The organism is Pseudomonas sp. KBN10P06128 (assembly GCF_037574945.1).
Taxonomy (GTDB): domain Bacteria; phylum Pseudomonadota; class Gammaproteobacteria; order Pseudomonadales; family Pseudomonadaceae; genus Pseudomonas; species Pseudomonas aeruginosa.
Genome location: NZ_JBBELR010000001.1, coordinates 1360862 through 1418243, shown reverse-complemented (window position 1 = coordinate 1418243; position 57382 = coordinate 1360862). Strand labels below are relative to the sequence as shown.

The window sequence follows — 57382 nt, the reverse complement described above, 5'->3', positions numbered from 1 at the left end:
CGCGTTGACGATGGCATCCACCGCAAGACGGGTGATGTCCCCCTGCCAGACGCGGACCTCGGTCATTTCACTTCCTGCGGGACTTCCTGTCCGGCGCAGCGCACGGCGTGCTTCCTGTTGTCCACCAGCACGCCGGAAAGGCCCTTCTGCTCGGTGTCGAACAGCACCAGGACGCCATCGATGCACTGCGCGACCTGCTTGGCCGGCTCCAGGGACAGCTTCACATCTTCGCCGGGCAGGCTCTTCAGCATGGTGAAGTCGGCCAGCAACAGGGCGTCCTGCGGCTTGGCGAAATGCAGGTAGCCGTAGTACCAGAGCACGCCGACGGTGACGAAGATGGTACCGATGCCGGTCAGGATGCAGGGGAGTACGTTACGGTCGCTCATGGATTGCCTTCGGGTTTCGCGGATTCGCGGTTCGGGATTTCGGCCAGCCGGCGCAGGCCGGTGAAGCCATGGGGATCGTCGAGGAAGCGCAGCATCACTTCCTGCCAGGTCGCTTCGGCGAAGGTCTGCACGTGGCCGCCTCGGGTCAGTTGCAGGACCTTCGGCGGCCGCGCCTGGCGGTACAGGGCGATGCCGTTCTCGAGGGGCACAATGGTATCGTCGATGCTGTGAAAGAACAGCATGGGTGCGCCAGAAAGCCGCGCCATCGAATGGATGGCGCTGTCGTCGTCGGGCACCAGCCAGGACAGCGGCACCTGCAGCGGCCAGGTCAGCCAGGAACCGTCCAGCATGTGCCGGGCGATGCCGCGGTAGCTCGCCGGTACCCCGTCGAACACCAGCGCCTTGAACTGGCCCTGGCGCTGCGGATGCTCGACCAGGTAGTGGATCGCCAGCGCGCCGCCGAGACTCTGCCCCAGCAGCACGCGCTCGGTGCCCTTCACCTCCGGCGCCTGGTCGAGCCAGGCGAACGCCGCGTCGATGTCGCGGTAGACCTCCGGCAGTCCCGGCTCGCCCTCCGACTGGCCGTAGCCGCGATAGTCGAGCATCAGCACCTGGTAGCCCTCGGCGGGCAGCCACCAGGTGCCGCCGAGGTGCCAGGACAGGTTGCCGCCGTTGCCGTGCAGGTAGAGCACGGTGCCTTTCACCGGCACGCCTTTCTTCGCCGGCAGCCACCAGGCGCGCAGGCGCACGCCGTCGGCGGTGGTCAGGGTGACGTCGCGGTACTCCAGCCCGGCGCGCGCCGGGGTGATCTGCACCACCGGCTCGGGATAGAACAGCAGCGAACTGCAACCACCGAGGAACAGCGCGCCGAGTACCAGCAGCGGGATCAGCAGGCGCTTCATCCGTTGTTGGTCCTTACCTCTTCGCGGGCGCGAAAGGTGGCGTCGTAGATGCGCCCGGCCAGGCGCGAGAACGGCAGGCTCTGCAGCCAGACGGTGCCGCTGCCCTTGAGGGTGGTCAGCAGCAATCCTTCGCCGCCGAACAGCATGCTCTTCAGGCCGCCGGCCAGTTGCACGTCGTAGTCGATGCCATCGGTGAAGGCCACCAGGCAACCGGTGTCGACCCGCAGCGTCTCGCCATTCAACTGGCGGCGGATCAGCGTACCGCCGGCGTGGACGAAGACCAGGCCATCGCCCTCGAGCTTCTGCAGGATGAAGCCCTCGCCGCCGAAGAAACCGGCGCCCAGGCGCTTGGCGAAGGCGATGCCGACCCGGGTGCCATAGGCCGCGCAGAGGAACGAGTCCTTCTGGCAGAACAGGCGCCCGCCGACATCGTCCAGGTCCACCGCCACCACGCTGCCCGGATAGGGCGCGGCAAAGGCCACGTGCTGCTTGCCCTGGCCTTCGTTGGTGAAGTGGGTCATGAACACCGACTCGCCACCGAGCTTGCGCTTGCCGGCGCTCCACAGCTTGCCCAGCAGGCTGCCGTCGGAGCCGTCGCCCATCCGCGCGGTGAAGCGGATGTCGCCGGTCATGTAGTTCATCGCCCCGGCCTCGGCGATCACGGTTTCCCCGGGATCGAGTTCGATCTCCACGGTCTGCATGGATTCGCCGAGGATGCGGTAGTCGAGTTCGTGGCTGGCCATCGCCGTTCTCCTTGCTTGCCGGCCGACCGCCCGCGCGCACCGGGAAAGACCGGCACGGCGGGGAACGGTCAGAGAATGTTCGCGTAGTCCGCTTCGATGCGGTCCAGGCTGAGGTGGTTGAGGAAGTTCGAGAAGCACATCCAGGCCGACAGCGCGTTGAGGTCGCGGAACTGCGGCGGCAGGTACTTCGGCGGCGCCACCAGGCCCTCGTCCACCAGTTGGCGCAGGGTGCGCATGTCTTCCAGGGTGGTCTTGCCGCAGAACAGCAGGGGGATCTGTTCGAGCTTGCCCTTGCGCACGGCGAGCTGGATGTAGTTGTAGATGAGGATGAAGCCCTTCAGGTAGGACAGGTCCTTGGTGAACGGCAGGCCATCCGGGGTCGAGCCGCGGAAGACCCGGCTGGCGTTCTGGTAGCTGTCCTCCAGGCTGTAGCCCTGCTCGCGATAGAAGTGGAACACGTCGAGGAAATCGGCGCCCTCCTCGGCCATGTGGATCGCCCGGGTGCGATTGGTCAGCTTGCGCAGGCGGGTCGGGTAGGAGGCGAAGGCGATCACCTCCATCAGGATCGCCAGGCCTTCCTGGGTCACGGTGGAGGATGGCGGCCCCTTGGCAAGGAAGGTGCAGATCGGCTGGCTCAGGCCGTTCAGGGTGGTGCCGACGTGCACCAGGCCCTCATGGACCTCCAGCGCGCGCACGTCGCGCTCGTTGAACAGGGCGTCGGCGCGCACCTTGATGTAGTCGGCGCCGGCCGCCGCGTCGGCGACGATGCCGTCGGACTCGAACACGCGGATGGTGCCCTCCTCCTCGCCGAACACGGTGTTCAGCCGCGCCTGGAGGATCGGCACGACCTCCTTGGCGGTCAGGGTCTTGGGTTCGTCCTTGAGATCGCCGCGGTCGGCGATGTTGTTCAGGTAGTCGGAGAGCATCAGGCCGAGGTCGGCCAGGGTCGGATCACCGGCATGGAAGGCGTCCGAGGCCGAGCCGTAGAGTTCCTGGGAGATCAGCCCGAGGTCCGGGGTGCCGCGCGCCTCGAGCATGCGGATGACCATCCGGTATTCCTTGCACATCCGCCGCATGATCTGCCCGACCGGGTTGAACTGGCCCAACTGGCGGGTGATGTCGCGCTCGATGTTCTGGAATTCCTGCTTCTTGGCGCTGGCGTCGAAGGCCAGCGGGCGGCTGTCGTAGTAGCCGCGGTCGACCTTCGGCGCATGCTTGCCGCGGCCCTTGAGGAAGTCCTGGCGGATCCCGTCGTCCCATTTGATCGCATCCAGCACGCGGATCGGCGTCTGCGCCTCGACGATGCGATCGGACAGGGAGCGGATGATCTTCTGGTAGTCGTTCTGCGCCTTGCGCTGGCTCATCGGCAATCTCATTGGGTGACCCGCTGGAAGCGGGCGGCCTCGACGAACACGTCGGAATTGGCGGGATCGTTCAGGTAGGCGAAGACCTTCGCCAACGGGCTGCGCACCAGCGCGCCCTTGCCCTGCTCGCTGTCAACGGTCTCGCCGTCGAGCTGGCCGGCGCCGAGGTCCTCGACGATGCGCTCGACGTCGAGGTTGTAGATTACCAGCTCGTCACCGTCGGTGATCTCGAAGCCGGCGATGACGAAGTTGCCGCCCAGGCTCTTCGGCAGGCCGGCCGACAGGTACCAGCGCTTGCCCTGGTGGGAGACGGTGAAGCCGTAGTCCTCCAGGCTCTCGGTATTGTCCTTGCTGTCCACGTAGCTGACCGCGCGGTAGACATTGCTGCCGGAACGGGTGATCTCCAGGAATTGTTCTTCCTTCCACTCGTTCTCGCGGCTCCAGGTCCCGAGCAGGTGGCTCGGCGCCGCCTCGCGCGGCGGTATCGGCTCCTTGAAGGTGACCAGGCAACCGCCCAACAGCAGGAAACTCAGGACCACCAGGCAACGCCAGGCTTTCATCACACGCTCCTTAGGAACCCTCCGCAACCTGCGACCGGCTGGCCGAGGGAAGGTTCGGGTATGAAAAACCCCGCCATGGCGGGGTTGACGCTCAGGTCACAGGCCCATGACCAGATTCAGGTACCGTCTGAGTATGGCGCGCATTTCGTCCACGGCCAGTTGCTCGACCCCGTCCACGAGGCCCTGATATTCCATCTGCAGAATAATCGACGTCAACACCTTGGCGTCCTGCTCGGGCTGCCCGGAACCGAGCACCTGGAAGAAATGCACGGCGCCGAGGGAGAGGATCCGCTGGTGGGCATCGGCCAGTTCGCGCAGGCGCGGGTTGAGCAGCGCCTCCTGGCGGAAGGCCTGTTCGGCCAGCAGGTGCTCGCGGCGCTCGGTGAGCTGGACCTGGACATACTGCACGGCCAGCTCGACGATCCGTTCCACCAGCGAGCCACGGGCGCCGGGGTCGTCGGCCAGCACCGCGGCCATCTCCTGGAGGTCGCCCTCCACGCTGCTCCAGAACGCCGACAGCGCCTCTGCGTTGCGCTCGACGAAGAGGGCGAAGGTGTCGGTGATGAGATCGTCGATGTCCTTGAAGTAGTAGGTGGTGGCCGACAACGGCACCTGGGCCTCGGCGGCCACCGCGCGGTGGCGCACGGCCCGTACGCCGTCGCGGACGATCAGGCGCATGGCGGCATCGAGAATCGCCTGGCGCCGCTGCTCGCTGCCCTGGCGGCTGGCCTTGCGGCCCTGGTAACGAACGCTTTCGGCTACCGCGCTGGCGGCCTGCGCGGCGCTGTCTCTGGGAGCTACTCGGGACACGGTGTTTCCTCCGCTCGCGGACGATGGGGCATTGTTCGGACTTTTTCGCGTGGAATCAATCGGCCGCTACCGGGGAAGCTCCGATCCCACCCGCACCTCCCGTGGTCAGCCGGCAGATCGGCGGCTATCGACCCCTGGCCCGGCGGCCGGGACACCGCGCGGCCATGAAAAAACCGCCCGAAGGCGGCTTTTCCATGGACTGTTGCGGCGCTCAGGCCTGCGGGCGCATGTGCGGGAACAGGATCACGTCGCGGATCGACGGCGAGTTGGTCAGCAGCATCACCAGGCGGTCGATGCCGATGCCTTCGCCGGCGGTCGGCGGCATGCCGTATTCCAGGGCATTGATGAAGTCGGCGTCGTAGTGCATCGCCTCGTCGTCGCCGGCGTCCTTCTCCTTGACCTGCAACATGAAGCGCTCGGCCTGGTCCTCGGCGTCGTTCAGCTCGGAATAGGCATTGGCGATCTCGCGGCCGCCGATGAACAGCTCGAAGCGGTCAGTGACGCTCGGGTCTTCGTCGTTGCGGCGGGCCAGCGGCGAAACCTCGAAGGGGTAGCGGGTGATGAAGTGCGGCTGCTCCAGCTTGTGCTCCACCAGTTCCTCGAAAATCATCACCTGCAGCTTGCCCAGGCCTTCGTGGCCGAGGACCTTGGCGCCGGCCTTCTTGGCGATGGCCCGCGCCTTCTCGACGTCGTTGAGGTCGGCGGCGCTGATCTCCGGGTTGTACTTGAGGATCGAATCGAACACCGACAGGCGCACGAACGGCTCGCCGAAATGGAAGACCTTGTCGCCGTAGGGCACGTCGGTGGTACCGAGCACCGCCTGGGCCAGCTCGCGGAACAGTTCCTCGGTCAGGTCCATGTTGTCTTCGTAGTCGGCGTAGGCCTGGTAGAACTCGAGCATGGTGAATTCGGGGTTGTGCCGGGTCGAGACGCCTTCGTTACGGAAGTTGCGGTTGATCTCGAAGACCTTCTCGAAACCGCCGACCACCAGGCGCTTGAGGTACAGCTCCGGGGCGATGCGCAGGAACATGGCCATGTCCAGCGCGTTGTGATGGGTCTCGAACGGCTTGGCCGCGGCGCCGCCGGGGATGGTCTGCAGCATCGGGGTCTCCACTTCGAGGAAACCGCGCTCGCTGAGGAAACGGCGGATGTGGGCGATGACCTGGGAGCGCACGCGGAAGGTGTGGCGGGTTTCCTCGTTGACCATCAGGTCGACGTAGCGCTGGCGGTAGCGCTGCTCGGTGTCGGTCAGGCCATGGTGCTTGTCCGGCAGCGGACGCAGCGACTTGGTCAGCAGGCGCACGCTGGTCATGTCGACGTACAGGTCGCCCTTGCCCGAGCGGGCCAGCACGCCTTCGGCGCCGATGATGTCGCCCAGGTCCCAGGTCTTGATCTCGGCCAGGGTTTCTTCCGGCAGGGTCTTGCGGTTGACGTAGACCTGCAGGCGCTCGCTGCTGTCCTGGAGGACGATGAAGGAACCGCGGTTGAGCATGATCCGACCGGCCACCTTGACCGGGATCGCTGCGGCTTCCAGCTCTTCCTTGGTCTTGTCGGCGTACTGTTTCTGCAGGTCCGCGAAGTAGGCGTCGCGGCGGAAGTCGTTGGGGAAGGCGATGGCCCGGGCTTCGCGCACGGCGGCAAGTTTTTCCTTGCGCTGGGCGATCAGCTTGTTTTCTTCCTGTTGCAGTTCGTGCTGGTCGAGTTGTTGGTCGCTCATGGTCTTGGTGGTTCCTGGTTAGGCTCTCTTGCCTGTGGAAACGGATTGCAACAGGGGCGAAAAGCGTAGCGAACGCCGGCCAGGCAAGGCGGGAAATGGCGAGGACACGGAGTTCACGATCGTAAAAAACGAGCAGTCCGAACCATTTTCCAACGCGGCCTGGCCAGGCGCAGCAGCTTTACAGCCCCTGTTTGAGGCTGGCTTCGAGGTATTCGTCTAGATCGCCGTCGAGCACCTTGTCGCAGTCGCTGCGCTCGATACCGGTACGCAGGTCCTTGATCCGCGACTGGTCGAGCACGTAGGAGCGGATCTGGTGGCCCCAGCCAATGTCGGACTTGGAGTCCTCCAGGGCCTGGGACGCAGCGGTACGCTTCTGCATTTCCAGCTCGTACAACTTGGCCCGCAGCATCTTCATCGCGGTGTCCTTGTTGGCGTGCTGGGAGCGTTCGTTCTGGCACGCCACCACGGTATTGGTCGGCACGTGGGTGATCCGCACCGCCGAATCGGTGGTGTTCACGTGCTGACCGCCCGCGCCGGAGGAGCGGTAGGTATCGATGCGCAGGTCGGCCGGGTTGATCTCGATCTCGATGTTGTCGTCGATTTCCGGCGATACGAACACCGCGGTGAACGAGGTGTGGCGACGATTGCCGGAGTCGAACGGACTCTTGCGCACCAGGCGGTGCACGCCGATCTCGGTGCGCAGCCAGCCGAACGCGTACTCGCCCTTGATGTGCACGGTGGCGCCCTTGATGCCGGCGACCTCGCCCTCGGACAGCTCGATGATAGTGGCGTCGAAGCCGTGCTTGTCGGCCCAGCGCAGGTACATGCGCAGCAGCATGTTGGCCCAGTCCTGGGCCTCGGTGCCGCCGGAGCCGGCCTGGATGTCCAGGTAGGCGTTGTTCGGGTCCATCTCGCCGCTGAACATGCGGCGGAACTCCAGCTTCTCGAGGATCTCGCGCAGACGCTCGACTTCGTTGGCAACGTCGTCGACGGCGCCCTCGTCGTCTTCCTCGACCGCCATGTCCAGCAGGTCGCGGGAGTCGGCCAGGCCGCTGGTCAGGTCGTCCAGGGTTTCCACCACCTGCGCCAGCTGGGCGCGCTCGCGGCCGAGGTTCTGGGCGTATTCGGGGTTGTTCCAGACGTTGGGGTCTTCGAGCTCGCGGTTTACTTCGACCAGGCGATCATGCTTCTGATCGTAGTCAAAGATACCCCCGAATGGTCTGGGTGCGCTCGGAGAGGTCCTTGATGCTGTTGAGGATCGGGTTGATTTCCATGGCTGGCGCTCACTCGCGGGAAAACGTCGAAAAGCTGCGAAGTATACTGCACTTGCGCCCTGCGGGCAGTACGCCGGCCTCTATTTAATGCCGGCCGGCGACGCATGGCCGCCGCGCGCCGCTCAGCCCGCCGGGGCCGGCGGCACCGGTTGTTCCATCAGGCCAACCTGGTTGCGGCCATTGTTCTTGGCCTGGTAGAGCGCCTGGTCGGCCATCTCGATGAGAACCCGGAAGGTCTGTCCGCCGCCGCCCGGCACCAGGGTGCTGACGCCGATGCTGACGGTCAGGTACGAGCCCGGGCGTGGCTGGTCGTGGCTGATCTGCAGGCTCTCCACCGTACGCCGGACCTTTTCCGCCAGCAGCCGCGCGCCGCCCGGCGAGGTGCCCGGCAGGACCATGGCGAACTCCTCGCCGCCATAGCGCGCCGCCAGGTCCGAGGAGCGACTGCAGCCCTCGCGGATGGCCCCGGCGACCTGGCGCAGGGCCTCGTCGCCGGCGACGTGGCCGAAGGTGTCGTTGTAGCTCTTGAAATAGTCCACGTCGATCATCAGCAGCGACAGTTGCGACTGCTCGCGCAGCGAGCGGCGCCACTCCATCTCCAGGTATTCGTCGAAGTGACGACGGTTGGAGAGCCCGGTCAGGCCGTCGGAGTTCATCAGCCGCTGCAGCACCAGGTTGGTCTCCAGCAACTGCTGCTGGCTCTCGCGCAGCGCCCGATAGGCCTCGTCGCGTTGCTGCAGGGCGATGTACGAACGCGAGTGGTAGCGGATCCGTGCCACCAGCTCGATGGCGTCCGGCAGCTTGACCAGGTAGTCGTTGGCGCCGGCGGCGAACGCCGCGCTCTTCACCGTCGGCTCTTCCTTGGTCGACAGGACGATGATCGGGATGTCGCGGGTCGCCGGGTTGCCGCGGTAGGCGGCGAGCAGCGTGAGGCCGTCGACGCCGGGCATCACCAGGTCCTGGAGGATCACCGTCGGCTTGATCTGGTTGGCCACCGCCACCGCCTGCTGCGGATCGGAACAGAAATGGAAGTCGATGCCCGCCTCGCTCGCCAGCGAGCGACGCACAGCCTCTCCGATCATGGCCTGATCATCGACAAGCAGTACCATGACCGCGCCGTCCAGAGGGGCGCCCAGGTCGGTCTTGCTCTCATGAGGGTTGTGCATGTTTCTCTCCGGGACCGGGGCCCCTCGTATCAAATTGAATGCTGTTCCACGCACCGCCACGGCGGGCGCCGGCGCCTACCCTGGCGCCTGGCCGGACTCGCGCCCGACTAATCGAATACCTCCGCCAGGCGCGGGGCGATCTTTTCCAGGGAAAGGATCTGCACCGCGGCATCGATCGCCGCCGCGGCCTTCGGCATCCCGTAGACCGCGCAACTGGCCTGGTCCTGGGCGATGGTGAGGAAGCCGCGCTCGCGCATCTGCTTGAGGCCCTGGGCGCCGTCGCGGCCCATGCCGGTCAGCAGCACGCCCACGGCGTCGCCACGCCAGTAGTTCGCCACGCTCTCGAAAAACACGTCGATGGACGGCCGGTAGACGAAAGAACGCGGTTCGGCGGTGTACACCAGCGAACCGTTGCGCAACAGGCGGATGTGATTGTTGGTCCCCGCCAGCAGGATCTGCCCCGGTATCGGCGGCTCGCCATCGCGCGCCAGGCGCACCGGCAGCTTCGATTCGCTGGCCAGCCATTCGGCCATGCCGGCGGCGAAGACCTCGTCGACATGCTGCACCAGCACCACCGCGGCATTGAAACTGGCCGGCAGTTGCTTGAGCAACACCGCGAGCGACGCCGGACCGCCAGCCGAGGCGCCGATCGCCACCAGACGCTGGCGCGCCCCGCCGGCCTTCGGCGGCACCACCTGGACCTTGCCACGGTTATCGCGCTGGCCGATCAGCCAGCCGACGTTCTGAATCTTGCGCAACAACGGCGCCGCCGCCGTTTGCGGGTTGCCGATGCCCAGCGCCGGCGTGTTCACCGCATCGAGCGCGCCATATCCCATCGCTTCGAAAACCCGGTGCACATTCTGCTCGATATCGACGGTAACAATCACGATCGCGCAAGGACTTTCCGCCATGATCCGACGAGTTGCCTCGACGCCGTCCATCACCGGCATGAGCAGGTCCATCAGCACCACGTCGGGCGTATCGGCGGCGCACTGGGTCACCGCCTCGGCACCGTTGCTGGCGACCCAGACGATCTGGTGCTGCGGCTCGAAGGCCAGCGCGCGGCGCAGCGCCTCGACGGCCAACGGCATGTCATTGACGATTCCGATCCTCAACCCTGTGCTTCTCCGATCAGGACGACGACGGCATCCAGCAAGGCCTCATCGTGGAAACTGGCCTTCGCCAGATAATAGTCGGCGCCGGCGTCGAGACCGCGCCGACGGTCCTCCTCACGATCCTTGTAGGACACCACCATCACCGGCAGCGACTGCAGGCGGCTGTCGCGACGCACCAGGGTGACCAGTTCGATACCGTCCATGCGCGGCATGTCGATATCGGTGATGAGCAGGTCGAAATGCTCCGAGCGCAGGGCGTTCCAGCCGTCCATGCCATCCACCGCCACTGCCACGTCGTAGCCGCGGCCGAGCAGGAGCTTGCGTTCCAGCTCACGCACCGTGAGCGAGTCGTCGACCACCAGGATGCGCTTGCGTTGCGCCCCGCCGGCCTGCCGCCGGCTGCGATCGATGCGCTCCAGGCGGCCGCTGCTGAGCAGCTTGCCGACCGAATGCAGGAGGTCCTCGACGTCCAGGATCAGCACCGGCGAACCGTCGTCCAGCAAGGCGCCGGCGGAAACGTCGCGCACCTTGCCCAGGCGCGGATCTAGGCGCATCACCACCAGGGTGCGCTCGCCGACGAAACGCTCCACGGCGACGCCGTAGACTGCATCGCGGTCGCGCACCACCACCACCGGGATGGCCCCTTCGGTGCGGCTGCTCTCGGGCCGCTGCAGCAGTTGCGCAGCCGAGACCAGGCCAACATGGCGCCCCTCGTACCAGAAGTGCTGGCGACCTTCGAGCTGGACGATCTCCTCCGCCTCCAGCTCGCACATGCGCTCGATGTGCGCCAGCGGAAAGGCGTAGGCCTCCTCGCCGATCTCCACCACCAGGCTGCGCACCACGGACAGGGTCAGCGGCACCTCGACGTGGAACAGCGTGCCCTGCCCCTGGCGTTGCTCCATGCGCACGCCGCCGCGCAACTGGCGGACCATGTGCTGCACGGCGTCCAGTCCGACGCCGCGACCGGACACCTCGGTGACCTGCTCGCGCATGCTGAAGCCGGGCAGGAAGAGAAACGCCAGGAGTTCCTCCTCGCTCAATTGCGCCGCGGTCTCGGCGGTGGCGAACTGGCGATTGAGCACGGTCTCGCGCAGGCGCTGCAGATCGATGCCGCCGCCGTCGTCGCTCAGTTCCAGGACCAGCATGCCGGCGTGGTGGCGGGCGCGGATGGTGATCCTGCCCTCGGCCGGCTTGCCGGCGGCGAGGCGGGTTTCCGGCGCCTCGATACCGTGATCGACGGCATTGCGCAGCAGGTGGGTGAGCGGCGCTTCGAGTTTTTCCAGGACATCCCGGTCGACCTGGGTGCTTTCGCCCTCGACCAGCAGGCGCACCTGCTTGCCCAGCGAGCGGCCCAGGTCGCGAACCATCCGCGCCTGGCCGCTAAGGACGTCGGCGAACGGTCGCATCCGCGAGGCCAGCGCCGCGTCGTAGAGCACCTGGGCGCGCTGGCCGCCCTGCCAGGCGAACTCGTCGAGATCGGCGATGTGCTGCACGAGCATCTGCTGGCATTCGCCGATCAGTTGCCGCGCCTCGCCGAGCATGGCCTGGGCCTGCGGGTCGAGGGCGGTTTCCTGGACCGTCTCGCGTACCACGTCGAGCGCGCGGCTAGCGCTGGACTGCAGGCGACGCAGGCGTTGCAGGGAATCGGCCAGCGGCTTGATGCGCTGGAACTCCACCAGCGACTTGCTGGAGATATCCAGCAGCCGGTCCAGGCGCTCGGCGGTGACCCGCAGGACCCGGCTGCGGCGCTCCTCGGCCTGTTCGCCGCCCGCCTGCCCGGCGGGCTCCTCGTCGTTGTCGTCGCTGGCGGCCGCTGACGCCGCTGGCGGCGCCTCGGGGGCCGCTTCCGGCAAGCCGGGAGTCGTCGCCGGCAGCTCCGCGCGGGCCAGCGGCAGGCCGCTGCGCACCAGGCCTTCGAGGCGCTGCACCAGGCCGTCGATCTCTTCCCGCCCGGCGCCTTCGGCCCAGCCTGCGTCGCCGGCGGGCGGGGTGCCGATACGCAGCAACAGGTCGCAGCCCTGGAGCAACGCATCGATATGTTCCGATTGCAGGAGCAGGCGTCCGTCCTGCGCCTCCACCAGGCAATCCTCCATGACGTGCGCCACGCGCACGCCGGCGTCCAGCCCGACGATCCGCGCCGCGCCTTTCAGCGAGTGCGCGGCGCGCATGCAGGCTTCCAGTTGGTCGGCCTGGGTCGGGCTGCGCTCCAGCGCCATCAGGCCGGCGTTGAGCACCTGGGTCTGGGCCTCCGCCTCGAGCCGGAACAGCTCGAGCAGCGACGCGTCTCTCATCTGGTCCGGGGTCATGCCAGGCTCCGCGCTACGGCTTGCAGGAGAGGGCCTTCGTCGAGCAGGGTGATGCTCCGCTCACGCCATTGCAGCACGCCGGCCACGTGCCGGCGCGAGGCCTGGCCGTCGGCGTGGTTGGGCGGCAGTATCCGCGCCAGCGGAATCGCATGGATGCCGTCGACTTCCTCCACCGGCGCCACCACCGGACCGCCGGCGGCGGAAATGATCAGCATGCGCGGAACCACCCGGCGCTCGCTGACCGGCGCGGCGCCGGGTTCGAGATCCAGCAGTTCGCCCAGGGAAAGACAGGCGACCAGCGCGCCGCGCACGTTGGTCACCCCTTGCAGGGCGCGCGAGCGCTGGTGCGGCAGGGAATGGATAGGGTTCATCGGCGCCACTTCCACCAGGCTGCCGGTGGCCAGACCGAACCACTCCTCGCCCAGGCGGAACACCAGGATCGAACGCGTCTCGCCGAGGTCGCTCTGTTCGCGCTGGCTGTCCATCGTTTCGGCGCTGTCGAGCTGGTCCTGGCGCAGGGCGATGCGGTCCAGCAAGTAGGTCGCCGCGGCAGCGTAAACCTCGCAGTTGCGGCAATGGACATGCTCGGCCAGGCGTTCGCAGGACTTGTCGCCATGCACGCCGATGCGGTTCCAGCAGTCATCCACCTGTTGGGTATCGAGCAAGGTCAGGCTCGCCTCAACCATCTTTGTTCACTCCACGGGCCGCACGTTGCTGCAGGCGCCGGGCGCCGGCATGGTCGCCGCGAGCGGCGAGCAGCGCCGCCAGGTGCGCCAGCGCCTCGGCGTGCTGCGGCTCCAGGTACAGGGCCTTGCGGTAGAAATCCTGGGCTTCCTGCTCCTGCCCGGCGACATCGCTGAGCAGCCCGAGCCAGTAGAAGACCGTGGCCGACGGCCCACGCGCGGCCAGTTGGCGCTCGCAGGCGGCGCGCGCCTCGCGGTGCTGGCCGGCATCCGCCAGGCGGGCGATTTCGTCGAACTCGCCGACGGGACTGGCGAGGGGCTGGCCGCTGGCTGGCGGAACCAGGCTGGACAGGCGTTGGCGCGGTTTCGCCGGTGGCGGCGGCGAAGGCCGAACACTCGCACGTTCCGCGGCGGCGGCAACGACCGGGCGCGCTCCGTCGCTCACCGCTTTGGGCCGCGCGCCGCGGGGCGCCTCGCTGGTCCGGCGGAACACGAAAGACAGCGGCACGCCGATCGGCTGCATGCCATGCTGGCTGAGCAGGCTCGCCTCGGCTGGTCCGATGAACATCGCGCCGTCCGGCCGCAACAGGCGCTTGAGCACCTCGACCACCTCGCTCTGGGTCGGGCGGTCGAAATAGATCAGCAGGTTGCGGCAGAACACGAAATCGTAGGGTGCCTCGCCCGCCAGTAGCCCGGGATCGAGCAAATTGCCGCAGCGGAAGCGCACCTTGCGGCGAACCTGCTCGGCCAACTGGTAGCCATCGGCAACCTCGCTGAAATGGCGGTCGCGAAACCCCAGTTCATCGCCGCGGAAGGAATTCCTGCCGTACACCCCGAGGCTGGCGCGCTCGATCACCCGAGCGCTGACGTCCAGGGCGTCGACCTCGAACAGGTACTCGGAGAGCCCGGCATCGAGCAAGGCCATGACGATGGAATACGGCTCCTCGCCGGTGGAACAGGGCAGGCTGAGGATCCTTAGCGCGCGTCCGCCGCCCAGGCTCGGCAGGCGCTCGAAGGCCAGCCTGGCGAGGGTGGTGAACGACTCCGGGTAGCGGAAGAACCAGGTCTCCGGCACCACCACCGCTTCGATCAGCGCCTGCACCTCGCCCGGCGAGCCGTTCAGGCGCATCCAGTATTCGTCCTCGTCGTGCAGCGCGAGGCCGCTCATGCGCTGCCGTACCGCGCGCTCGATCACCGCGCTGCCCACCGAGCTGGCATCCAGGCCGATCCTGCTCTTGAGCAGGCGTTCGAAGCGATCGTTCATGCCGCCCCCTCGCCGCACTCCGGCGGAAACAGCAGGGCACGCACTTCGTCAGGCAGCAATGCCTCGACCCGCACCCATTGCACCAGTCCCCGCGGACCTTCATAAACCGGACCGAGATAGCGGGCCTCGCCGTTGTCCAGGCCATAGTCGCGGAACGCCGACGGTTCGCAGCGCAGGGTATCGGTGGCCTGTTCGAGGATCAGTCCGAGCCAGACCGGCTCCCGGTCCTGGCGGGCGCGGTATTCGACCAGCACGATGCGCGTGCTGGTGCGGGCCAGCGCCGCGCGGCCGAAGGCCATTGCGCAGAGGTCGAGCACCGGGACCAGGACGCCGCGATGGGAGAACACCCCGGCGACCCATTCCGGCGCCTCCGGAATGCGCTTCAGGCGCAGCAGCGGCAGCACTTCGACCACTTCGCGGGCATCCAGGGCATAGCGGTCGCCTTCCATGCGGAACAGCAGGAACAGCTTGCTGGTGCGTCGATGATCGCCGGTGGAGCGGGACACGGTCACAGCCTCAGACTTTGAAGCGGGATACGCCGTTGCGCAGCCCGTTCGCCACCAGGTTCAGCTCATCGATGGCGAAGCTGGCCTGGCGCAGCGACTCCACGGTCTGCCCGGTGGCCTCGCCCAGTTGCACCAGCGCCTGGTTGATCTGCTCGGCACCGGTAGCCTGGGCCTGCATACCCTCGTTGACCATCTGCACCCGCGGCGCCAGCGCCTGCACCTGCTGGATGATCTGCGACAGTTGCTCGCCGACCTGGCCGACCTCGGCGATACCGCGGCGGACCTCCTCGGAGAACTTGTCCATGCCCATCACCCCGGCCGATACCGCCGACTGGATCTCGCGCACCATCTGCTCGATGTCGTAGGTGGCGACCGCGGTCTGGTCCGCCAGCCGGCGCACCTCGGTGGCCACCACGGCGAACCCGCGGCCGTACTCGCCGGCTTTCTCCGCCTCGATGGCGGCGTTCAGCGAGAGCAGGTTGGTCTGGTCGGCGACCTTGACGATGGTGGTGACCACCTGGTTGATGTTGCCGGCCTTCTCGTTGAGGATCGCCAGCTTGGCGTTGACCAGGTCGGCCGCACCCATCACGTGGTGCATGGTTTCCTCCATGCGCGCCAGGCCCAACTGGCCGGAACCGGCCAGGGTCGAAGTCTGCTCGGCGGCACCGGAGACTTCGCTCATGGTCCGCACCAGGTCGCGCGAGGTGGCGGCGATCTCGCGAGAAGTGGCGCCGATCTCCGTGGTGGTCGCAGCGGTTTCGGTGGCGGTGGCCTGCTGCTGCTTGGAGGTCGCGGCGATCTCGGTGACCGAGGTGGTGACCTGCACCGAAGAACGCTGGGCCTGCGACACCAGGCCCTTGAGCTCTTCGGCCATGCCGTTGAAACCGGTCTCGATGGCGCCGAATTCGTCACGCCGGCCGAGGTTCAGGCGTGCGGTGAGGTCGCCACCGGCCATCAGGTCGAGGCTGCGGACGATCTTCTGGATCGGCTGGGTGATCGCCCGCAACAGCAGGAACCCGCAGATGCCGGCTACCACCACCGCCAGCAACAGGGTCACCAGCATGCTCAGTTCGGCGTCGTCCACCGCGTTGACGATGTTCTCCGAGGCGCGATCGGCGATGTCCTTGTTCAGCTCGATCAGCTCGTTGAGGTACTTGCGACCGTCGCGCCAGTGCTCGGTCAACGGGCCGGCGACGAGCTTGCCGGCTTCTTCGAAGCGTTTCTCGCGATACAGCTCGAGCACCTTGTCGTGCTGCTCCAGGTAGGCCTTGCGCACACCCAGGAAGCCGGCGAGCAGTTCGTGGTCGCGGGCCTCGTCCGGGTTCATGGTCTTCTGGTAGGAGGCGATCTGCTGGTCCAGGCGCTCCTCGCTGGCAAGGATGCTGTCAGCCTCGGCCTTGCTCAGCTCGTGGTCGTCGGTGACGCCGAACAGTTCCTGGGTCTGCAGGTAGTTGTCGGTCCACGAACTGCGTACCAGGGTGATGAAGTACATCCCCGGCATGGCGTCGTCCTGGACACGGTAGGCGCCCTTTTCCACCGTCAACATCTTCACGTACGCAGTAGCGGCCATCAGCAGCATGATCGCGATGATCACGGCGAAACTTGCCAGGATTCGCTGGCGAACAGTCCAGTTCTTCACATTTTTCCCCAAGACTCGAGTCCGGATTCGTTCCTGCCGCCACAACGGCCCGTCAATCGCGCGGACTGTATAGGCCGTCCCCGGCACCGGCAAGCAGCGCCATAGGGTTTTCCCGCTATTGTAGGCGCTGGAAAGGCGTTTTTTGACGCCAGAAGTGTGGCAGAAAGACAAAGAAAGAAAACTGGCAAGCCAGACTTTTCTGAGAAGACAGGCACATCACGGAGGGAATGAGCGCCCCGTCCCCATGCCGGGAACGGGGCGCGATTTCACCGGTGGATGTCGGTATGGCGGGTTTCGCGGAGGAACAGCAAGGCGCAGACCAGGCTGCCGCCGGTGATCAGCACCGGATACCAGAGGCCGTAGAAGATGTCGCCGGTGTACACCACCAGGGCGAACGAGACCGTGGGCAGGAAGCCGCCGAACCAGCCGTTGCCGATGTGGTACGGCAGCGACAGCGAGGAATAGCGGATGCGGGTCGGGAACAGTTCGACCATCAGCGCCGCCAGCGGGCCGTAGCAGAGGGTGGAGATCAGTACCAGGGCGAAGATGATGGCGATCACCATCGGCTTGTTCACCTGGCTACCGTCGGCCTGCTGCGGGTAGCCTGCCGCCTTCACCGCGGCCGCCATCGCTTCGGCGTCGAAGCCGGCGATCTCGGTCTCGCCGACCCGTATCCTGACGTCGCTGCCGGCGGGCGCCGCCACCGTCGAGTAGGGCAGGCCGGACTTGACCAGGAAGGTCTTGACCTTGTCGCAGGGGCTGTCGAAGGTCGCCTTGCCCACCGGGTCGAACTGGAAGGTGCAGGTCGCCGGGTCGGCCACCACGCTGATCGGCGACTGCCGGCTGGCCTGGTCGATGGCCGGGTTGGCGTAGTGGGTCAGGCCCTTGAACAGCGGGAAGTAGAACAGCGTGGCGAGCAGCAGGCCGGCCAGCAGCACCGGCTTGCGGCCGATGCGGTCGGACAGCCAGCCGGCGACGATGAAGAACGGCGCGCCAAGCACCAGGGCGACGATCAGCAGACCGTTGGCGGTGCCGCCATCGACCTTGAGCACCTGGGTGAGGAAGAACAGCACGTAGAACTGCGCCGTGTAGAAGGTCACCGCCTGGCCGGCATTGATGCTGAACAGCGCGGTCAGCACCACCTTCAGGTTGCCCCACTGGGTGAAGGACTCGCGCAGCGGCGCCTTGCTGACCTTGCCCTCGGCCTTCATCTTGAGGAACGCCGGCGACTCGCGCATGGACAGGCGGATCCAGGTGGAGATGCCCAGCAGGACGATGGACAGCAGGAATGGCAGGCGCCAGCCCCAGGTCTCGAACTCGTCGCCGGTCAACTGGCGGCAAGCCAGGATCACCAGCAGCGAGAGCAACAGGCCGAGGGTCGCGGTGGATTGGATCCAACTGGTGTAGCTACCGCGCTTGTTCGCCGGGGCGTGCTCGGCGACGTAGATCGCCGCGCCGCCGTACTCGCCGCCCAGGGCCAGGCCCTGGAGCATGCGCAAGGTGACCAGGATGATCGGCGCGGCGACACCGATCGAGGCATAGGTGGGCAGCAGGCCGACGGCGAAGGTCGACAACCCCATCAACAGGATGGTCACCAGGAAGGTGTACTTGCGCCCGATCATGTCGCCCAGGCGGCCGAACACCAGCGCGCCGAAGGGCCGCACCAGGAAGCCGGCGGCGAAGGCCATCAGGGCGAAGATGAAGGCCGTGGTGTCGTTGACGCCGGCGAAGAACTGCTTGCTGATCACCGCCGCCAGGGCGCCGTAGAGGAAGAAGTCGTACCACTCGAAGACCGTGCCCAGCGAGGAGGCGAAGATCACCTTGCGCTCCTCCTGGGGCGTGGTCGCAGGCACTGTGTAGGAAGGGGTCGTTGCGTACTCGGTCATTGCGGCTCTCCCGCCCCTTGTGGGGGCTCTTATTGTTGTCTGCCATTTCCGTTTTCAGCGTCGACCGCTGCGGCGCCGGGCGCCACGCGATACGGGGTGTAGCGATCCTCAGGCCTCCACCGCCTCCTTGCCGCCGGTAGCCATGGCGCTTTCGACGACCTGCGGCGCGGCCTCGCGGCGGCGCTCGGCGAGAATCATCTGCGCCGCCTTCTCGGCGATCACCAGCACCGGCGAACAGGTGTTGCCGGAGGTCAGGCTGGGCATGATCGAGGCATCGGCGATACGCAGGCCGGGGATTCCGTGCACCCTCAATTGCGCATCCACCACCGCTTGCGGCCCCTGGCCCATGCGGCAGGTGCCGGCAGGGTGGAAGATGGTGGTGCCGATCTCCGCCGCGGCGCGCTGCAGATCCTCTTCGCTGCGGTATTCCGGGCCGGGCTTGTACTCCTGCGGACGGAAGGCGGCCAGCGCCGGCGCGGCGGCGATGCGGCGGGTCAGGCGTATGGCGTCGGCGGCGACCTTGAGGTCGCGCGGATCGCTCAGGTAGTTGGGCTGGATCGACGGCGCCTCGCCCGGGTCGAGCGAGCGGATGCGCACCGTTCCCCGGCTGTGCGGACGCAGGTCGCAGACCGACGCGGTGAACGCCGGGAAGGCATGCAGCGGCTCGCCGAAGCGATCCAGCGAGAGCGGCTGGACGTGGTATTCGAGGTTGGCCGAGGGCTGCTGCGGATCGGAGCGGGCGAAGGCGCCCAGTTGGCTCGGCGCCATCGACAACGGCCCGCTGCGGCTCGCCAGGTAGCGCAGGCCCATGCCCAGCTTGCCCCATAGGCTGCCGGCGATCTGGTTGAGGGTGGGAACGCCGTCGACCTTGTAGATCATGCGCAGTTGCAGGTGATCCTGGAGGTTACCGCCGACCCCGGGCAACTCGTGGACGACCCCGGCACCGAGCCGCTCCAGCAGGTCCCGCGGGCCGATCCCGGAGCGTTGCAGCAGGCACGGCGAACCGATCGCGCCAGCGCTCAGGACGATCTCGCGGCGCGCCTCGAAGCGCTGCTCGCGGCCCTGCCAACGGACCGACAGGGCCCTGGCGCGGCCGTCCTCGAGGAGCACCCGCTGGACTTCGGCATGGGTCAGAACCGTCAGGTTGGCGCGCTGGGCGATGCCGCGCAGGAAGCCTTTCGAGGCATTCCAGCGCACCCCGCCACGCTGGTTGACCTGGAAGTAGCCGCAGCCTTCGTTGTCGCCACCGTTGAAATCCTCGACGCTGGCGATTCCGGTCTGCGCCGCCGCCTGCTGGAAGGCATCGAGCAGCTTCCAGGAGAGCCGCTGGCGTTCTACCCGCCATTCGCCGCCGGCGCCGTGCATTTCGCTGGTCCCGGCGAAATGGTCCTCCATCCTGCGGAACAGCGGCAGCAGCTCTCTCCAGCTCCAGCCCGGATTGCCTTCGGCCACCCACTGGTCGTAGTCGCGGGCCTGGCCACGCATGTAGATCATGCCATTGATCGAGGAGCATCCTCCGAGCACCTTGCCGCGCGGGTACTTCAGGGAACGACCGTTGAGCCCGGGGACCTTGTCGGTGTCGAAGCACCAGTCGGTACGCGGGTTGCCGATGCAGTAGAGGTAGCCGACGGGAATGTGGATCCAGGGATAGTTGTCCGGGCCGCCGGCTTCCAGCAGCAGGACACGGTTGGCAGGGTCGGCGGAAAGCCGGTTGGCCAGCAGGCAGCCGGCAGGTCCGGCGCCGACGATGAGGTAGTCGTAGGTATCCAGTACCTCGGGCATGGCGAGCCTCGTCTTGTCGTTCTTGTGATGGGCCGTCGGACCTGCGGATGACCGGCAAGTCTCGAACGGCTTGAGGCTAGTCGTTCATTCGCGATAAAAAAACAAACGTTTCGGGGCAGCTATTGTTCGTTTTCTAACAACGCCCCCTCGGCCCGGCAGAAGGCGCTTCCCATGTTCGACTGGAATGACCTGCGTTTCTTCCTCGAGTTGCAGCGCAGCGGTCGCCTGCTGACCGCCGCCAAGCGTCTCGGCACCACTCACGCCACAGTGGCCCGGCACATCGAGAACATCGAGCGCGACCTCGGCACCCAACTGTTCGCCCAGCACACCGGCGGCTACCAGTTGACTCCGGCCGGCCAGGCGCTGCTCAAGCACGCCGAGGCGATGGAGAACACCGCGCTGCTCGCCCAGGAAGAAATGAGCCAGAGCATCTCGCCGCTGGGGCAGATCCGCATCGGCGTCACCGAAGGCCTCGGCAGCGTCTTCCTCGCTCCGCGCCTGGCGCAATTGATGCGCCACTACCCGGGCCTGGAGGTCGAGCTGGTCTCGGTGCCGCGCTTCGTCAGCATCACCAACCGCGAAGCGGACATCGCCATCTCCCTCGACCGGCCGAGCGCCGACCTGGTGATCACCCGCCTGCTGACCCGCTATCGCCTGGCGTTGTTCGCCAGCCCCGCCTACCTGGAACAGGCGCCGCCGCTGCGCGACCGCGACGACCTCGGCAGGCACCAGTGGATCGGCTACGTCGACGACCTGCTGTTCAGCCAGGAACTGATGTTCCACCACAGTTTCTGCCGCCACCCGCAGGTCGTGTTCCGCAGCACCAGCGTGGTCGCCCAGCAGCAGGCGGCACAGGCCGGCATCGGCCTGGCGATCCTGCCGCACTTCATGGGTAGCCGCGATCCGTTGCTGGTACCGGTGCTGCCCGAGGAAAGCATCCAGCGCGAGTACTGGATGAGCACCCGGCGGGAGCTGCACCGCTCGGTGCGCCTGCGGGTGGTTTGGGACTTCCTGCTGGAGCTGTGCCAGCGCGAGCGAGAGGTTCTGCTCGGCCCTTCGGCGACGCCGCCGCCATGATGGCGGCGGTTATCCGCGGAACGACACTCCGCCGTCTCAGGCCAGGCGCTGCAGCGCCTGTCTGGCCTGGTTCTCCAGCTCCAGCTTGAACGACGGCTCCAGGCGCAGCTGCCGCGCCAGCTCCTCGAGGTAGGAGCGCTCCATGAAGCTTTCCTCGTCGACCATCAGCAGGCTGGCCAGGTACATCTCCGCGGCGATCTCCGGGGTGCTCGCGGCACGGGCGATCTCGGCCGGATCCAGCGGCTTGTTCAGCTCGCGCTCCAGCCAGCCCTGCACCTCGCGGTCGCTGGTCAGCTTGGCCACCTCGCCTTCGATCATCTGCCGTTCGCGCTCGTCGATGTGGCCGTCGGCCTTGGCCGCACCGACGATGGCCTGGAGGATCGCGTGGCTATGCACTTCGGCCTGGGCTTCCGGCAGGCGGTCGACGGTCTGCGGCTGCGCCTGCGGCGCGGCGCCGTTCTGTTGCTGCTGCCAGTTGTTGTAGGCCTTGTAGGCGATCACCCCGAGCGCGGCGAGGCCGCCGTAGGTGATCGCCTTGCCACCGAACTTGCGCGCCTTCTTGTTTCCCAGCAGCAGGCCGATGGCGCCGGCCGCCAGGGCTCCGCCGCCGGCGCCGGAAAGCAGGCTGCCGAGCTGTCCGCCGCCGCTGGCGCCGGGCTTGCCGCCGGTCTTGTTCTGCAACATTTCCTGCCCGGACTTGAGCAATTGGTCGAGCAAACCACGGGTATTCATGAGGAACCTCCAGGACGTTCGGTAACAACCGGATTCGACCGACTCTAGCCCTTCGCGTCCGCGCTGCCCGCCGGGAGTTTGCTTCGAGATATTGCCGGCCTCCGCGGACACCTTGGCAAAGCGCGACGCATGTCACATTTTTCCAGATAGAGGCCTAGTGCCAGCAGAAAGCCCTTCGACGCGCCGGCATGGCCCTCTAAACTCCGCGCCCGCCCGCGACTGCGGGTCGGCGTCCAACGCCAGCCGCTCCGCGCGCATTCGCAACAGCAAACTGTGAACATGGCTCCCCCGAGCCACCCACTGCCTCGCAAAGGACTTCCCATGACCATCTCCCGCCGCGACTTCCTGAACGGCGTAGCCCTGACCATCGCCGCAGGCCTGTCCCCCGCCGAGATCCTCCGCGCCGCCCCCGGCGGCCGCTACTATCCGCCCGCGCTCACCGGCCTGCGCGGTAGCCATCCGGGCGCCTTCGAAGTCGCACACCAGATGGGCTGGGAGAAGAAGACCTTCGATGTCGACCACCTGCCGATCGAAGAGGAATACGACCTGGTGGTGGTCGGCGGCGGCATCAGCGGCCTCGCCGCCGCCTGGTTCTATCGCGAACGGCACCCCGCGGCGCGCATCCTCGTCATCGAGAACCACGACGACTTCGGCGGCCATGCCAAGCGCAACGAATTCCAGGCCGGCGGGCGCACCATCCTCGGCTACGGCGGCAGCGAGTCGCTGCAATCGCCGAACGCCCTCTACAGCGAAGACGCCAAACACCTGCTGAAACGCCTGGGCGTCGAGCTCAAGCGCTTCGAGACAGCCTTCGACACCGACTTCTACCCCGGCCTGGGCCTGTCCCGCGCGGTGTTCTTCGACAAGGCCAGCTTCGGCGTGGACAAGCTGGTCAGCGGCGACCCGACGCCGATGGTTGCCGACGAGGTCCCCCGCGATCGTCTCAATGCCCGCTCCTGGCGCGCCTTCATCGGCGATTTCCCGCTGAGCCGCGAAGACCGGGAGGCGCTCATCGCGCTGTACGAATCACCTCGCGACTATCTTGCCGACAAGAACGTGGAAGAGAAGGAAACCTACCTGGCGAAGACCAGCTACCGCGACTACCTGCTCAAGAACGTCGGGCTCTCGGAAACCTCGGTGAAGTACTTCCAGGGCCGCAGCAACGACTTCTCTGCCCTCGGCGCCGACGCCCTGCCGGCGGCCGACGCATACGCCGCCGGCTTCCCCGGCTTCGACGCCCTCGGCCTGCCGCAACCCAGCGAGGAGGCCCAGGCGGAAATGGACGAGCCGTACATCTACCATTTCCCCGACGGCAACGCCTCGCTGGCTCGGCTCATGGTGCGCGACCTGATCCCTGCGGTGGCGCCGGGCCGAGGCATGGAGGACATCGTCATGGCCCGCTTCGACTACTCGAAGCTGGACCTCGCCGGGCACCCGGTGCGCCTGCGCCTGAACAGCACCGCCGTCAGCGTGCGCAACCGCGCCGGCGGCGTCGATGTCGGCTACAGCCGCGCCGGCCGCCTGCACCGGGTACGCGGCAAGCACTGCGTGATGGCCTGCTACAACATGATGGTGCCGTACCTGCTGCGCGACCTCTCCGAGGAGCAGGCCCACGCGCTGAGCCAGAACGTCAAGTTCCCGCTGGTGTACACCAAGGTATTGCTGCGCAACTGGCAGGCCTGGAAGACCCTCGGCATCCACGAGATCTACGCGCCGACCCTGCCCTACTCGCGGATCAAGCTGGACTTCCCGGTCGACCTCGGCAGCTACCGGCATCCACGCGACCCGCGGCAGCCGATCGGCGTGCACATGGTCTACGTGCCGACCACCCCGAACGCCGGCATGGACGCCCGCACCCAGGCTCGCGTAGGCCGCAGCAAGCTCTACGCGATGAGCTTCGAGCAACTGGAAAAGGACATCCGCGACCAGCTCCAGGCCATGCTCGGCCCGGCGGGCTTTGACCACCGTCGCGACATCACCGGCATCACCGTGAACCGCTGGTCGCACGGCTACTCCTACTTCATGAATACCCTCTACGACGACGAGGCGGAAAGCGAAGCGCTGATGGAACTGGCGCGAAGCAAGGTCGGCAATGTCACCATCGCCAACTCGGATGCGGCCTGGGATGCCTACGCCCATGCCGCCATCGACCAGGCGGTGCGGGCAGTCCGCGAACTGGGTTGAAGGACGGCGACGGCAGCGGAACCCGCGCTGCCGTCGCGCCCTTCCGATGTCCAGCAAGACTGACAGAAATGTACTGACAGCGATTTCAACCCCTACTCCACGAAAGCCGTTCAACGACCCTATGTTTCTCGGCCTCCCCTCGAAATAACCTAGGGAAAACACATAGGAAATTTCCTACTAGCATTCAGAAAAGTCCTGATTAAACCGACAGACACCATCGCTAGAATTCGAGCCCGTCCGGAGCTGCCTCCTGGCGGATTATCCGCCTGTCGGCGTTGCCGGTAGCCGCTGCGGAAACCTCCACCTCGATCGGGTTCGATTTCATGAAAACACGCGTCATCCTCGTCGACGACCACGCCCTCACCCTGATCGGCATGCGCTATCTGCTGAGTGCGTACGACGACCTGCGGATCGTCGCCCAGGCCCAGGACGCCGATGGCTTGCTGGCGCAGCTCGAAGCGCACCCCTGCGACCTGCTGATCACCGACCTGATGATGCCCGGCAGCCAGCAGGCCGACGGCTTGCGCCTGGTGCAGAAGGTCCGGCGGCGCTATCCGGACCTGCCGATCATCGTCGTCACCATGCTCGGCAACCCGGCACTCGTTTCATCCCTGCTCAAGCTGGGCATTCACGGCCTGGTGAGCAAACGCGGCATGCTCGACGATCTGCCCAAGGCGATCCGCCACGCCGGCCGTCGACCATTCATCTCGCGCTCCATCGCACACCTGCTGGAAGTGGGCGAAGCCGAGCACGGCAAGCCGCTGGCCAGCCTCGAACAACTCACCCCGCGCGAAGTGGAAGTGCTGCGCCTGTACGGCAGCGGCCTGGCGGTCGGGGAAATCGCCATCCGACTGTGCCGCAGCAAGCAGACCATCAGCGCGCAAAAGAGCAGCGCCATGCGCAAGCTTGGCCTGGACAGCAATGCCGGACTCTTTATCTACATCCGGGAAAACGGCCTGGCCTGAGCAGCGCGGCCGCGATATGTCCGCCCCGCCAGCCCGCTTCGCAAGGTCCGCGCAGCCGCTAGAATGTCCCGCAGCGCCGGGCGTCATCCGTGCCCGCCTCCGCCAAAGGACTCTTTTCACATGGACCGTAACCGCCGCCTCTCCGCCCGACTCTGCCTCCTGCTGCTGGGACTCGCCAGCCAGGCCGAAGCCCGCGAACCGCAGCCCTGCGCGTCGCGACTGCTTGACGCCGTAGCCAGGCAGGTCGGCCACGATGGCTGGATAGCCCCTTCGTACGAATCTTCCGGTCCGTTCCTCGCCGTGGCCTGCAAGCCCTGGCCGGACGACCCCGCGCAGACGGTGATCGCCATGGCCTACCTGGATCCGGGCGACACCGCCGTGGAAGGCGAACGCCACCCGCATCTGCTATTGGCCAAGGCCGACAGCCGCAGCGGCAGGCTGCTCGAACGCTACGACAGCGACTTCGAAGAAGACGCATCCGTCGCCGTCGGCAGCGACAGCCTCTGGCTGGACACCGCGCGCTACCGCCTGAGCCCGACGGTGCGCGCCTTCGGCGTGGTGTTCCATAGCGTGGCGCGCGGCGCCAGTTGTCCGGAAGCCGGCTTCGACAACCTGCTGACCCTGGTGGTGCCGGCCGGCGACGGCAAGCTGCGGCCGGTGCTCAACACTTACCTGGACCAGTGGAGGACGCTGAAAGGCTCGGTCTGCTCCGCCGAGCCCGGGTTCGAACAGGAAGTCTCGCACCTGACCCTGGAACTCGGCCGTGGACGCTCCAACGGCTTTGCCGACCTGGTCGTCACCTCGCGGGTCAGCGACGGCGAAACGGAGAACGGCAAAACCTTGCGCACGGTGAAGCGCACGCTGCGCTACGACGGCGAGCGCTACCCGTTCGAGGAGTATTCGGACTTCTGGCATCGCCAGTGAGGGAAGGCCGTGGCCACCAGCCACGGCGAAACAGCGGAACCGCGCGCCCGCCGCAAGGGGCGGACGCGCGCAGGGAACTCAGCTCTCGCTGGTTTCTTCGCTCTCTTCGGCGGGCTCCTGCTCCGGCTCGCCTTCGTCGTCCTGCTCCTCGTCCGACTGGCAATACGGGGTCGGATCCTGCGGCCAGATCGCCTTGCCATTGCCGTCGAGCAACTGTTCGGCGCCGCAATCGGTGGTGGCCACGGTGAAGCGCGGCTTGCCGTTCAGGTCGTACAGTGCGCGCAAGGTTTCCGTCGCCTCGTCGCCAGTGCCGCTGACTTCGTAGCCCAGGATGTAGCCCTGCTGCGGATTCACCTCCAGCTTCTGCCAGAGCGCCGGAACCAGCGTGCGTCCCTGGCGATCGAGCAACACGGTGTGGGCAGCGTTGTCCATACCGTCGAGAGCTTCCAGGAAACGACCGTCATACGCAGACTGGATGCTGATCAGTTCGCCCGGCTCCAGCAGCATCTTGCCGCTGCGGTCCATCAGGCCCACCACCGGCACCTGGCTTTCCGAACCCATGAAGCTGACGGTCTTCTGCGGCCCGCCCTTCTTCGCCACGACGAACAGGTCGTTGCCCAGCGCGCCGATCTGCGCATAACCCGGCTTCACCCACTCGCTGCCTTCGTCGAGGTTGAAGATGCCGAAGTCGGCGCTGAACAGGCCGGTGCTCACGCCGACGGCAGCCAGCCCGGGCACGTCGACGGTGTAGCCAAGCGCGGTGAGGCCGGCGCTGTCGGCCGAATCGTACTGCGGCTGCACCTTCCAGGCGCCGCTGCGATCGATCAGGCCGTACTTGCCCGACGAGCCATCTTCCATGCGCTGCTGAGCCAGCCCGCCCTGCTTGCCGAAGGCGCCGCAACCGGCGAACTGGGCGGCGATCGCCACCTTGCCCTGGTAGTCGAGGTAGCCACAGGGGCTGTCGTACTTCTCGCGGAACGCCACCAGGCCGTTGGCCGGGGTGCCCAGGTAATCGTAGCTATTGCCGTCACCGACCACGTCGCCCTTGGCATCCACCAGTTGGGAGCCCTTGCCGATGACGCTGGCGCTCATCACGCCGTCGTGGAGGTCGCCCAGGCTCTCGTAGGCCACGGCCTTCTGTTCGCCGGTAGCGAGGTTGATGATCCACTTCTCCTCGCCACGCTCGGCGCTGATCAAGCCGCCGTGTTCGGCGACGCTGCCGTTGACCAGGGTGGTGTCGTAGAGCGCCTCGGTGAGCTGCTTGCCCTTGGCATCGAGGATGCCGCGCTTGCCATCGATCTCGTAGATGATGAATTCGTTGGCACTGTTGGGGTAGATGTCGTCGAAACGCGGCGCCTGGACTTCCTTGCCCTGGCCGTCGACCACGCCGTACTTGCCATCGCGGACGAAGCCATAGAGGTTGGGGGTGAGCAGCGACAGGGCTTCGCCGATATCGTCGCGCAACACCTTGCCGTCCTTCGCCTGGATCAGGTTCCAGCGCTCCTCGCGCGCCGCCATCAGGGTGCCCTGGTAGGCGCTGGCGACGATATTGTCGTAGTCGTTGTCGAACGGCACGAGCAGCTTGGCGTCCTGGTCGATCACCGCGCACTGGCCGTTGAGGCATAGCGGGATGCTCAGTGCAGCCATGCTCGGTGCGGCCGGTTGCGGCGCGACCGCCGCAGGCTTCGGCGCATCGTCGCCCTGGTTGCAGGCGCTGAGGAGCAAGGTGGAAACGGAGACGGCGAAGGTGTTGCGGCCGATACGCGACAGTCTTTGCATGCGGATATGTTCTCGTATGATCCCTGAGATATGTGTCCAGCCGCGATGCGCGCGACATCGCGGAACGCGGTAGCCTTCCCGGCGGAAAGGCGCGGGCATGATGCCCGTGCCGCGGACCGCCTGGCAATGCCCTGGTCCGTCGGCTCGGCGACAGGCGGCGCGCTTGCTGGCAGAATCGCGGCTTTCCGCAAACCGCGCAGGTACCGCCCCATGAACGACCGACTGCAGATCGAAGACCTCCTCCTGGGCGACGGCAAGGAGGTGGTGAAGGGTGCGCTGATCACCACCCAGTACAAGGGCACCCTGGAAGACGGCACGCTGTTCGACTCCTCCTACGAGCGCGGCCGGCCATTCCAGTGCGTGATCGGCACCGGACGAGTGATCAAGGGTTGGGACCAGGGCCTGATGGGCATGAAGGTCGGCGGCAAGCGACGGCTGTTCGTCCCTTCCCACCTGGCCTACGGCGAACGGCAGGTCGGCGCGCACATCAAGCCCCACTCCAACCTGCTGTTCGAGATCGAACTGCTGGAAGTGCTCACCCGCGACGACTGAGCCGAGGGACGGCGGCGGCCTCTGGCCGCCATGCGCAGGACGAATAGTCGCTCGACTATTCGCCCTGCACGAAGCCGGTTTCTCTTCTAATCCGCGGGGCGAGCCGCGGAACCCGTGGCAATGGCGCGAGGCAGGCCGTCCAGCACACGCAGCAGGCAGAACCCCAGGACGGCCCCCGCCGCGCCCGCGACCAGCATCAGGCCGATCGCGCCCGACCAGTCGAAACGGCTGACGATCAGGCCGATCAGCAAGGGGCCGATCACCTGCCCCAGGTAGTTGCCCTGCATTACCCAGCCGATGGCCAGTGGCGTCAGCGAAGGCGTGGGCGAGGCCAGCGGCGCGGTCGCCAGCACGGTGGTGGGAAGCATGCCGGCGACCGCCGAGAAGACGAACCCCAGCGCAATCGCCAGGAGCCCCGGCGTCGCGGCATGGAAGAACGCCGCACCGGTGACTCCCATCAGGATCGCGGTGCTCGCCAGCAAGGCGCCGGGACGTATGCCGCGGGAAAGGATGAAGCCCGCCGCGACATTGCCCAGGGCGTTCGCCGCGACGATGGCCGCGCCGATGAGTCCCGCAGTCTCCAGGGCGACGCCCAGGCGCTGCATGAGGAACACGGGGAGGAACGTCATCAGGGCGAAGAACTGCAGGTTGTAGGTGGTGAAGCCGAGCGCCAGCAGGGTGATCGCCGGAGACTTGAGCAACGTGCCAAGACCGGCCGGCCTCACGCCTGCCGCCCTGCGCCCATCGTCGCCAGGGACGCTGAGCGGCAGCAGCAGCGCCGCGGCCAGTACCAGCAGTGCGCTCAGTTGCCAGTCGGCGCGCCAGTCCGCGAGCAGCGGCCCGAACAGCATCGAGAGGGCGATTCCGCCTGCCATGAAGGTGCTCCACAGACCGAACACCACGCTGCGCCGCGTCTCGCTGGTAATCCTGTGCAACACGGCGGGCGCCGCCACCACCACGATGAGGAAACCGAGCCCCTCGACGAAGCGAGTGGCGAGCAACCAGGCGAAGTCCTGCATCGACGCACCGAGCAGGCTCGCTCCGCCGAGAATCGCCAGTCCGCCGGTCAGCAGCCGGCGATCTCCCCAGCGACGCACCAGGAGGCCGGCGGCGATGCCGCCGAATACGCCGACGAACGGAAAGGCGGACATGATCCAGCTCAGCGCGGCGAGGTCGCCGCCGAAGCTCCGTTGCAGCGACGGCAGGGCGATGGTCGCCTTGCCGACATGCAGGGCGGCGGCGATGCCGGCGAAGATCACATTGGCAACTGCCAGCCATCGCGGGCTGGCCTGGGGGTGCGGACGAGCGGGAGTGGACGGGCTATCCATCGTTGCCTCCGGGCATGGAGTGGCGCCAGGCAAGGTCGCCAGACGCTCTGCGCGGATTCTGATAGCTCAAGTTAACTTGAGGTAAAGAGCCCAGGAATCAAACGATGTGTTCCATCGCCCGCACCAATGGCAATCCGGCACGCCCACTCAGTAGAAGTGCTCGCCGTAGAGGTCCCAGGCATTGCGCCGGGCCGCCCGGCGCAGCTGCTCGGTGCAATCCCGCCGACCGACGGCGGATCGTTCCGAGGTGGCAGCGACAGCTTCGGTCTCGGTGCGGGACGGTTTGTTGCGCGGAGTGTTCAGGGACATGGCGGCGTCACCAGTTCATCCCCGTCGCCGGCCCGCTCAGCAGCGCCTTCGCCATGCCGCGGGCGGACGCCAGGTCCGGCGCCACGCTCACCGGCGGGCCGTAGACGGCCTGCAGCACCGGCGCCAGCTGCTGCAGGTCGGCGAGGTTGTCCGGCTGGCCGTTGGCACTGAGCAGGATGCCCCGGCAATGCTCGGCGAAGCGCTGGCGATTTTCCTTGAGCCACAACACCAGGCGCTTGCGCGCTTGCTGGTCGCCTTCAGCTTCTTCCTGCGGGAGTGGCGGATAGACCAGGGCGAAATCGCACTCGACGGCCAGCAGCGCTTCGACCTCCTCCAACCAGCGCTCGACATCGGCCAGCTCGCGGGGCATCTCGCGGACCTGGACCAGGGGAAAGGCATCGATATCCAACAGGCTCTTAGCGGGGGCATTCATGGGGGACTCCTGCGGGGAGGCAAGGCGGAGGAATGAGCGGAAGTGCTTGCCAAAACAGTACTGTACGATACAGTTCTTAAATGACCAGCGTCAACCCTAACGAGAAACGCTCTCAGCAAACCGCCTGGAGACTTGAACGGACCGTCCCGACGGCCCACCATGCGCACCTTCCGACCGCCACCCCGCGAGGCCCGATACCGCCCATGAACGATGCGTCCCCCCGTCTGACCGAACGCGGCAGGCAACGCCGCCGCGCCATGCTCGACGCCGCCACCCAGGCCTTTCTCGAACACGGTTTCGAAGGCACCACCCTGGACATGGTGATTGAACGGGCCGGTGGTTCACGGGGAACCCTGTACAGCTCCTTCGGCGGCAAGGAAGGCCTGTTCGCCGCGGTGATCGCCCACATGATCGAGGAAATCTTCGACGACAGCGCCGATCAGCCGCGCCCCGCCGCCACGCTGAGCGCCACCCTCGAGCATTTCGGCCGGCGCTTTCTCACCAGCCTGCTCGATCCCCGCTGCCAGAGCCTCTATCGCCTGGTGGTGGCGGAATCTCCGAGGTTTCCGGCAATCGGCAAGTCCTTCTACGAGCAGGGGCCGCAGCAGAGCTACCTGCTGCTCAGCGAGCGACTGGCAGCGGTCGCCCCCCACATGGACCAGGAAACGCTCTACGCGGTGGCCTGCCAGTTTCTCGAGATGCTCAAGGCCGACCTGTTCCTCAAGGCCCTCAGCGTGGCCGACTTCCAGCCGACCATGGCGCTGCTGGAAACCCGCCTCAAGCTGTCGGTGGACATCATCGCCTGCTACCTGGAACACCTGTCGCAGCGCCCCGCGCAGGGCTGAGCGACGCGCCGTTCAGGCGGAGGGCGGCAGCGCCTGGCCCGGCAGATCGGTGAGGTGGATCTCGGTGACCAGGGGTTCCTGGCGCGGCAGGGTGCGCTCGAGCAGGGGCGAGAAGCGCGACAGCGCGCCGATCAGGTCCCACTGGGTCTCCAGGGCGGCCCCCAGCTCCGAGAGTTCGTTCAGGACCCGGTGACCGACCCGTTGCAGGCGTGGCTCCTCGCTCTGGCTGAGTTCCACCGAAAGGTGCGCCAGCATGGTGGTCATGTTGTTCATGTTGCGTGTCGCCAGGACCAGGATATTGGCCAGCAGGGCGACATCGCTGTCAGGCAGGGAGGCGTGGGGAGAACCGGCGTTGGCGTGCATGCGAGCATCCTTTCTCGAAGTGCGGTCCGGAGCGAACGTCGCGGGAGAATAGCATCATATTGCCATTACGCAATATCTCCCGCGAAACGCTCAGGATGATTTCCTGATGCCAGGCAGACCGCCAAGGGCGGCAAAGGTTTCCATCAGGTGGACCGCCGGCGCCTCGCCGCGCCGACGGCCCCGACGGCTCACTGCATTTCCAGGGATTTGCGCGGCGGCGTGCTGCGATGAGCGGCTCGCAGGTACTGCGGCGGCCAGGGCATCTGCTCGTTGCGCAGTTCGTCGGCGGCGTGCAACGGCCAGTACGGATCGCGCAGCAGTTCACGGGCAAGCAGGATCAGGTCGGCCTGGCCGGTGCGCAGGATATGCTCGGCCTGCACCGGCTCGGTGATCATGCCCACCGTGCCGCTGGCGATGCCGGCCTCCTTCTTCACCCGTTCGGCGAACTCGGTCTGGTAGCCCGGTCCTACCGGGATTTCCGCATTCGCCGCGGTACCGCCGGAAGACACGTCGATCAGGTCCACGCCCAGGTCCTTCAGGCGCCGGGCCAGTTCCACGGTCTCGTCGGGGTTCCAGCCATCCTCCACCCAGTCGGTGGCGGACAGCCGCACGAATAATGGCAACTCTTCCGGCCAGGCCTTGCGCACCGCGGCGGTGACCTGCAGAAGCAGGCGGATGCGGTTCTCGAAGCAGCCGCCGTACTGGTCGCGACGCTGGTTCGACAGCGGCGAGAGGAACTGATGCAACAGGTAGCCGTGGGCCGCATGCACCTCCGCGACCTTGAAGCCGGCAGCCAGGGAGCGCTCGGCGGCGCGTACGAAGGCCTGCACCAGCGCCTCGATCTGCGCCTCGCTCAGGGCCTCGGGGGTCGTGTGCTGGGGATCGAACGGGATCGCCGACGGCGCCACCGGTATCCAGCCGCCGTCGCCGATCGGCACGCTGCCGTGCTTGCCCAGCCACGGCCGCCAGGTACTCGCCTTGCGCCCGGCGTGGGCCAGCTGAACCCCGGCGACCGCGCCCTGGGACTCGATGAAACGGGTGATGCGATGCAACGGCTCGACATGCGCGTCGCTCCAGATGCCGAGGTCGTCGGCGGTGATGCGCCCCTCGGGCAACACCGCGGTGGCTTCGACGATCACCAGGCCGGCGCCGCCCACCGCGCGGCTGCCCAGGTGCACGAGATGCCAGTCGTTGGCCAGGCCCTCCTGCGCCGAATACTGGCACATGGGCGATACGGCGATGCGGTTGGGCAAGGTGATTTGACGCAGGCTAAGAGGCTCGAACAGCAGACTCATGGCAGGACTCCCGGTCGGTCTTGGAATAAATGCTCACCCCTGAACTTTAGACCGGGTTCGCGGAGGCCAGCGGCCCAAGCGACATAAAGCAGCCGTCCTCCTGGCGGAAGACGGCTTGAGCGGCCCCGGCCGGCATTCCTTCCTGGAGTGCCGGCCGGGGCCACCGAGCTTACAACGCGCTCGGGCAGGTCACGCCGACGGTGCTGAACGCCCGGGTGACGTCAGCCGCCGAGTAGTTGCGGTTCTGCGCCGAGCTAATCACTCCACAGGCACCGCTGTTGTAGTTGCTGGTGGCGGTCCAGTAGTAGCGGTTGGCGTCGACGAACACCTCGAAGGCCTTGCGGGTATCCCAGCCCGGCGAGTTGGCCAGCAGGTAGAACGCACGGTTGTACACGCCGCTGGAGTGGTGCACGTCGATACCGTTGTAGTACTGCGAGGCGTTGTCGATGGATCGCCCGTCGCGGCTGGGCTGGTCCATGTAGCGCAACGCACCGCTGCCCTTCTTGATGTCGTAGCCGATCAGGAAGTCGTTCTTGCCGCGCATGTAGAACTCGGCGGCCTCGCCGGCCATGTCGGAGAACGCCTCGTTCATTCCGCCGGATTGCCCGCGGTAGATCAGCCCGGAGTTCTGCTCGGTGAAGCCGTGGCTGACCTCGTGGGCCGCCACGTCCAGCGACACCAGCGGATAGAACATGGTGGCGCCGTCGCCGAAGAGCATCGCCGTGCCGTCCCAGTAGGCGTTCTCCACGCTGCGCCCGTAGTGCACCTTCATGTACAGCTTGTGGGTCAGCGGGCTGGTGCCGAACCAGTCCCGGTACAGGTTGAACACCACGCCGCCGAAGAAATGCGCGTCGTTCAGCGGCGAATAGGCGCCGTTGACCTGCTTGTAGGTGTTGGTCGGGCAGGCGAAGCGGAACGGCGTGGTCTTGCTGTCGTTGGTGCTGCCGTTCATATCGACGGTGATGACGTTGCCGTCGTCCATCTCGCAGCGGTCGTTGACGATCAGCGGACCGTAGTCGCTACCGTAGGTGTACTTGCCGATCTTCTGGTTGCCACCGGGGCCGCCCGCCTCGGCGTGGGCCAGGCCTTCCCACTGATCGAGCACTTCACCGGTCTTGGCGTCGATGACGAAATGCGGCCGCGACAGTCCCTCGCCGGGAATCAGGTAGGACACGTTGTAGACCAGTTGGGCGATGTTGTTCTCGCCCAGGCGGATCACCAGTTCCACTTTGTCATTCTCGGTCTTGCGGCCCTGGGCCTTCAGGCTCTTGGCCTGGGCCAGCACCTGCTCGGCGGATACCGCCGCGGTGGTGCTGCCCGGCAGGTCGGCGGCGATGTTGGCGACGAAATGGCCGCTGCGCCGCGCCGCCACGCTCTTGCCGGGACCCTTGACTTCGGTGATGGCTTCGCCGACCACCCGTACGCCGTTGTGGAATTGCTCGTAGCGGGTGACCTGCTTGCCGTTGGGCAGGGTCGTGCTGCGGATCGCTTTCAGTTCGTCGGCACCGCCGGCGCCGACCGCGGCTTGCAAGGTGACCGGGCCGGGCGCGCCCTGGGCAGCCTTGCTGGGGAGTTTGGACACGTCGATCAGGTCGGCGGCAAAAGCGGCCGGCGAAACACCCATGATCGCAACGAACAACAGGTCAAGCGTAGAAACCTTCTTCATCTTGTTCAGTTCTCCTGGTTTTTTCAGGCCGAAGTACTCGGCCGACGCTTACCGCCGCCTTGTGGGCTGATCGGAACAGCCGTATCAGTCCTTCGGGTAGAAGGAACTGCACTCCCCTGGCTCGGTCCCGTTTTCGACGGTGCTTTCGTGTACCAAAAAGAACCCGCGGCCAAACCTGCCAGAACTGGCAGGTAGCCTTGATTTCGCCGGAAATCTGTATGTTTTCGCTGGAATAGCTAGCAGAAAAGCAGGTGGCAGCTAGGTTGCCCCCAGCCCCGGGACGCGCTCAACGAGGGGCCATGTGGACGATCATCAGTTGCACGCTTTCCTGGCCGCGGAATTCGTTGACGTCGAGCTTGTAGGCCAGCTCGGCCCAGCGCACGGTAGGGTTGGGCCACTGCTCGCGGTCGATGTTGAAGGCAATGCCATCCAGTTGCAGCGAGCCGCATTCGCTTTTCAGCACCAGCTTCAGGTGACGCTCGCCGACGATCCGCTGCTGCACCAGCTGGAACACCCCGTGGAACATCGGCTCGGGAAAGTGCTGGCCCCAGGGACCGGCCTGGCGCAACGCGCGCGCCAGCTCCAGGTGGAACTCCTGGATGCTCAACTGGCCATCGGAGAGCAGGCGCCCGGCCAGGTCCTCCTCGGCCAGTTGGCGGCGTACTTCGGCATCGAAGGCGGCGGAGAAAGCGCCGAAGTTTTCCTGCGGCAACGATAGTCCGGCAGCCATCGCGTGGCCGCCGAACTTGCTGATCAGCCCGGGATGACGGGCGGCTACCGCGTCCAGCGCGTCGCGGATGTGGAAGCCGGGAATCGACCGTGCCGAGCCTTTCAGGCTGCCGTCGCCGGCATCGGCGAAGGCGATGGTCGGCCGGTGGTAACGCTCCTTCAGGCGCGAGGCGAGGATTCCGATCACGCCCTGGTGCCAGTCGGCGTCGAACAGGCACAAGCCGAACGGCAGTTGCTCCAGGCTCAGCTCCTTGAGCTGCGCCAGCGCCTCGCGCTGCATACCCTGCTCGATGGCCTTGCGGTCCTGGTTCAACTGGTCGAGCTGCACCGCCATGTCGCGGGCCAGCGCTTCGTCGTCGCAGAGCAGGCATTCGATGCCGAGAGACATGTCGTCGAGCCGACCCGCCGCGTTCAGGCGCGGACCGAGGATGAAACCCAGGTCGGTGGAGGTGATCCGTACCGGAGGCCGCCCGGCCACCTCCAGTAGCGCGCGCAAGCCCGGCCGGGCGCGGCCGGCGCGGATGCGCGCGAGGCCCTGGTGGACCAGGATGCGGTTGTTGGCATCGAGCGGCACCACATCGGCGACGCTGCCCAGCGCCACCAGGTCGAGCAGCTCGGCGAGGTTCGGTTCCTTCAGCCCGCGCCGGGCGAACCAGTCCAGCTCGCGCAGGCGCGCCCGCAACGCCAGCATCACATAGAAGATCACCCCGACCCCGGCCATGGCCTTGCTGGGGAATTCGCAGCCCGGCTGGTTGGGGTTGATGATCGCATCCGCCGCCGGCAGTTCCGGGCCAGGCAGGTGGTGGTCGGTGACCAGCACCTTGAGCCCCGCGGCTTTCGCCGCCTGGACGCCGTCCACGCTGGAGATGCCGTTGTCCACCGTCACCAGCAGGTCGGGACGCTTCTCCAGGGCCACGCCGACGATCTCCGGGGTCAGGCCGTAGCCGTACTCGAAGCGGTTCGGCACCAGGTAATCGACCCAGGCCGCGCCGAGCATGCGCAGGGCCAGCACGCCGACGCTGCTGGCGGTGGCGCCGTCGGCGTCGAAGTCGCCGACGATGAGAATCCGCTGGCCGCCCTCCAGGGCATCCACCAGCAGCGCCACGCCCTCCTCGATGCCTTTCAGCCGCTGGAAGGGAATCAGCCGCGCCAGGCCCTTGTCCAGCTCCTCGGCGCAACGCACGCCACGAGCCGCGTACAGGCGTGCCAGCAATGGCGGAAGGTCGCCGAGATCGGGCAGGGTTTCGGGCAGGGGGCGGGGTTCGATACGCATCAGGTCACTCGTTCGGCTCGACGGAAGGAAACGGCGACGGCGATCAACGCTCGCCCTGCAGCCATTCCAGCTGCAACTCGTGCTGGCCGTTCTCGTCGGTGACGAACAGGGTGCCCTCGCTGATCATCACGGTCCAGTTGATCGAACGCGGCAGGTCGCGGGACAGGCTCTCCAGGGGTTCCTGGGGCACTGCCGCGACGTTGATGTTCTTCAGGCTGCGCACGCTGTCCAGCACCTTGGTCTGCCAGACCCGCAGGTTGCCATAGGCGAGCAGGCTGAAGCGCTCGCAGCGACGCGAGCACCAGGTGATGCGCTCGGCGTCCGGCTGGCCGACTTCGATCCAGTGCAGGACCCGGCCGTCCAGGCTCTTTTCCCAGAGCGCCGGTTCGTCCACGTCCGACAGGCCACGCCCGAAGGCGATCTGCTCGCCGTACCACAGCACGTAGGCCAGCAAGCGCACGGCCAGGCGCTCCTCGGTCTCGGAGGGGTGCCGGGCCACGGTCAGGCGCAACGTCTCGTAGACCCCGCGGTCCAGGTCGGTGAGGGAAATATCGGCTTTATAGGGCGTGGATTGCAGGGCCATGGGAATACCGGCGTGGGAAGCGAAAGGGCGCAAGTCTAACCTGAAACCCGCCCGCGTGCGGTCCGCCGGCCGACCGCCTGCCCTGCCTTTCTCGCGTCGCTGCCGCTCAGCGCGGGGCGTAGCGGCCCCAGAGTTCCTCGAATTCGCGCCGATAGGCGCCGATCAGCACGGCGTCGTCGGTTACCAGCAGGTTCTCTTCGTTGTTGACGCTGGCGCTGCGGGTCCAGTTGAAACTGCCGTTGAGCAGCCAGGCGCCATCCACCAGGGCGAACTTGTGGTGCATGTGGAAGGGACTGTCGTCGATTCGCAGCGGCACGCCGGCCTCGCGCAGCGCATGGATGTCGCTGCCTTCGTCGAACTGCTTGTCATCGTCGCTGATGATCCGCACCGGAACACCGCGCCGATGGCAGGCCAGGATTTCCGCACTGAGCTGGTCGTCGGAGATGGTGAACACGCAGATGTCCAGGCTCTGCCTGGCCTGCCGGCACAGTTCGCGGATCTTCCGCCGACACTCCTCGCCGGGACTGAAATAGGCGCTGGCGCGGCTGCGCGGCGCCGCCGCGGTAACCTCCAGGGTGCGCACCACCTGCTCCAGCCACTTCAGGGCGGCTATCCGTTCGCCCTGCTCCTCCACGAGGACCAGCTCACGCACCAGGTCGAAGGCACGGTTGCGCAGGAAACGCACCTGGTCGGGCGCCAGCTCGCTGCCCAGTTGGCGCAGTTCGTCCCGCTCCTCGTTGCTCAGCTTCAGATCGGCCAGGCTGTCGCGCAGCTGGCGGTCCAATCCGTCGAAGTCCATTTCCCGCTCCTCGTGTCCTCAGGGTTGATCGTCCTCCAGCGGCCTCTGCTCGCCGCCCAGCAACCGGCCCAGTTCGTCGAGGCGGCTGGATATCTCGTTGATGCGGTTGTGCGTGCGCAGGTCGACGTCGATCTTGCGGTCCATCACCTTGATCAGCGGCAGGAAACTGTCCTGCAGGCAGGCGGCAAGGCTCTCCAGCACCTGCTGCACGCCCGGCTGCGCAGGCGCCGTCACCTCGACGTTCAGCGCCGGCGCGCCCTGGCCGAGCTGGCGCAATCCAGCCAGCAACTCGTCCCAGGGCGCCGGTTGTACCGGCTGGGGTTCGCGAGCCAGGCCACGGACGCTTTCCACCAGATCGTTGAGCTGCGCCACCAGCCGTCCGCCGACGTCGGCGTCGCTGCCGCCCATGGACTTGTTGCGCAGGAAGTCACGCTTGATCTGCGCCCAGCGCTCGGCCTGCTCGGGGCTCTGGTTGCCGCGCAGTTCGGCGAGCTTCAGCAGGTTCTCCTCGGCTCCGGTGGTCAGCAGTTGCGACTCGCCCTGGTAGTGGTCGGCGATCAGTTGCAGCAGCTCGGCATCGTTCATCACCGCGGAGATCTTCTCCGCCATCTTGTTCATGTTGCGGTAGCTGCCCTGCAGCTTGAACGGCGGCTCGCTGCGGTACTGGTCGGCCTGGGCGGCGCTGGCGATGTACTGCTGGTTGACCTTGAGCACCACGTCGCGCACCTGCATGAGGCGTTGCAGGGTGCTGCTGATCTCGTTGATCTCGGCACCGCTGTAGCCGTGGGCCAGCTCGTTGCTGGAGAACGGCTTGCCCTCGGCCTTGGCGACGAAGCGATAGACGTCGGCCATGTCGCGGGTGGCCAGCGGCGCGAGAACCGGGTTGGAGGTCAGGGCGTTCTCGATGTAGCTGAGGGAGAACGCCTCCTGCATGCCGCTGAGGGTGTCGCCGAGGTTGTAGATGTCGGCGCGGTTGGCGAGCATGTCGGGAATGCGGAAGACCTCGCCGGACTCGGTGTAGGGGTTGCCCGCCATCACCACGCAGAACTTCCGCCCACGCATGTCGTAGGTCTTGGTCCGGCCCTTCCACACCCCTTCCACCCGGCGCGTGCCGTCGCAGAGGGAGATGAACTTCTGCAGGAACTCCGGATGGGTGTGCTGGATGTCGTCGACATAGAGCATCACGTTGTTGCCCATCTCCAGCGCCAGGTTGAGCTTCTCCAGTTCCTGCCGCGAAGTCGCGTCCGGCGCCTGCCCGGGGTCGAGCGAGCGCACCTCGTGGCCGAGGGCAGGACCGTTGATCTTCATGAAGATCAGCCCCAGGCGGTGCGCCACGTACTCCATCAGGGTGGTCTTGCCGTAGCCTGGCGGGGAGATCAGCATCAGCAGGCCCATCAGGTCGGTGCGCTTGTTCTCGCCCACCGTCCCCATCTGCTTGGCCAGGTTGTCGCCGATGACACCCAGGTAGACGTCATTGATCAGCTTGTTGCGAACGAACGAGGACAGCGGTCGCGGCTTGAACTCGGCCAGGCGCAATGCCTCGCGCTCGTGTTCGACGATCTCCTGGCGCAGCGCCTGGTAGCGCCGCAGCCCCGGCAGGAATTGCTGGCGATGGCGACGCAGGCGGCCGAAGAAGTCGTCCACCGCCAGCGCCAGGCCGCGTTCGACGATGCGCGGATGCTCGCCCATCAGGCCGTCGACCTGGAAGCGCAGGTCGACCTCGGTGATCCGTCGTGGCATCTCCTCGTCCAGCAACGAGAGCGCCACCGCCTCGTCCAGGTAGGCCGCCAGCGGCTGGAACTCGGCGTCGCCACATAGTCCGCGCAGCCAGTTGCCGGCCAGTTCCCACTGGGCGGCGGGCCGCTCGCCGAGACGCTCCAGGGTCTGCCGGTAGTCGTCCCATAGACGCGCGCCTTGCAGGCGCAGCTTGAGTCCTTCCTGCAATTGCCGGGCATATTTGCTGAAGGTGAATTCGGGACGCTCGGCGGACAATTCCCAGACCAGGTACTCGGCCGCCTCGTCGATATGCTGCGGGTCCAGCGCGATGGGCTGTTCGGCGAGCAGCGCACGCATCGCCGAGGCCACTTCGCCGCGAAGGGCGAGCAGGCCGTCGTCACGACCGAACATCTGCTGGATGCTGCGGCTGCTGCGTGCCCGCTCGGGCCAGCCGGCGACTTCCCGCTCCTCGCGCCGGCGGCTCCAGAACAGGCTGGCGAAGGCCCTCGCCGAAGGCGCGTAACGCAGCAGTCCGGCACTCTCGCGCAATGGCAGCAGGCGAACCAGGATCGCCGCCGCATCGTGGTCGTGAATACCTTTCTCGTAGCCCTCCTTGTAGCGCGGCGCGGCGAAATCGCGGATCGCCCGCGCCAGCTCGTCCGGCTGCGCCAGCAGCGCCTGCAAGCGCTCCAGGCTGAAGCCATCGCGGCCCGCGTCGGCGGCGGCGAGCACTTCGCCGGCGAGATATTCGGCGCGGTACAGCGTCTCCGATTCGGACTCCAGGTTCACCTGCCAGAACCCGCGCAACTCATCGAGCCGCGGGTCCTGCAGCGGTTCGAGGAAATCGGTGCCGGTCAGGTGCAGGTACAGCGCGTCGCCGCGCGGCATCAGGGTCAGGTCGAGTTCCTGGGTGTTGACGCTGAAGCGGTGGCGCGGGCCCAGGCGGATGACGTCGCCGCCTTCCTCGAACAGCTCGCTCTTGTCGCGCAATGCGCGGACCGCCTGGTCGCGCGCGGCCTTCAGGCGCGCCTCGACGTCGTCGGCCTTGACGCTGTCCTTCAATTCGCGAAGACGTTCGGCCAGTTCGCGCAACTTGAGGATCAGCGGGTCGGCGGCGAAGAACGCGTTCAGTTCCTCCGCCTGGGTGAAGCGCGCGGTGCGTCGTTGCAGGCTGTCGAGGATTCGCCGGGCGGCGTCGAGCAATCCCTGGGCCTTGCGCTGGCGCTCGTCGAGCAGGGTCTGCTTGTGCGCCTCGAAGGTTTCCAGCAGCTCCTCGCGCTTGGCCAGGATGTCGCCGAGGAACTGCTCATGGTCGCCGAACTGGCTTTCCAGTTCCTCCAGTTGCACCAGCAGGCGTGACAGTTGCTCGTCGCAGCGCTCGGGGTCCTGGGCCTGGGCCAGGGCGTTGGTGATGCCCTGGCCGAAGAGTTTGAACTGGGCACCGAACTGGGCCACGGTCTCGCTCGAACCGAGCCCCTTGCGCCGCTGCTCGGCGCGCGCCTTGGCCTGGTTCAGGCGGGCGTAGATCTCCGAGATCGACTCGATGATGCGGGTCCGCTGGGTCGCGTCGTCGATGCGCAGCGAAGCCATCAGCGAGGACAGCATGTCGAGGTCGCCAGCCATCGCCTCCAGGGCCGCCAGCGGCTCGCCGAGCTGGGCCACGGTCTCGGCTTTCTGCGCCTCGCCATCGAGGCTCTGCAGGCGCTCCAGCAAGGGCTGCAGGGCCTGTTCGCTGGCGAGGAAGGTCGCAGTGGCGGCGGCCACCCGCTCGTGGGCCGCGAGCAGTTCGGCCTCCATGGCGTCGAGTCGCGCCACGTCGATGTAGCGGTACTCGCGGATGGTCAGCAGCAAGCCACGCTGGGCGGTGATGCCGTTGAGCCCGTCGACGAACTGCTGCACCCGGTCCCAGCCGTCGGGCAGCAAGCCGGAGAGCAGCGCCTTGTGCCGCTCCTCCGCGTCGACCATCGCCTGGGCCGACTGGCGGCGGATACTCTCGACCTTCTCGTATTCGTCGAGCACCAGCTCGGCGGTCGCCGCCACTTCGCGCAACAGCGGCGCCAAGCCGTCCAGTTGGTCGCTGCCGAGCCAGTGGTAGACGTCGAACAGGCGCTGGGTGTTCTGGCACAGCAGCGAGTAGCGCTGGATCGAAACTGCCGGAGTCTCGATCTCCCGGCACAGGTCGTAGAGGTCGGAGATGCCGCGCACCAGCTCGGCATTGCCGATCCGCCCGAGGAAACCGCTACGCGCCGGTTGGCGGGCCGCGTACTCCTCGGTGCAGAACGGCGTCTGCCAGACCTGCATCGGATGGATGCGGGTCGGTTCCTCGCCTTCGGCGGCGAAGATCACCATGCGTCCGTCCTCCAGGCGCGCGTAGCCGTGGCCGAACAGCGGATTCTGCAACTGGCGGTTGATCAGGTTGTAGGTGAGCAGCACGTTCCGCCCCTGCTCGGGATGGTAGAAAACGTACTGCACGTCCTCGCCGTTGGGCGAGCGTACCGAGCGCTTGAAGCGCATGCCTTCCATGGATTGCTCGAAGGTGCGGTACTCGCCGTTCTGCAGGTAGTAGCCGCCGGGGAATATGATCCCGTGGTCCTCCGGCAACTGGATGCAGGCCAGGCCGATGGCGTCGATGCGCTCGACCTTGCCGGTCAGGCTGTTGAACACCAGGTAGCGCCACTGCTCTTCGCGATAGGGCAGGACCTTGAGCAGCAGCAGGCTGCCGAGGCGGGCGAATTCAACCTGCGCGTCGTCCAGCGACTGGGTCTTGTCCATCACCTCTTCGCGATAGATGCCCAGGCCGACCTCGGTGTTGTTCTCGACCTTGATGGTCAGGTCGCCGCCAATGGTCTCGACGAACAGGGTGTCGAGGATGTTCAGGTGCGGGAAGCGGCCCTCCACCACCATCTCGCGGGTAGCCCGCTGCCATTCGAAGTCGAACGGTGCCGGCAAGGCGATGTCGCGCTCGCCGCGGTTGTCGATGTAGCGGACTTCGCTGCCGTCGCTGGAGATCGACCAACGGAACACGCGGATGTCGGTGATCCGCTCGCCGATCTGGAAGCTGGCCAGCAGCTTGCCGTCGCGGATCGCCAGTTGCAGCAGGCGGGTGTTCTTGTAGTAGGTGTAAAGCTCGTTGAAGTCGTTGACGAAGCCCGGCGCGGCGAGAAAGCTGTCCCCCAGTGGCACAGGCTCCGCCTCGTAGCCTTCGCTGCCCTCCACCAGGCGGTAGAGGGAGAACACGTCGGCCACGCCGGTTTCCTTGCGCAGGCCGATGAACACGTTGTAGCCGAACAGCAGGCAATCGCCGACCTGGACGATATCGCGGGCGATGCAGTTGTTCTCGGTACGGATGCGGACCCGGCCGATCACATCCATCTGGCTGTCGCCGAACTCCTCCAGGCGACTGGCGTTGAGCCTTTCGGCGGTCTGCCGCAGGCGCTGGCCCTGCTCCAGCAGGCGCTTGTGCAGCACCTCGTAGGCGCCGCCCTCGGCAACGGCCTTGTCCAATACGTCCTGCGCGGGAGTTGAGGCTTGAGTGTCCGACATCCTGGTCTTCCTGGGTCTACGGCGGTCATCGATGGAAACCGGCCCGAGCGGCCTGCCCCGGGCGCAGCCAACAGGCCACGCCAGGGGCTGCGCCGCTCAGGGCGCGGGCGGAACGCCTCCGCAGTTGGCGGAGGAGGCTGCGGGTCGACTCAGACTTCCGCCGCCGGCTCGTTCTCGTGGCCGCTCTTGCGTTCCGGCACTACCGCAGCGGCTGCGCCACGGCCGTTGAGCAGGCGGGCGAGGACGTCCTGCACCACCGGGCTCTTGCCGACCACACCTTCGATGGCCTTGCCCACCGACAGCGACTTGGCGAAGGAGTTGAAGAAGTCGCCCTCGCCGCCGACGATCTCGATGTTCGCCTTGCCCAGCGCGGTGGCGAGCACCTCGGCCTGGTCCTTGGCGATGTCCTTGTTCGCGGCGATGGCCGCCATGGCCTCCTCGAAGCTCTTCTCCAGCTGCATGCGGAACTCTTCGTGCTGGCGAGCGCTGTCGCTGAGGGCATCCAGGGCGCCGAACTTCTTGCCAAGCCCCTCGGCCTCGGCATTCAGGCGCTGCAGCAGTACTTCCGCTTCCGCGCTGCCCTGGTCCTTGGTGGCCTTGGCCTTGGCCGCGCCGAGCTGCTCCTCGCCGCGCGCCTGGGCGCCGAGCTTCTCGGCCAGCACCTTGGCTTCGGCCAGGCCGTCCTTCTCCTTGGCAGCGGCCTGCGCCTCGAGCACCCGGGCGTCGGCCAGGCCGCGCTCCTCGTCGCCCCTGGCTTCGGCGATCAGTTGTTCGGCACGTACCCGCGCCGCTGCCAAGCCATCCTTTTCCTTAGCCGCAGCGGTGACTTCCAGCACCCGCGCATCGGCCAGGCCCGGCGCTGCGCGCTCGGCCTCGATGCCCTCGGCCAGACGCTTCTTCGCCTCGGCCTGCTTCGACGCCGCTTCCAGCTCGGCCTGCGCCATGGTGTTGATTTCCACCGCCTTGTGCTTGGAGCGGGCCTCGTCGGCTTCCGCCTGCTTGACCTGGCGTACCAGCTCCTGCTCGGCTTCCGCCTGGGCCTGCAGCAGGATCACCTGCTTGACCCGCTCGGCCTCGGAAACCTCGCGCACCTCCTTGATCCGCTCCTCCTCCTGGGCCACGGTCTTTTCCACCGCGACGCGCTCGCGAATCACATTGGCGATGTTCTTGCGCTGCTCTTCCAGCGCCTTTTCCTTCTCGATCTTCTGCAGCTCCACCTCACGCTCGCGGGCGACGATCTCCAGGTCCTTGGCGCGGGTGACCTTCTCCACCTCGATGACCACCGCGCGCTGGCGGTTCTGCTGCGCCACCTCGACCTCGCGCTGGTGGTTCTCGGTGCGCACGTCGATTTCCTGCTGCGCCTGGATCCGCGCCTGCTCGGCCTTCAGCCGCTCCTCTTCCTTGACCCGCGCGGTTTCCGCTTCCTCGCGGGCACGGATGGTCTCGATCTCGCGCTTCTGCCGGGCCTCGGCGTCAGCCTGCTGGCGCTCCAGGGCCAGGGCCGCCTCGCGGGTCTCGACGTTCTTCTTCTTGATCGCCAGCTCTTCGTTGCGCTCCAGTTCGTTGGTGATGACGTTCTGGGTGGCGGTCAGCTCGGTGATCTTGCGGATGCCCTCGGCATCGAGGATGTTGCTCGGGTCCAGCGAGTTCTTCGCGGTCTGCTCCAGGTAGTCGATGGCGACGTCTTCCAGTACGTAGCCGTTCAGGTCGTTGCCGATCACCTCGATGATGCGGTCACGGAAGTCCTGGCGATTCTCGAACAGCTGGACGAAGTCGAACTGCTTGCCGACGGTCTTCAGCGCCTCGGAGAACTTGGCATTGAACAGCTCGTTCACCGCCGAACGGTCGGAAGCACGGTCGACGCCGATGGCCTTGGCCACCTTGAGCACGTCGTCCTGGGTCTCGTTGACCCGCAGGTAGAAGGCAACGGTGATGTCCGCGCGCATGTTGTCGCGGCAGATCAGGCCGTCCTTGCCGCGCCGGTCGACCTCCAGGGTGATCAGCGAGATACGCATGAACTCCTTCAGGTGGATCACCGGATAGACCAGCGCACCGGTGAAATGCACCTTGGGCGTCGACGACATGTCGTTGACGATCAGCGCGGTGCCTTGCGGGACCTTGATGTAGAAGGCCTTGAACAGGGCCAGCAGGCCCACGACCAGCAGAACGACCAGGCCCACTCCCAGCAGGAGGGGCATCAGCGACGTCATATCCATAGCAGCAGTTCTCCTTGATTCTCACCGAGCCCGGGTCAGATACCGCGGAACTCTTCCTCGGTAACGACCCGATAGGCGTGCTCCGCCTCCAGGTACTCCAGCAGCACGACGCGATCGCCGCGCTTGAAGCCTTTGTTTTCTTCCGCACGAACTTTCAGGATCAGCCCGGCGCCGCCGTCTTCCAGCAACGCCTCGCCATGTTGCAGGGTGACCCGCCCGCTGCGCACCACCGCGACCTGGCCCAGCACCGACTTGCTGCTGGTGCTTTCCAGCTTGCGGAACAGCGGCCGCAACGGCCGGCACAGCGTGGCCGCCAGCGGCGCCGCCAGGAACAGCGCGCCCACCGCCACCACGGCGCCCAACGGGTAGCGCAGCCAGCCGAGCGACAATGCGCTGAGCAGCCACAACTGGACGAAGTAACAGAGGAACCAGGCGAAGAAGGACAGCAGGGTCAGCACCAGGGTGACCGGTACGCCGTTGAGTTTCAGCTTCGCCAGCAGCGCGGCGAGGCCTTCGGCCTGGCCGGCGCCATCGACGACCGACTCGGCGTCGAGATCGAGCACATCGATCTCGACCATGCCCAGGGCGACGATGCCCCAGTAAATGATCGCGAGGATCAGAAGAAAGCTGAACAGCACGGTCGGAAACGACAGCGCCGTCTGCAGGAAACCTTCCATTGTCGCTCTATCCCTGAAAAACGGGCCCGGACGCCTTCGCCGGGCCGCGGGCCTATCAGGCCTTGCCCTTTTCCTTCAGGCGCGCCAGCACGCCATCCACGCTGTTGCCCGAGGCCTTGATCCCGGCCGCGCGCAGCTTGGCGTCCAGCGCATCGTCCGGCGCCGCCGCGCTGGCCAGTTCGGCCGCGGCATCCATGGTCGCCGCGCGTTCGGCCTGGCGCTGCTTGATCCGCTCCAGGGAGTCCACCGCGGTCTGCAGCTTGCTCTTCGAGTTGCCATAGCGCTGGGCAACGGCCATCTGCGCCTTCTGCACGCTCTCGGTGGCCTTGACCGTATCCACCTGTTGCTTGAGCTGGCGGATGTTGCCTTCGGCCTGGCTCACCGACTTGCGCAACTGGGCTACGCTGGCGGCGAATTCCGCGACCTGGGCACGCTCGCCCTCGAGCTGGTTCTCCAGGGTCGCGATCTTCTCCGCGACTTCCCGGGCCAGCTCCTCGTTGCCGGCCTCCAGTGCCTTGATCGCGTATTGCTCGTACTCGGCGACCTGGGCCGCGCCCTTCTCGACGCGCTCCTGGGCCAGGCGGTGGCGGGCCATGATCGAGGCCAGCGCTTCCCGCGACTTGCGCAGTTCGACGTCGGCGTCGCGGATCTCCTGGTCGAGGATGCGCAGCGCCTGGCTGTCGACGATCGCCTCGCCAACCTCGTTGGCTCCGCCGCGCAGGGCGCTCAGCAGCTTGCTCCATACCGTCATGATGGTGTCCTCCCTCAGGCCCGGGCTTTCAGGTAGCCGGCGTAGACTTCCGTGGCGCGGATCACGTTGCCGGCCAGGGTTTCGATTTCGTGCAGCACGCTGGCCAGCGACGAAGTCGTGCTCAACGCGCCGAACATGCTGTAGCAGCGCTCCTCGCCCGGCAGGTTGAGCAGGCCGATGCTCGACAGCGGGAACAGTTGCCGGCTGAGCAGGACCTCTTCGTTGAAGGCGGTCGCGTCGGTAACGTCGCTTTCCGGCCAGAGCAGCGCCTCGACGATGATCTGCTCGCCCTGGGGCGCGACGAACACCGGCAGGTCGCCGTATTCGCGCATGATCACATAGAGACTCGCTTCCGCCCCCTCGATCAGCTCGATCTGGGCCTCGCCGCTGCTGAACAGCTCGGTGCCGCTCAGGGCCTCGGCCAGCGAGCGAGCGTTCCATACCCGGGCTTCCGTCATGTCTTCCTCCTTCTCCAAATGAGCCGCTCCGGCAGCCGGGCGACGCAGCATCCGCTCGATGCCGGCGAGCGCCGCGGCGTTCTCCGGCAAGATCCAGACTTCCTTCTTCACCAGGCCCTGCTCGCGCAGGCGCTGGCGAAAGACACGCTGATAATGGGCTGATGATTTCCGTTGCATGGACTCACACTACGAGGTCACATGTAAGATTTCAACAGCTCACATGTAATAAAATTCAACGCACGCGCATATCTACGCCGGGCCGGCCGGAGCATGGAAAAGAAACACGGGGAGGAAAGAGAGAAAGAAATGGCACGAGGGGCCTCCCTGGCTCGGTGTCTGGCGCGCTACATCCTGTATCGACTCCCGCATTAAACCCTCTATGCAAAAGGAATTGAAGGACCGCCGGGCATATCGGGAAAAAACGGGAAACGTCTCACCCTACCGCGGCACCCGCCCGCACCGCCGGCAAATGCTCTAGGCTATGCGCACACTGCAGCCTGACGGACACCGCATGGAACATTCGCCCAAACCGCTGGCCGGCCTGAAGGTGGTCGAGCTCGGCACCCTGATCGCCGGCCCTTTCGCCTCGCGGATCTGCGCCGAGTTCGGCGCCGAAGTGATCAAGATCGAGTCGCCCGACGGCGGCGACCCACTGCGCAAGTGGCGCAAGCTCTACGAAGGCACCTCGCTGTGGTGGTTCGTTCAGGCACGCAACAAGAAATCCCTGACCCTCAATCTCAAGCACGCCGAGGGCCAGGCGATCCTGAAACGCCTGCTCGGCGATGCCGACATCCTGATCGAGAACTTCCGCCCCGGCGTACTGGAAAAGCTCGGCCTGGGCTGGGATGTCCTCCACGCGCTGAACCCGCGCCTGGTGATGGTGCGCCTGTCGGGCTTCGGCCAGACCGGCCCCTACAAGGACCAGCCGGGCTTCGGCGCGGTCGGCGAGTCGATGGGCGGACTGCGCTACATTACCGGCTTCGAGGACCGCCCGCCGGTTCGCACCGGGATTTCCATCGGCGACTCGATCGCCGCCCTGTGGGGCGTGATCGGCGCGCTGATGGCACTGCGACACCGCGAGGTCAACGGCGGAGAGGGTCAGATGGTCGACGTCGCCCTCTACGAGGCGATCTTCGCCATGATGGAAAGCATGGTTCCGGAATTCGACGTGTTCGGTTTCATCCGCGAGCGCACCGGCAACATCATGCCGGGCATCACCCCCTCCTCCATCCACACCAGCGCCGATGGCCGCCACGTACAGATCGGCGCCAACGGCGACGCGATCTTCCGCCGCTTCATGCAGGCCATCGGCCGCGACGACCTGGCCAGCGACCCGCGACTGGCCAGCAACGACGGGCGCGATGCGCGCCGCGACGAACTCTATGGGGTTATCGACCGCTGGGTCGCCTCGCAGCCCCTGGAGGAAGTGCTGGCGGTGCTGGCGCGAGCCGAAGTCCCGGCCAGCCGCATCTACTCCGCCGAAGACATGTTCCGCGATCCGCAATTCCTTGCCCGCGAGATGTTCCTCTCGGCACGCTTGCCGGACGGTAAGCCATTCCGCATGCCTGGCATCGTGCCCAAGCTGTCCGCCACGCCAGGCTCGGCGGATTGGGTAGGCCCGGAACTGGGCGAGCATACCGATGCCCTGCTCGCCGAGCTGGGCTACGACAGCGAGGGCATCGCCGCCCTGCGCCGGGAAGGCGCCATCTGAACGGTACGCGGAGCCCTTTATCGGTGCTCCGCGGACAGGGCGGCCCCCTCTCCCCCTATCCAGCAAGGGAGAAGGGGTTATCCGCACGCTTCCACGAGTATGGCGCCATCCGGCAAGAGCCGCTGCACCGACGCGCGCCTTCGGCCTGACCGCCCGATGCGCAACGCGCCGTCGAACGAGACGGCGCTAGCGCGACGAATACAGCAGCACGTGATCCCGCTCGCGGAAGGTCGCCAGCACGTCTTCCTCCATCCGCCCGACCAGCACCTGCAATTCCCGGCGAATGGTCTGCACGGCATCCTCGAGATAGCTTTCGTCGTTCAACTGCACCTTGGCGATGACCCGCTGCAACAGGGTTTCCCCCTGCGGATCGACCAGCGTGACCACCCGTCCGCCATCGGGCCGGGGCTGGCTGAGGGTGAAGGGATGGGGAGCGAAGGCATCGGCCAGTCGTTGCTTCAGGCTGTCCAAATCAGGTCTCCTGTTTCGACGATAAGACTCGTCAAAGACCGAAAAAACGCGAATAGGGTTCGTCGATGCAAGCATTTACCGGACTAACGGCAGCATCTGGCGAAAGGCCACGAGCCGGCGCAAATAGCCATTCGAGCTGAGCCAGGCCAACGCAACGATCAGCCCGCTATAAGGAAAGCACCGGGAAAAACTCCAACCATCCCACCCTCGCGCAACGCCTTCACCTGCTTGAAATTGCAGTATCCGGCGCGTCCGTCAGGCAGTAACAACGAGACTTCCCCCTGCGTGTCGAACAGCGAGGATCTCATGACTGCCTTCGCATCCCCCCGCGGCGCCTGGCGCGCCTTCATCCTCGCGCTGGCATTCGCCGCCGGCACGGCACAGGGCTCACTGCTGTTCGGCGCCGTCGGCCTGGCCAACGACCAGTACGCGCGTCCGGTCGCCGACACCGAGATCGCCAGCACCGCCGTGCTCGCCGATTGCCGTGGCTTCGTCGGGACCATCGCCAGGTTCGTCCTGCTGGACGGCTCGATCCGCTGCAACGAGGCGTTCCCCTATGGCTTCGCCAGCCCGATCAGTACCAGCGTCTACTATCCGGCGGACATCGCCGCGTCCGACGCCAAGCTTCCGGTCATCACCTTCGTCGGCGGCATACTTTCCAACGCCGGCAACTATCACGAACTGATGAAGCTATGGGCCAGCCACGGCTTCATCGTGGTGATCTCTTCCGACTTCATCAACTCCTTCCCGCTGATGCACGCCCTCGGCATCCTCGAGGTCGCGAAACTGGACAGGGACCCGGCCTCGGCCCTGCATGGCCGGGCCGACTTTTCCCGGACGCTGGTCGCCGGGCACTCCGCCGGCGGCCAGGCCACGCTGCAGAGCGCCAGCCTCTCTGCACAAGCCCTGCAACTCATCGAGCCACGGTTGAAGCTGGTCGGCGCCCTGCCGATCGAGCCAGGCCCCCTGGCCATCGGTTCCACGGTAAAGACCCCGACCCTGCTGCTGACCGGACTGGCCGATGTGGTCGTGCCGCCGCTCAGTTGGCCGATCCTCTGGCAAGGCCCGTTGATCCGCGACGTGCCCGCCTGGGGCGCCACGGCCACCACGGCGACCCACTTCAGCCCGCTGCGACAGATCGAGTACAACGAGTTCGCCGGCATCAGCGTCGCCTGGGCGCTGTACCAGGGAAAGAACGATGCCCAGGCCCGCGACTATTTCGTCGGGCGCTACTACAAGCTGGCCAGCGACATCCAGTTCAACGATCCGCTGAGACTGCTCCGCCCCTCGCGCAACAAACTCGCCGCCGCCCTTTGAGAAGACATGAAAAAGCCCGCCATCAAGGCGGGCTTTTTCCTTTCACGACAGGCTCAGAGCGGCTTGCCGCGATTGCCGTGCTGGCTGACGAAAGCCTGTACCTTGGCCAGCTCGTTCGGCAATACGGTGCAGCGCTCCTCGCGCTCGAACAGGTCGGCGAGGTGCGCAGGCAGCGCCGGCGCCTGGCCGATGCCGGCCTTCTCCACCGCTTCGGGGAACTTGACCGGATGCGCAGTGCCCAGGGTCACCATCGGCACGCTCAGGCTGCGCCGGCATTCGCGTGCGGCACGCACGCCAATGGCGGTGTGCGGGTCGAGCAACTCGCCACAGGAGCGGTATACCTCGGCGATGGTCTCGCAGGTCTGCTCGTCGCTGACCGCCAGGGAGTCGAACAGCTTGCGCGCCTCGGTCCAGCGCTGGTCTTCCACCGACAGCTTGCCGCTGGCCTTGAAGGCATCCAGCAGTTCGGCGACGGCCTTGCCGTTGCGGCCGTGCAGGTCGAACAGCAGGCGTTCGAAGTTGGACGAGACCATGATATCCATCGACGGCGACAGCGAGGGATGCAGGGTGTCCTTGTCGTAGCGGTTGCCGCTCATGAAGCGGTGCAGGATGTCGTTGCGGTTGGTCGCGACGATCAGCTGGCTGACCGGCAGGCCCATGTTGCGCGCCAGGTAGCCGGCGAAGATGTCGCCGAAGTTGCCGGTCGGCACCGAGAACGCCACCGAGCGATGCGGCGCGCCGAGCTGCAGCGCGGCATGGAAGTAGTAGACGATCTGGGCCATGATCCGCGCCCAGTTGATCGAGTTCACCGCTACCAGGCGGGTACCCTTGAGGAAGCCCTGGTCGGCGAAGCTGGCCTTGACCATCTCCTGGCAGTCGTCGAAGTTGCCTTCGATGGCGATGTTGTGGATGTTGTCGCCGAGGATGGTGGTCATCTGCCGGCGCTGCACCTCGGACACGCGGTTGTGCGGGTGCATGATGAAGATGTCGACGTTGTCGCAACGGCGGCAGCCTTCGATGGCCGCGGAGCCGGTATCGCCGGAGGTGGCCCCCATGATCACCACGCGCTCGCCGCGCTTGGCCAGCACATGGTCGAGCAGGCGGCCGAGCAGTTGCAGGGCGAAGTCCTTGAAGGCCAGGGTCGGGCCGTGGAACAGCTCCAGCACCCATTCGTTGCCATTCAACTGGCGCAGCGGCGCCACTGCGTCATGGGCGAAGACGCCGTAGGTTTCCTCGAGGATCTTCTTGAAGTCGGCATCGGCGATGCTGCCGGCGACGAACGGGCGCATCACCCGGAAGGCCAGCTCGTGGTAGGGCAGGCCGACCCAGGAGGCGATCTCCTCGAGGGTGAAGCGTGGCAGGTTTTCCGGGACATAGAGGCCGCCGTCGCTGGCCAGGCCGGCGAGGAGGACATCTTCGAAGTTCAGGGCGGGCGCTTGGCCGCGGGTGCTGATGTAACGCATGTTCAAAACCTTCGCTGTTGACGCGGGCCCGCGAGCGGCGCCCGGCGTTCGATCAATTCAGTTGTTCGACACGGATACGGACCACCTGCCCGGACACGCCTTCCAGCGCTTCCAGGGCGGCGATGGCATCGTTGATGCGTTGTTCGATGACCCGGTGGGTAACCAGGATCATCGGCACCAGGCCGTCCTGTTCCTCGGCCTCCTTCTGCATGATCGATTCGATGTTGATGCCGCGCTCGGACAGGATGGTGGCCACCTGGGCCAGTACGCCCGGGTGGTCCTTGGCCTGGATGCGCAGGTAGTAGGCGCTTTCGCAGGCTTCGATCGGCAGGATCGGGTGGTCGGAAAGCGCGTCCGGCTGGAATGCCAGGTGCGGTACGCGGTTCTCCGGATCGGAGGTCATGGCGCGGACCACGTCGACGAGGTCGGCCACCACCGAGGAAGCGGTCGGCTCCATGCCGGCACCGGCGCCGTAGTAGAGGGTCGAGCCGACGGCGTCGCCGTTGACCATCACCGCGTTCATCACGCCGTTGACGTTGGCGATCAGGCGATCCGAGGGAATCAGGGTCGGGTGCACGCGCAGCTCGAAGCCGCTCTCGGTGCGACGCGCCACGCCCAGGTGCTTGATGCGATAGCCGAGGGCGTCGGCGTAGTTGACGTCGGCGCTGGTCAGTTTCGAGATGCCTTCGGTGTAGGCCTTGTCGAACTGCAGCGGAATGCCGAAGGCGATCGAGGCGAGGATGGTCAGCTTGTGGGCGGCGTCGATGCCTTCCACGTCGAAGGTCGGGTCGGCCTCGGCATAGCCCAGGGCCTGGGCCTCGGCGAGCACGTCGGGGAAGGTACGGCCCTTCTCGCGCATTTCGCTGAGGATGAAGTTGCCGGTACCGTTGATGATCCCGGCCAGCCAGTTGATGCGGTTAGCCGACAGCCCCTCGCGGATCGCCTTGATCACCGGGATGCCGCCGGCGACAGCGGCCTCGAAGGCGACGATCACGCCCTTCTCGCGGGCCTTGGCGAAGATCTCGTTGCCGTGCACGGCGATCAGCGCCTTGTTCGCGGTGACCACGTGCTTGCCGTTCTCGATGGCCTTGAGCACCAGCTCGTGGGCCAGGGTGTAGCCGCCGATCAACTCGACGACCACGTCGATCTCGGGATTGCACGCTACGTCGAAGATATCGGCGGTGATGGGGGTCGCACCGGTATCGCACTTCGGGTTCGGCCGGCGGGCGGCGATCTGCGCAACCTCGATACCGCGCCCGGCACGGCGGGCAATCTCCTCGGCGTTGCGTTCGAGTACATTGAAGGTACCGCCACCGACGGTCCCCAACCCACAGATGCCTACTTTGACCGGTTTCACGCTGGAACTCCCCATCTCACCTACGACGGCCGGACGCGCCGGCCTGCTATGGTTCCCCGAGCGAATCGAGGTTGTCGCGACCACTGTACGGGCCACGACGCATCCTGGCGATGGATTCCGCCAGCGGGCGGCGGAAATCGCCAATGATGAAAACAAAAGAGCCGCACATTACGAAGCGGCTCTTTATTAGTCAATTGTTCGGCAGACCCGGCGCTACTTGGCCTCCAGCGCCAGCTTGGCCAACTGCTTGGCCGGCTGGTAGCCGGGGAGCAACTGGCCGTTGGCGAGGACGATCGCCGGCGTTCCCTGCACCCCGACCATCTGGCCCATCTGGAACTGCTTGTCGACCGGGTTCTTGCACTCGGAAGACTTGATTTCCTTGCCGTTCATCATGGCGTCCATCGCCTTGGTCGGCTCCTTCGCACACCAGACCGCCTGCAGTTGCTTGTCGCCCGCCGACTGCGGCCCCTGGCGCGGGAACGCCATGTAGCGCACCTCGATCCCCTGCTCGGTCAGGTCCGGCACTTCGGCATGCAGCTTCTGGCAGTACGGGCAGGTGGTATCGGTGAACACCGTGATGTGCGCCTTGGCCTGGCCCTTGGCCGGATACACCACCATCTCGCTGGCGGGCACGCCGTTGATCGCCTTGGCGATCGCCTGGCTCTCGGCCTTCTCGGTCAGGTTGACCGGCTTGCCGTCCTTCACCTGGTAGAGGTAGCCCTGCATGACGAACTGGCCGTCGGCGCTGGCGTAGAGCACCCGACCGCCCTTCAGCTGCACCTGGTAGAGCCCCTGCAGCGGGCTGCTGGCGATGGAGTCGATGGGCAGGTCCGGTTGCAGGGCCTGCAGGGTCTTGCGGATGTTCTGATCGGCATTGTCTGCCAGGGCCAGGGTACTCATCAGGCCGAGGGCGGCAGCAGCCAGAAAACGGGTCACGCGCATGTGTCACTCCTGTCGTGCGGTCGGCGAAGCCTACCATAGACCGCTATCCCGACGGGCCCGACGCTTGTCGCAGAACGCTACGAAAGCGCCTCTTTTCGGATAGGTACGGATTTTTCGGACAAAGCGTCAGCCTCGCGGGTGGTGGCGTGCGTGCAGATCCTGGAGGCGGGCCCGGGCGATATGGGTATAGATCTGGGTGGTCGACAGGTCGCTGTGGCCGAGCAGCATCTGCACCACCCGCAGGTCGGCGCCATGGTTGAGCAGGTGGGTGGCGAAGGCGTGACGCAGGGTGTGCGGCGAAATCGACGTGCCGATCGCCGCCACCTGCGCGTGATGCTTGATGCGATGCCAGAAGGTCTGGCGGGTCATCTGTTCGCCGCGCAGGCTGGGGAACAGCACGTCGCTGGGTCGCCCGCCGAGCAGGTCGCCGCGCGCCTCGCGCAGGTAGCGTTCGAGCCAGCCGATGGCTTCCTCGCCGAGCGGCACCAGGCGCTCCTTGCTGCCCTTGCCGAACACCTTGACCACGCCCTGGCGCAGGTTGACCTGCTCCAGGGTCAGGCCGACCAGTTCGCTGACCCGCAGGCCGCAGGCATACAGCACTTCGAGCATGGTGCGATCGCGCAGGCCCAGCGGGTCGTCGACTTCCGGCGCCGCCAGCAATGCCTCGACGTCCGCTTCGGAGAGGGATTTCGGCAACGGCTTGCCCAGTTGCGGCAGGTCCACCTGCAAGGTGGGATCCTCGGCGATCAGGCCGTCGCGCAGACAATAGCGATAGAAGCCACGCAGGCCGGAGAGGAAGCGCGCGGTCGAGCGGGCCTTGTAGCCCTGTTCCAGGCGCCAGGCCAGGTGATCGAGGATGGCGTCGCGGCCGATGCCCTCCAGGCGCAACCCGCGGCCATCGAGCCAGGCGTTGAACTGCTGGAGGTCGTTGCGATAAGCCTCGCGGGTGTTGTCGGCAAGGCCTTTTTCCAGCCACAGGGCATCGAGGAAACGGTCGATCAGGGGATGTTCGAGGGTACTCATTGGATGAAGGCTGCGAACCAAATGAAAGCGCGGCTAGTCTTTCATAGCCTGGGCGCTATCGCGAGCGTTGGCCGTCATCGCCACGTAATGGTTAGTCAGGCCGGTCGACAGGAGGTCGGCCGGCTTCCCGTGCCCGCGGGAAAAAGCGGAGCCATGTGGCTCGATGGTTCGCCCCGGCTCAGGACGAGCGGAGCGACGCTGACAAGGAATCCTCGATGGACCAGAACGCTATCCTGCTCGCCCTCGGCGGCATCGGTGCCGCCGCCCTGCTCAGTCAATGGCTGGCCTGGCGCCTGCGCCTGCCAGCCATTCTTTTCCTGCTGCTGTCCGGGATCGTCGCCGGCCCCCTGCTCGGCTGGCTCGATCCGGACGAGATGTTCGGCCCCCTGCTGTTCCCACTGGTATCCCTGGCAGTGGCGCTGATCCTCTTCGAGGGCAGCCTGACCCTGCATTTCAGCGAATGGAAGGAAATCGGCACCGTGGTGCACCGAATGGTGACCATCGGCGCGCTCTCGACCTGGGGCGTGATCGCCCTGGCCGCCCACTACCTGCTCGACTTCAGCTGGGAAATGGCCCTGCTGTTCGGCACCCTGACCCTGGTCACCGGGCCCACGGTGATCGTCCCGATGCTGCGGGTGGTCCGGCCCAAGGCCGCGGTGGCGAACATCCTGCGCTGGGAAGGCATCGTCATCGATCCCATCGGCGCCCTGCTGGCGGTAGTGGTGTACAGCTTCATCATCTCCAGCGGCGAAGGCGACGGCTGGCTGCACAGCCTGCAGACCTTCGGCGGGGTGATCCTCTGCGGCAGCCTGTTCGGCATCCTCGGCGGCTGGGCGCTGGGCATCGTCCTGCGCCGCCACTGGCTGCCGGACTACCTGCACAACCTGGCGACACTGGCCGCGGTGCTGGGCGTGTTCATCGCCTCGAACCGGGTGATGCACGAATCCGGACTGCTCGCCGTCACCCTGATGGGCATGGGCCTGGCCAACATGAAGGGCGTCGACGTACGGCAGATCCTGCACTTCAAGGAAAACCTCAGCGTCCTGCTGATTTCCGGCCTGTTCATCCTCCTGGCCGCACGCCTGGACATCAATGCCCTGCTCGGCCTGGGCCCGGCGGCGCTGCTGGTGTTGCTGCTGATCCAGTTCGTCGCCCGGCCGCTGAACGTGGCGCTGTCGACCTGGGGTTCGCCGCTGAGCTGGCGCGAGCGCGCCCTGCTCAGCTGGATCGCCCCGCGCGGGATCGTCGCCGCGGCGGTCTCGGCGATCTTCGCCATCCGCCTGGGCGCCGAAGGCCATGCCCAGGCGGCGCTGCTGGTGCCACTGACCTTCCTGGTGATCATCGGCACGGTGGTCCTGCAAAGCGCCACCGCCCGCCCCCTGGCGCGCCTGCTGAAGGTCGCCGAGCCCTCGCCCAGCGGCTACCTGATCGTCGGCGCCAATCCGGTCGGGCGCGCCATCGGCAAGGCCCTGAAGAGCCTCGGCAGCCGCGTGCTGCTGACTGATTCGAGCTGGGAAAACATCCGCGCCGCCCGCATGGACAACCTGCCCACCTATTTCGGCAACCCCACCTCGCAGCACGCCGAAGCCCACCTCGACCTGATCGGCATCGGGCATTTGCTGGGGGTTTCTCCGGCCGGCGAGTTGAACACCCTGGCGGCCATGCGCTTCCGCCACGAGTTCGGCCATCGCCAGCTGTTCGGCCTGCCGACCAGCCAGGAAGCCAAGCGTACCGACAAGCACCGCTCCAGCGACGAACACCGTGGCCGCCCGCTTGGCCAGCGACCGCTGACCTACGC

48 protein-coding genes (2 of these 48 cut by a window edge) are annotated in these 57382 nt (G+C 66.4%); 9 read left to right on the top strand and 39 right to left on the bottom strand.

Annotated elements, in window-relative coordinates; genetic code table 11:
- The 18 genes from VQ065_RS06605 to VQ065_RS06520 all read right to left on the bottom strand — a co-directional run.
- Positions 1-66 carry the 5' end (the start) of an O-acetyl-ADP-ribose deacetylase gene (locus VQ065_RS06605; protein WP_003092502.1) on the bottom strand. It extends 456 nt beyond the left edge of the window, so the window shows 66 of its 522 coding nt (coding positions 1-66); the start codon lies at positions 64-66; the stop codon falls past the left edge of the window.
- Positions 63-386 (bottom strand): hypothetical protein, encoded by a 324-nt coding sequence (locus VQ065_RS06600; RefSeq protein ID WP_003092509.1) that lies wholly within the window; start codon positions 384-386, stop codon positions 63-65. Before VQ065_RS06600 ends, VQ065_RS06605 begins: the two co-directional genes overlap by 4 nt.
- Positions 383-1288 carry an alpha/beta hydrolase gene (locus VQ065_RS06595; protein WP_003092511.1) on the bottom strand — a complete coding sequence of 302 codons (906 nt, stop codon included), beginning with the start codon at positions 1286-1288 and terminating at the stop codon, positions 383-385. Before VQ065_RS06595 ends, VQ065_RS06600 begins: the two co-directional genes overlap by 4 nt.
- Positions 1285-2031 (bottom strand): TIGR00266 family protein, encoded by a 747-nt coding sequence (locus VQ065_RS06590; protein WP_003092512.1) that lies wholly within the window; start codon positions 2029-2031, stop codon positions 1285-1287. The genes VQ065_RS06595 and VQ065_RS06590 overlap by 4 nt, the downstream gene beginning before the upstream one ends.
- A gap of 68 nt (positions 2032-2099) precedes the next feature.
- Complete coding sequence (locus tag VQ065_RS06585; protein ID WP_003092515.1) at positions 2100-3395, bottom strand: flavohemoglobin expression-modulating QEGLA motif protein; 1296 nt, start codon at positions 3393-3395, stop codon at positions 2100-2102.
- Between the two features lie 8 nt (positions 3396-3403).
- On the bottom strand, positions 3404-3955 hold the full coding sequence (locus tag VQ065_RS06580) for a hypothetical protein (RefSeq protein ID WP_003092517.1): 552 nt from the start codon (positions 3953-3955) through the stop codon (positions 3404-3406).
- Positions 3956-4051: 96 nt separating this feature from the next.
- A complete protein-coding gene (locus VQ065_RS06575) occupies positions 4052-4765 on the bottom strand; it encodes a TetR/AcrR family transcriptional regulator (RefSeq protein ID WP_003092520.1) in 714 nt (237 codons plus the stop codon).
- Between the two features lie 211 nt (positions 4766-4976).
- Positions 4977-6482: a lysine--tRNA ligase gene (gene lysS, locus VQ065_RS06570; protein WP_003092523.1), complete on the bottom strand. Its 1506-nt coding sequence runs from the start codon at positions 6480-6482 to the stop codon at positions 4977-4979.
- A 178-nt stretch (positions 6483-6660) separates the two neighbouring features.
- Positions 6661-7756 (bottom strand): peptide chain release factor 2 gene (gene prfB / locus VQ065_RS06565; RefSeq protein WP_010895661.1). Its coding sequence is split into 2 segments (ribosomal slippage): positions 6661-7683 and positions 7685-7756, totalling 1095 coding nucleotides; the frame shifts between segments, so codons are not numbered across the junction.
- 122 nt (positions 7757-7878) lie between these two features.
- Positions 7879-8922, bottom strand: coding sequence for a Wsp signal transduction system regulator diguanylate cyclase WspR (gene wspR, locus VQ065_RS06560; RefSeq protein WP_003092531.1), 1044 nt, complete (start codon positions 8920-8922; stop codon positions 7879-7881).
- Between the two features lie 107 nt (positions 8923-9029).
- A complete protein-coding gene (gene wspF / locus VQ065_RS06555) occupies positions 9030-10037 on the bottom strand; it encodes a Wsp signal transduction system protein-glutamate methylesterase WspF (protein WP_003092534.1) in 1008 nt (335 codons plus the stop codon).
- Entirely contained in the window at positions 10034-12343 is a 2310-nt protein-coding gene (gene wspE / locus VQ065_RS06550; protein WP_340080373.1) for a Wsp signal transduction system sensor histidine kinase WspE, read from the bottom strand. The genes wspF and wspE overlap by 4 nt, the downstream gene beginning before the upstream one ends.
- Positions 12340-13029, bottom strand: coding sequence for a chemotaxis protein CheW (locus VQ065_RS06545; RefSeq protein ID WP_003103738.1), 690 nt, complete (start codon positions 13027-13029; stop codon positions 12340-12342). The genes wspE and VQ065_RS06545 overlap by 4 nt, the downstream gene beginning before the upstream one ends.
- Positions 13022-14290: a CheR family methyltransferase gene (locus VQ065_RS06540; RefSeq protein WP_003129894.1), complete on the bottom strand. Its 1269-nt coding sequence runs from the start codon at positions 14288-14290 to the stop codon at positions 13022-13024. Before VQ065_RS06540 ends, VQ065_RS06545 begins: the two co-directional genes overlap by 8 nt.
- Positions 14287-14802, bottom strand: coding sequence for a chemotaxis protein CheW (locus VQ065_RS06535; protein WP_003129892.1), 516 nt, complete (start codon positions 14800-14802; stop codon positions 14287-14289). Before VQ065_RS06535 ends, VQ065_RS06540 begins: the two co-directional genes overlap by 4 nt.
- Before the next feature lie 4 nt (positions 14803-14806).
- The gene (gene wspA, locus VQ065_RS06530; RefSeq protein WP_003092544.1) at positions 14807-16435 is read right to left on the bottom strand and encodes a Wsp signal transduction system chemoreceptor WspA; all 1629 of its coding nucleotides are present in this window, start codon (positions 16433-16435) and stop codon (positions 14807-14809) included.
- A gap of 266 nt (positions 16436-16701) precedes the next feature.
- Positions 16702-18321, bottom strand: coding sequence for an MFS transporter (locus VQ065_RS06525; RefSeq protein ID WP_003092547.1), 1620 nt, complete (start codon positions 18319-18321; stop codon positions 16702-16704).
- Between the two features lie 108 nt (positions 18322-18429).
- Positions 18430-20103, bottom strand: coding sequence for a GMC family oxidoreductase (locus tag VQ065_RS06520; RefSeq protein WP_003092549.1), 1674 nt, complete (start codon positions 20101-20103; stop codon positions 18430-18432).
- 171 nt (positions 20104-20274) lie between these two features.
- Between VQ065_RS06520 and VQ065_RS06515 the strand changes: the two genes are divergently transcribed.
- Positions 20275-21180 carry a LysR family transcriptional regulator gene (locus VQ065_RS06515; RefSeq protein WP_003092552.1) on the top strand — a complete coding sequence of 302 codons (906 nt, stop codon included), beginning with the start codon at positions 20275-20277 and terminating at the stop codon, positions 21178-21180.
- A gap of 36 nt (positions 21181-21216) precedes the next feature.
- Here VQ065_RS06515 and VQ065_RS06510 read toward each other — a convergent pair whose 3' ends face one another.
- On the bottom strand, positions 21217-21912 hold the full coding sequence (locus VQ065_RS06510; RefSeq protein ID WP_003092554.1) for a tellurite resistance TerB family protein: 696 nt from the start codon (positions 21910-21912) through the stop codon (positions 21217-21219).
- Between the two features lie 321 nt (positions 21913-22233).
- On the opposite strand from VQ065_RS06510, the gene VQ065_RS06505 reads away from it, so the two are divergent.
- The 3 genes from VQ065_RS06505 (at position 22234) to VQ065_RS06495 (ending at position 25985) form a co-directional block, all read left to right on the top strand.
- Positions 22234-24096: a flavin monoamine oxidase family protein gene (locus tag VQ065_RS06505; RefSeq protein WP_003092556.1), complete on the top strand. Its 1863-nt coding sequence runs from the start codon at positions 22234-22236 to the stop codon at positions 24094-24096.
- 323 nt (positions 24097-24419) lie between these two features.
- Complete coding sequence (ttsR, locus tag VQ065_RS06500) at positions 24420-25061, top strand: two-component system response regulator TtsR (protein WP_003092560.1); 642 nt, start codon at positions 24420-24422, stop codon at positions 25059-25061.
- 120 nt (positions 25062-25181) lie between these two features.
- Positions 25182-25985 carry a hypothetical protein gene (locus VQ065_RS06495; protein WP_003092562.1) on the top strand — a complete coding sequence of 268 codons (804 nt, stop codon included), beginning with the start codon at positions 25182-25184 and terminating at the stop codon, positions 25983-25985.
- 78 nt (positions 25986-26063) lie between these two features.
- Here the strand turns inward: VQ065_RS06495 and VQ065_RS06490 are convergent, their stop codons facing one another.
- Positions 26064-27764 (bottom strand): WG repeat-containing protein, encoded by a 1701-nt coding sequence (locus VQ065_RS06490; RefSeq protein ID WP_003092564.1) that lies wholly within the window; start codon positions 27762-27764, stop codon positions 26064-26066.
- Positions 27765-27974: 210 nt separating this feature from the next.
- On the opposite strand from VQ065_RS06490, the gene VQ065_RS06485 reads away from it, so the two are divergent.
- Complete coding sequence (locus VQ065_RS06485) at positions 27975-28316, top strand: FKBP-type peptidyl-prolyl cis-trans isomerase (RefSeq protein ID WP_003092567.1); 342 nt, start codon at positions 27975-27977, stop codon at positions 28314-28316.
- 86 nt (positions 28317-28402) lie between these two features.
- On the opposite strand, the gene VQ065_RS06480 is transcribed toward VQ065_RS06485, so the two are convergent.
- From VQ065_RS06480 to VQ065_RS06470, 3 genes are all read right to left on the bottom strand, one after another.
- Positions 28403-29644, bottom strand: coding sequence for an MFS transporter (locus tag VQ065_RS06480; RefSeq protein WP_003092570.1), 1242 nt, complete (start codon positions 29642-29644; stop codon positions 28403-28405).
- Between the two features lie 147 nt (positions 29645-29791).
- Positions 29792-29953: a MexR antirepressor ArmR gene (gene armR, locus VQ065_RS06475; protein ID WP_003092571.1), complete on the bottom strand. Its 162-nt coding sequence runs from the start codon at positions 29951-29953 to the stop codon at positions 29792-29794.
- Between the two features lie 7 nt (positions 29954-29960).
- Positions 29961-30386 carry a hypothetical protein gene (locus VQ065_RS06470; protein WP_003092574.1) on the bottom strand — a complete coding sequence of 142 codons (426 nt, stop codon included), beginning with the start codon at positions 30384-30386 and terminating at the stop codon, positions 29961-29963.
- Between the two features lie 203 nt (positions 30387-30589).
- Here VQ065_RS06470 and nalC point away from each other — a divergent pair, with 203 nt between their 5' ends.
- The gene (nalC, locus tag VQ065_RS06465; RefSeq protein WP_003092577.1) at positions 30590-31231 is read left to right on the top strand and encodes an efflux system transcriptional repressor NalC; all 642 of its coding nucleotides are present in this window, start codon (positions 30590-30592) and stop codon (positions 31229-31231) included.
- Positions 31232-31243: 12 nt separating this feature from the next.
- Here the strand turns inward: nalC and VQ065_RS06460 are convergent, their stop codons facing one another.
- The 11 genes from VQ065_RS06460 to bacA form a co-directional block, all read right to left on the bottom strand.
- Positions 31244-31594 carry a hypothetical protein gene (locus VQ065_RS06460; RefSeq protein WP_003092579.1) on the bottom strand — a complete coding sequence of 117 codons (351 nt, stop codon included), beginning with the start codon at positions 31592-31594 and terminating at the stop codon, positions 31244-31246.
- Positions 31595-31782: 188 nt separating this feature from the next.
- Complete coding sequence (locus VQ065_RS06455) at positions 31783-32889, bottom strand: NADH:flavin oxidoreductase/NADH oxidase (protein WP_003092581.1); 1107 nt, start codon at positions 32887-32889, stop codon at positions 31783-31785.
- A 169-nt stretch (positions 32890-33058) separates the two neighbouring features.
- Positions 33059-34555 (bottom strand): M4 family elastase LasB, encoded by a 1497-nt coding sequence (gene lasB, locus VQ065_RS06450; RefSeq protein WP_003092588.1) that lies wholly within the window; start codon positions 34553-34555, stop codon positions 33059-33061.
- Between the two features lie 286 nt (positions 34556-34841).
- Entirely contained in the window at positions 34842-36557 is a 1716-nt protein-coding gene (gene recJ, locus VQ065_RS06445; protein WP_003092592.1) for a single-stranded-DNA-specific exonuclease RecJ, read from the bottom strand.
- 43 nt (positions 36558-36600) lie between these two features.
- The gene (locus VQ065_RS06440; protein WP_003092594.1) at positions 36601-37140 is read right to left on the bottom strand and encodes a YaeQ family protein; all 540 of its coding nucleotides are present in this window, start codon (positions 37138-37140) and stop codon (positions 36601-36603) included.
- Positions 37141-37246: 106 nt separating this feature from the next.
- Positions 37247-37939 carry a phospholipase D-like domain-containing protein gene (locus VQ065_RS06435; protein ID WP_003092598.1) on the bottom strand — a complete coding sequence of 231 codons (693 nt, stop codon included), beginning with the start codon at positions 37937-37939 and terminating at the stop codon, positions 37247-37249.
- An 18-nt stretch (positions 37940-37957) separates the two neighbouring features.
- Positions 37958-43198 (bottom strand): DNA repair ATPase, encoded by a 5241-nt coding sequence (locus VQ065_RS06430; RefSeq protein ID WP_014603981.1) that lies wholly within the window; start codon positions 43196-43198, stop codon positions 37958-37960.
- A gap of 149 nt (positions 43199-43347) precedes the next feature.
- Entirely contained in the window at positions 43348-45414 is a 2067-nt protein-coding gene (locus VQ065_RS06425; RefSeq protein ID WP_003092604.1) for a flotillin family protein, read from the bottom strand.
- 35 nt (positions 45415-45449) lie between these two features.
- Entirely contained in the window at positions 45450-46091 is a 642-nt protein-coding gene (locus VQ065_RS06420; RefSeq protein WP_003092607.1) for an OB-fold-containig protein, read from the bottom strand.
- Between the two features lie 55 nt (positions 46092-46146).
- A complete protein-coding gene (locus VQ065_RS06415) occupies positions 46147-46842 on the bottom strand; it encodes a PspA/IM30 family protein (protein WP_003092609.1) in 696 nt (231 codons plus the stop codon).
- 14 nt (positions 46843-46856) lie between these two features.
- A complete protein-coding gene (gene bacA, locus VQ065_RS06410; RefSeq protein ID WP_003092612.1) occupies positions 46857-47477 on the bottom strand; it encodes a biofilm formation regulator BacA in 621 nt (206 codons plus the stop codon).
- A 304-nt stretch (positions 47478-47781) separates the two neighbouring features.
- Between bacA and VQ065_RS06405 the strand changes: the two genes are divergently transcribed.
- On the top strand, positions 47782-49011 hold the full coding sequence (locus VQ065_RS06405; protein WP_003129868.1) for a CaiB/BaiF CoA transferase family protein: 1230 nt from the start codon (positions 47782-47784) through the stop codon (positions 49009-49011).
- A gap of 186 nt (positions 49012-49197) precedes the next feature.
- On the opposite strand, the gene VQ065_RS06400 is transcribed toward VQ065_RS06405, so the two are convergent.
- Positions 49198-49482 carry a DUF3509 domain-containing protein gene (locus VQ065_RS06400; protein ID WP_003092618.1) on the bottom strand — a complete coding sequence of 95 codons (285 nt, stop codon included), beginning with the start codon at positions 49480-49482 and terminating at the stop codon, positions 49198-49200.
- Between the two features lie 306 nt (positions 49483-49788).
- Between VQ065_RS06400 and VQ065_RS06395 the strand changes: the two genes are divergently transcribed.
- Positions 49789-50799, top strand: a complete 1011-nt coding sequence (locus VQ065_RS06395) for a poly(ethylene terephthalate) hydrolase family protein (RefSeq protein WP_003109641.1) — start codon at positions 49789-49791, stop codon at positions 50797-50799.
- A 53-nt stretch (positions 50800-50852) separates the two neighbouring features.
- On the opposite strand, the gene thrC is transcribed toward VQ065_RS06395, so the two are convergent.
- From thrC to xerD, 4 genes are all read right to left on the bottom strand, one after another.
- Positions 50853-52262: a threonine synthase gene (gene thrC, locus VQ065_RS06390; RefSeq protein WP_003092622.1), complete on the bottom strand. Its 1410-nt coding sequence runs from the start codon at positions 52260-52262 to the stop codon at positions 50853-50855.
- A gap of 52 nt (positions 52263-52314) precedes the next feature.
- On the bottom strand, positions 52315-53619 hold the full coding sequence (locus tag VQ065_RS06385; protein ID WP_023098460.1) for a homoserine dehydrogenase: 1305 nt from the start codon (positions 53617-53619) through the stop codon (positions 52315-52317).
- A 213-nt stretch (positions 53620-53832) separates the two neighbouring features.
- A complete protein-coding gene (dsbC, locus tag VQ065_RS06380) occupies positions 53833-54561 on the bottom strand; it encodes a bifunctional protein-disulfide isomerase/oxidoreductase DsbC (RefSeq protein ID WP_003092626.1) in 729 nt (242 codons plus the stop codon).
- A gap of 126 nt (positions 54562-54687) precedes the next feature.
- A complete protein-coding gene (xerD, locus tag VQ065_RS06375; RefSeq protein ID WP_003092629.1) occupies positions 54688-55584 on the bottom strand; it encodes a site-specific tyrosine recombinase XerD in 897 nt (298 codons plus the stop codon).
- A gap of 215 nt (positions 55585-55799) precedes the next feature.
- Between xerD and VQ065_RS06370 the strand changes: the two genes are divergently transcribed.
- A protein-coding gene (locus VQ065_RS06370) for a cation:proton antiporter (protein WP_003092631.1) crosses the window boundary here: on the top strand, positions 55800-57382 show its 5' portion. The gene runs 253 nt beyond the window's last position; 1583 of the gene's 1836 nt are visible here — the first part of the coding sequence; it begins with the start codon at positions 55800-55802; its stop codon lies off the right edge, out of view.

Excerpts from the sequence above, each read along its gene's own strand:
- VQ065_RS06600 (WP_003092509.1), bottom strand. The coding sequence starts at position 386 with ATGAGCGACCGTAACGTACTCCCCTGCATCCTGACCGGCATCGGTACC.
- VQ065_RS06595 (WP_003092511.1), bottom strand. The coding sequence starts at position 1,288 with ATGAAGCGCCTGCTGATCCCGCTGCTGGTACTCGGCGCGCTGTTCCTC.
- VQ065_RS06590 (WP_003092512.1), bottom strand. The coding sequence starts at position 2,031 with ATGGCCAGCCACGAACTCGACTACCGCATCCTCGGCGAATCCATGCAG.
- VQ065_RS06585 (WP_003092515.1), bottom strand. The coding sequence starts at position 3,395 with ATGAGCCAGCGCAAGGCGCAGAACGACTACCAGAAGATCATCCGCTCC.
- VQ065_RS06580 (WP_003092517.1), bottom strand. The coding sequence starts at position 3,955 with ATGAAAGCCTGGCGTTGCCTGGTGGTCCTGAGTTTCCTGCTGTTGGGC.
- lysS (WP_003092523.1), bottom strand. The coding sequence starts at position 6,482 with ATGAGCGACCAACAACTCGACCAGCACGAACTGCAACAGGAAGAAAAC.
- wspR (WP_003092531.1), bottom strand. The coding sequence starts at position 8,922 with ATGCACAACCCTCATGAGAGCAAGACCGACCTGGGCGCCCCTCTGGAC.
- wspE (WP_340080373.1), bottom strand. The coding sequence starts at position 12,343 with ATGACCCCGGACCAGATGAGAGACGCGTCGCTGCTCGAGCTGTTCCGG.
- VQ065_RS06545 (WP_003103738.1), bottom strand. The coding sequence starts at position 13,029 with ATGGTTGAGGCGAGCCTGACCTTGCTCGATACCCAACAGGTGGATGAC.
- VQ065_RS06540 (WP_003129894.1), bottom strand. The coding sequence starts at position 14,290 with ATGAACGATCGCTTCGAACGCCTGCTCAAGAGCAGGATCGGCCTGGAT.
- VQ065_RS06525 (WP_003092547.1), bottom strand. The coding sequence starts at position 18,321 with ATGACCGAGTACGCAACGACCCCTTCCTACACAGTGCCTGCGACCACG.
- VQ065_RS06520 (WP_003092549.1), bottom strand. The coding sequence starts at position 20,103 with ATGCCCGAGGTACTGGATACCTACGACTACCTCATCGTCGGCGCCGGA.
- VQ065_RS06515 (WP_003092552.1), top strand. The coding sequence starts at position 20,275 with ATGTTCGACTGGAATGACCTGCGTTTCTTCCTCGAGTTGCAGCGCAGC.
- VQ065_RS06510 (WP_003092554.1), bottom strand. The coding sequence starts at position 21,912 with ATGAATACCCGTGGTTTGCTCGACCAATTGCTCAAGTCCGGGCAGGAA.
- VQ065_RS06505 (WP_003092556.1), top strand. The coding sequence starts at position 22,234 with ATGACCATCTCCCGCCGCGACTTCCTGAACGGCGTAGCCCTGACCATC.
- ttsR (WP_003092560.1), top strand. The coding sequence starts at position 24,420 with ATGAAAACACGCGTCATCCTCGTCGACGACCACGCCCTCACCCTGATC.
- VQ065_RS06495 (WP_003092562.1), top strand. The coding sequence starts at position 25,182 with ATGGACCGTAACCGCCGCCTCTCCGCCCGACTCTGCCTCCTGCTGCTG.
- VQ065_RS06490 (WP_003092564.1), bottom strand. The coding sequence starts at position 27,764 with ATGCAAAGACTGTCGCGTATCGGCCGCAACACCTTCGCCGTCTCCGTT.
- VQ065_RS06485 (WP_003092567.1), top strand. The coding sequence starts at position 27,975 with ATGAACGACCGACTGCAGATCGAAGACCTCCTCCTGGGCGACGGCAAG.
- VQ065_RS06480 (WP_003092570.1), bottom strand. The coding sequence starts at position 29,644 with ATGGATAGCCCGTCCACTCCCGCTCGTCCGCACCCCCAGGCCAGCCCG.
- armR (WP_003092571.1), bottom strand. The coding sequence starts at position 29,953 with ATGTCCCTGAACACTCCGCGCAACAAACCGTCCCGCACCGAGACCGAA.
- VQ065_RS06470 (WP_003092574.1), bottom strand. The coding sequence starts at position 30,386 with ATGAATGCCCCCGCTAAGAGCCTGTTGGATATCGATGCCTTTCCCCTG.
- nalC (WP_003092577.1), top strand. The coding sequence starts at position 30,590 with ATGAACGATGCGTCCCCCCGTCTGACCGAACGCGGCAGGCAACGCCGC.
- VQ065_RS06460 (WP_003092579.1), bottom strand. The coding sequence starts at position 31,594 with ATGCACGCCAACGCCGGTTCTCCCCACGCCTCCCTGCCTGACAGCGAT.
- VQ065_RS06455 (WP_003092581.1), bottom strand. The coding sequence starts at position 32,889 with ATGAGTCTGCTGTTCGAGCCTCTTAGCCTGCGTCAAATCACCTTGCCC.
- lasB (WP_003092588.1), bottom strand. The coding sequence starts at position 34,555 with ATGAAGAAGGTTTCTACGCTTGACCTGTTGTTCGTTGCGATCATGGGT.
- recJ (WP_003092592.1), bottom strand. The coding sequence starts at position 36,557 with ATGCGTATCGAACCCCGCCCCCTGCCCGAAACCCTGCCCGATCTCGGC.
- VQ065_RS06440 (WP_003092594.1), bottom strand. The coding sequence starts at position 37,140 with ATGGCCCTGCAATCCACGCCCTATAAAGCCGATATTTCCCTCACCGAC.
- VQ065_RS06435 (WP_003092598.1), bottom strand. The coding sequence starts at position 37,939 with ATGGACTTCGACGGATTGGACCGCCAGCTGCGCGACAGCCTGGCCGAT.
- VQ065_RS06430 (WP_014603981.1), bottom strand. The coding sequence starts at position 43,198 with ATGTCGGACACTCAAGCCTCAACTCCCGCGCAGGACGTATTGGACAAG.
- VQ065_RS06425 (WP_003092604.1), bottom strand. The coding sequence starts at position 45,414 with ATGGATATGACGTCGCTGATGCCCCTCCTGCTGGGAGTGGGCCTGGTC.
- VQ065_RS06420 (WP_003092607.1), bottom strand. The coding sequence starts at position 46,091 with ATGGAAGGTTTCCTGCAGACGGCGCTGTCGTTTCCGACCGTGCTGTTC.
- VQ065_RS06415 (WP_003092609.1), bottom strand. The coding sequence starts at position 46,842 with ATGACGGTATGGAGCAAGCTGCTGAGCGCCCTGCGCGGCGGAGCCAAC.
- bacA (WP_003092612.1), bottom strand. The coding sequence starts at position 47,477 with ATGCAACGGAAATCATCAGCCCATTATCAGCGTGTCTTTCGCCAGCGC.
- VQ065_RS06405 (WP_003129868.1), top strand. The coding sequence starts at position 47,782 with ATGCGCACACTGCAGCCTGACGGACACCGCATGGAACATTCGCCCAAA.
- VQ065_RS06395 (WP_003109641.1), top strand. The coding sequence starts at position 49,789 with ATGACTGCCTTCGCATCCCCCCGCGGCGCCTGGCGCGCCTTCATCCTC.
- thrC (WP_003092622.1), bottom strand. The coding sequence starts at position 52,262 with ATGCGTTACATCAGCACCCGCGGCCAAGCGCCCGCCCTGAACTTCGAA.
- dsbC (WP_003092626.1), bottom strand. The coding sequence starts at position 54,561 with ATGCGCGTGACCCGTTTTCTGGCTGCTGCCGCCCTCGGCCTGATGAGT.
- xerD (WP_003092629.1), bottom strand. The coding sequence starts at position 55,584 with ATGAGTACCCTCGAACATCCCCTGATCGACCGTTTCCTCGATGCCCTG.